Origin of the sequence: Mesorhizobium sp. B2-8-1 (assembly GCF_006440955.1) — a bacterium.
Taxonomy (GTDB): Bacteria; Pseudomonadota; Alphaproteobacteria; order Rhizobiales; family Rhizobiaceae; genus Mesorhizobium.
In genome coordinates this window covers 113,989-167,554 of the sequence record NZ_VFTX01000010.1, presented here as the reverse complement: position 1 = coordinate 167,554, position 53,566 = coordinate 113,989, and the positions used below count along the sequence as shown (strand labels likewise).

The following is a 53,566-nucleotide window of genomic DNA, read 5'->3' as shown; positions in this document are numbered from 1 at the left end:
GGTGGGCCGGCCATCCAGCTTGCCCGAGGGGTCGAGGTTGAACATGACCACGGCGACGAAATTCTCCGAGCCCTCCAGCCCCGCCGGCAATGTCCAGCAACCGCCAAGCTGATCCGACAGGGCGCCCAGTTCTGATCTCGACAGCTTCTGGCCCTGGTCCTTCTCGCCGCCGAGCGAAGCCTGCTGTGTCGAACGCTTGGCGCCGCCGCCGGAGGGCTTCTGCTTGTCCAGCAGGGCCGAGATCTCGTCGGAATTGAACTGCTTGTCCTCCGATTTCGGCTTGGATGAAGCCTCCTTGACCGGTTTGTCGGCGTCCTTGCGCTCCGGCGCCTTGGCGCTTTCGGCCTGTGCCGGCTGCGGCTTCGGCCGCGCCTGAGGCGCGGGCGCGGAGTCCGGCAGTTGGGCATCGTCAGGCTGGTCCTTGGCGATCGCCTGGGCGACCGCGTCCGGCTTCACCTCGGGCGTCGGCTCGATGGCCGCGGTCTTGTCCTGTGGCGGTGCGGGCGTCGGCTCCTTGGCCGGCGCCGGCTTCGGCTCGGTCTGCTTGACCGGCTCGGGCTTGACCTCTTCCTTGGGCTGCGGCGCGGGAGCCACTTCCGTGGCCGGCGTCGGCTTGGGCTTTTCCTGCGGCTTCGGCACGTCCTCGGTCTTCGGCTTTTCGATCGGCGTTGGCGCCGGCGGCGGAGCCGACGTCATGTCGACCGGCTTCGGCTTGGCCTCGGGCGTTATCGGCTTGTCGGTATCGACGCTGTTCTCGCCGACCTTCTGCGCGTCCGGCACCACATCGGGACGCTGCGTGGGCAAGGGCGCCGGCTTTTCATGCACCACCGATTTCTTGTCGCCCTGCAGCACCTGGGCAGTGGCTTCGATCGGCACGATGTCGACAGCGACCGACTCGACGTCGGCCGACGGAAGCGCGGCCGGTGCCGACAGCGTGAACAGGCCGAAGCCAATCAGCGCCGCATGCATGATCACCGATGTGGTGAGGCCGGTCCTCATAGTGGGTCTATTGATCCTGTTCCTGCAGTGAAACCAGGCCGATATTCTTGTAGCCGGCGGCCGAAATGCGGGCCATCACCTTCATCGCCGTGCCATAGTCGGTGGACTTGTCGCCGCGGATGAAGATGCGCTCGTCATAGCCGGTCTTCGAGATCGCCTGCAGCTTCGCCACCAGTTCCTCGATCGGGATTTCGGTCTCCTGGAGATAGATCTGGCCGGCGGCATTGATCGAAACGGTGATCGGCTGCGTGTCGGCATTCATCGCCTTGGCCTGCGTATCCGGCAGATCGATCGGCACGCCGACCGTCAAAAGCGGCGCCGCGACCATGAAGATGATCAACAGCACCAGCATCACGTCGACCATCGGCGTGACGTTGATTTCGGCGATGAGGCCATGATGGCGGCCGCGCCGCCTATGGCCGCGTCCGCCGCGTCCAGCCATGCCTACGGACATTCCCATCGGCTTACTCCTCAGGCCTTCGGCGCTACTTTTTCATCGATTTGGCGCGAGAGTATGGCGGAGAACTCGTCGGAGAACCCTTCCATGCGCACCGCGATCTTGCTCGCATCCGATGACAGCTTGTTGTAGGCGATGACGGCCGGAATGGCGGCGAGCAGGCCGATGGCGGTCGCCAGCAGCGCCTCGGCGATGCCGGGCGCGACCACCGACAGGCTGGTGTTCTTGGAGCCAGCGATCGCCTGGAACGACGTCATGATGCCAATGACGGTGCCGAACAGGCCGATGAACGGGGCCGCCGAGCCCGTGGTTGCGAGGAAGCCGAGGCGGCCTTCGAGCTTCTCCATCTCGCGGGTCAGCGCCAGGTCCATCGCCTTATCGATGCGGGTTTGCAAGCCGAGCGGCGTCTTGGCGCCTTTTTCGAAACTCTTCTTCCACTCGCGCATGGCAGCAACGAAGATGGCGCCCATGCCCGATGTCTTGCGGTCGGCCAACGTGCGGTAAAGCTCCTCCAGCGACTGCCCCGACCAGAACACCTGCTCGAACCGGTTCAGCGCCAGCCGCATGCGGGCATAGGATACGAGCTTGTCGACGATAATCGCCCAGGTCCAGACCGAGGCGCAGAGCAGCCCGATCATGACCAGCTTGACCACCCAGCTGGCCTGCATGAACAGCGCCCAAATCGACAATTGCGCGCCCGGTTCGGCGAGTGCGATATTTTCCATCGTAACGTCCTTAAGATTTCCGAGCGAAGCTGGCGGCTGGCCCCTGGCATCCCTTGTGGTCGGTTCGCGCGAAGCTACCGGAACAACCCCAAAACGTGCCTTTCGCGGCCTTTTCGGGGCAAATGTTGGTGAAAGGAAGGCGCTGGATAGCGCCAATCTTCACCAATCTCTTCATGAACCGTTATGGTTAAGGATGGGTTAGTCCACCAGACGCGGCGCATTGCCGCGCTTCAAGCCGGCGCCGGCGATACCAACGACGTCGGCCTTTTAGCCCGCCTTGGGTATGAACGCTGCTATCCACTCCCTGGGGAAGCGGCGTGGCCGGCCATTCTCGCCTATGATCGCCGCCTCCACCCTGGCCTCGACCAGCACCTCGTCGCCGCGCTTGAGCTGCTGGGCCATGAAGATGCGCGCGCCGGAGATTTCCTCGGTCCGGGTGTCGATCGTCAGGATGTCGTCCATGCGGGCCGGGATGCGGAAGTCGATCTCCATGCGACGCACCACCCAGACTATTCTTTCGCCATGCTTGCCATCGGCAAGTTCGGTGTGGTGGACGCCGCTCAGCCTCAGATAGTCGGAGCGGCCGCGCTCGAGGAATTCGAGATAGCGGGCGTGGTAGACGACGCCGGAGAAATCGGTGTCGGCATAGTAGACCCGCGCCATCAGCCGATGGCCGAACGCCGTCAGCGCACCGGAAATCCCCGCCAGCAAGGTCGCGGATTCACCATGATCGTCCATTGCGCTTCCTTTTTCAGTCGCGGCAAGGCACCTGTGCCGCGCGTGACATGGCATCGGATGGCACTGTTGACGGCGATGATCAAGACCTTGGTGACGGCGCTGTTCGTGGTGATGGCTCTGTTCGTCGTGATGGCTCTGGCCGGGCCGAGCCAGGCCGCGACCTTCTCCATGAAGCGCGGGCTCAATCTCGACCAGTGGGTGACCTGGCCGGGCGAAGACCAATGGGGCAACGCCAAGGCCATCCTGCCCTACCCGGAATGGCGCAAATTTCTCAAGGACGACGATCTCGAGGCTTTGAAGCATGCAGGCTTCGATTTCCTGCGCATGCCGGTCGATCCTTCGCCCTTCCTTTCCGAAAATACGATGGCCTTGCGCGAGGATCTCTATGCCAGCGTGCTGGACTCTGTCCGCATGATCAACCGCGCCGGCCTGAAGGTTGTCGTCGACATGCATCTGATCCCCGCCGGCAGTGGGCGCAAGATCGGCATGGCCGAGGTGATGAACAACCCGGTGACATTCGATGCCTATGTCGAGGTGGTGCGCAAGATGGCGCACACGCTCGCCGGGGAAGATCCGGGGCAAGTGGCCTTCGAACCGATGAACGAACCGATCGTCGACTGCGACGCCGACGGCACCAGCCTGTGGCCGCAACGCCAGCAGAGGTTGTTCGCCGCGGCGCGTTCTTCGGCGACGAGATTGACGCTTGTGCTGACCGGGGCCTGCTATTCCGCGGCGTCGTCGCTGGAAAAAATCGATCCGATGGCGATCCCGGACGACAACGTCATCTGGACCTTCCATTCCTACGATCCGTTCCTGCTTACCCATCAGGGCGCGACCTGGGCCGGCGATTTCATTCCCTATGTGACCGGCCTGCCCTACCCGCTGACCGCGGTGCCGCCGGCTGAGCTCGACGTCACGCTCGACGCCATCCGCGCCAGGATCAAGACCGAGGCACCTTGGGCGCGGCAGGGCGGGCTGCTTGCCTATCTCGACGAGCAGGTAGCCAGCATGGACACCGACGCCAAGCTGCTTGGTCTCATGGACGCCCCATTCAAGGCCGTCGATGCCTGGGCGAAGGCCAACCGCATCAGGCCGGAAAACGTCACGCTGGGCGAGTTCGGCATGATCCGCCAGGAATACGGCAATCCCTATGTGATGCCGGCCGGCTATCGTGCCGCCTATGTCCGGGACATGATCGCGCGCGCCGAGGCGCATGGCTTCTCCTGGTCGGTCTGGAGTTACGGCGGCGCTTTCGGCATCGTCGATGCTTTCAACGGCGAAAAGGCCGAGCACGATGTGCTGGACGTGATCCGGTCGCTTCACTGAGCGCCGTTGCTCCACACCGCCGGGATCGATCAGCAAGATCTCCGGTCGCACACCGCAAAGCGGTTGCGACGCTTGATCGCCGGCCCGAACGCCGCCGCCGGGGGCCGCTATTCTTCCTGGAATAAATTGATCTGCTGTTGCGCCAGGTCCTTCGGCGCGTCGAGGCCGAGATGGCGCCAGGCATTGGCCGTCAGCACACGGCCGCGCGGCGTGCGCTGGATGAAACCCTGCTGGATGAGATAGGGCTCGATGATGTCCTCGATGGCATCGCGCGGCTCGGACAGGCCGGCGGCGATCGTCTCGATGCCGACCGGCCCGCCGCCGAAATTGCGCGCGATCATCGAAAGATACCGGCGGTCGAGCGCATCGAGGCCGAGCGCGTCGACCTCCAGCCGGGTCAAGGCCTCGTCGGCGATCAAGCGGTTCACATGACCATCGCCGGCGACCGAAGCGAAATCGCGCACGCGCCGCAACAGCCGGCCGGCGATGCGCGGCGTGCCTCGCGCGCGCCGCGCGATCTCCAGCGCGCCGTCATCGCCGAGCGGCATTTGCAGGATGCGTGCGCCGCGCCGCACGATCTGCTCCAGTTCCTCGACCGTGTAGAAGTTGAGCCGCACCGGGATGCCGAAGCGGTCGCGCAGCGGATTGGTGAGCAGGCCGAGCCGCGTGGTGGCGGCGACCAGGGTGAAACGGGCAAGGTCGATCTTGACCGAGCGCGCCGCCGGCCCCTCGCCGATGATCAGGTCGAGCTGGAAATCCTCCATCGCCGGATAGAGGATCTCTTCCACCGCAGGATTCAGCCTGTGGATCTCGTCGATGAACAGGACGTCGCCTTCTTCGAGATTGGTCAAGAGTGCGGCGAGATCGCCGGCTTTGGCGATGACCGGTCCGGAGGTTGAGCGGAAGTTGACGCCGAGCTCGCGCGCCATGATCTGCGCCAGCGTCGTCTTGCCTAGACCTGGCGGCCCGACGAACAGCACATGATCGAGCGCCTCCTTGCGCCCCTTGGCGGCCTCGATGAACACTTTGAGGTTGGCCCGCACCGCCGCCTGGCCGACGAAATCGTCAAGCGTCTGCGGCCGCAAACTCTGGTCGGCATCCTCGCCGCGTTTTTCCGGAGCGATCAGACGGGGGGAAAGGCTCATGCCGCCTTCCTTGCATATGGCCGGGAACCGGACAAGCGTGCGCTCATCGCGCTAGTTCCTTGAGCCCGAAGCGAATCAGCTTCGACGCGTCCGCCTCCTCGCCCGCCGTCTTCAGTGCCGCCGCCACCGCATTGGCGGCGGTGTCGCGGGAATAGCCGAGATTGACTAGGGCCGAGACCGCGTCTGTGATCGGCGCGGCTGCCACGCCTTCGCCGAGCTCCTGCTTCAAGCCGATCGTGCCCGACGCGGCACCGGCATAGGCCGGCGCCTTGTTTTTCAATTCGGTAACGATGCGCTCGGCCACCTTCTTGCCGACGCCCGGCGCCCGGGAAACCATGGCGATGTCGCGCAACGCGATCGCGTTGGCAAGGTCGGCCGGCGCCAGTGTCGACAGGATGGCCAGCGCCACCTTGGCGCCGACGCCCTGCACATTGCTCATCAACAGCCGGAACCATTCGCGCTCCAGCACCGACTGGAAGCCGTAGAGCCGGATCATGTCCTCGCGCACATAGGTCTCGATGAACAGCACCACCGCTTCGCCGGGCGAAGGCAGCGCGGCCAGCGTCCGCGCCGAGCAGTAGGCGACGTAGCCGACGCCATGCACGTCGACCAGGCAATGATCCTCGTCGATCTCGTCGAGCATACCCTTGAGCTTGCCGATCATGCCAAATCTTTCATGGAAGATAGGCCCTCATGGGTGCGTTTCAGGAGAAGTGATGTCAAGGTCCGGGAAATAACTGCGATAACGCGCGGCGTCGCGCGTCAAAAGACGATGTCCGGCAACGGTCGCATGAGCGCCAATAAAGAAGTCCGGCAAGGTTCGTTCGCGGATTCCACCAGCACGGCGATAACGGGAATGCGTCACACCTGCAAGGAAGGCCGCATCCCAGGGCAGAAACTCGCGATCAATCTCGAGCATGTCGACCGCTTTTCGAAGCGCTGCCTCCGAGGCGATCAGCGGCGCCAATTCAGACCAGATGATCGTATTGACCACCAAGTCGCCGTCGCGGCGGCATGAGGCGATTGCAGACGCCGACCATTTTGTCAGCGGTCCGGCCGGCCCCCAAACGTCGATCAGGACATTTGTGTCAATCAACGTCGAGATCTTCACGCGGCCCCCTCAGCCACTCCATATACTCGTCGGTCGTCATGCCACCCAGATCCAACGTCCCCTCCATCCGGTCAAGGACATTACTGAACCTGCGCAATTTCTCCTCCTCGGGGAGATTCTCGTTGACGGCCACAAGCCGAGCACCCTCATCGGTGGCCACGAATTCCACCTCGGAGCCCGGGCGGATACCCAGGTGATCCCTTATCTGTTTGGGGATCGTGACTTGGCCTTTGGTGGTGACGCGCATGGTAATACCTCAAAGTATTACCTACGACAGACAAGGGAACAAGTCAAGAACATCGTCAACCGGCAAGTGCCATCCGATAGGCGACGCTTTGCCGGTGATGCGCATGGCAAATGGCTATGGCGAGCGCGTCGGCGGCATGTTCGGTGTCGAAGGTCGCTTTCGGCAGCAGCACCTTCACCATCATGTGGATCTGCTTCTTGTCGCCATGGCCGACGCCGATCACCGCCTTCTTGACGGCATTGGGTGCATATTCGGCAACGACCAGGCCGGCGCGTGCCGGCACCAGCATGGCGATGCCGCGCGCCTGGCCAAGCTTCAGCGTCGCCACCGCATCCTTGTTGACGAAGGTCTGTTCGACGGCCGCTTCATGCGGCATGGCCGTATGCAGGATTTCAGCCAACCCGTCATGCAGCTGGCACAGCCGCGTCGCCAGCGCCGCCTTGTCTTCGGAACGCACCGTGCCGGACGCGACGAAGCGCAGCGAATTGCCGAGGCTTTCGACAATGCCCCAGCCGGTGCGCCTTAGCCCCGGATCGATACCGATGATGCGAATCGCGTCCCCCATCCGGTTACTCTACCTCCCGGAGACAGCGATGCCAGCGAAATGTGAACAAACCGGAAACAGCAGCCCGCCGAGCCAGAAATGCTCCGAACCCCCTAGTTGCGGGCGAAAGCCGTGTTGAGCAGGCTGATCTGGTCCGAGACCGGATTGGGCCGGCGGCTCAAGGGCTGCATGTCGACCACCGCACCGGCGCCGTAGATCTCCTCGTCCATGCGGCGCACCAGTGCCTGCAGGCGCAGCGACCGGTTGACGAGGTCGAGGAAATCCTTGGGCAGTTCGGCCCAGCCGGCCGCCTCGTCATGGGCGGAGGCGGTGTCGAGGCGCACCTTGGACTTTTCCGACGCGACCTGGTCGCGGGTCATCTCGCCGGAATTCGCGGCGCGCTGCAGAAGCAGCCACGAGGCGACCTGCATCAACCTTGTGGTTAGCCGCATCGATTCGGCCGCATAGAGCGTGGCCGCCAGCCGCGACAGCTTCTTGGCCTCGGCCCGGCCCTTGCCGTCGAGATACTCCGCCGCCTGTTCGACCAGCCCCATGCCTTCCTGGTAGAGCGGTTTGAAGGAGTGCGAAAAGACCCGACGTTCCGCCAGCTTGACGGTTTTCGCGCTGCCCTTCGAAGGCTCGTTCATCGATACGCCCCTGCACTTGCAACCGGCCGATTCGGCTTACTGCCGATACACCCGGAACCCTACATAACTGAAGCTTGAAAATGCGCTTCGTCCGGGGTGAAGGCAAGCACATGTTTAACAGAAGGTTAACGCGATCCGGTGCGGACCGTGTCGCTGGAAAGCGGACAAAAAAAGAGCCGCGGATAAGGCGGCTCTCAGGAGTTTAACAGGGAGGCGTCAAACAAAGTGGCTCCAACCACTCGGTAAGAATCCAGATCACTGGATGCGCATAGTAAACGCCTGTAAAGCTTAATGAACCCTTAACGGCGCCGATATTTTTTGAGCGAACCCCGCGCCACTGTGCCGTAACAGCACAGTTCCTGAAGGATGTGCCGAGCCTCGACTCAGGCCGTTTTCCACACCGCCGGCAAGGCAATGAAGGCAAACAGCAGCAAGGCCGCGTAGAAACCCATCGAAGACGCCGCCACCAGCGGTTCGATCGCGGCATTGCCGCCAAGCAGGAAGTAGAGCCCGATCAAAAGGCCGATGCCGCTGATTGCGGTCAGCCAGAAGTGAACGACGGCAACCGTCTTCTGTCCGACCGCCGGAAACAGGTGATAGAAGAAGGCGAAGACCGCCGACATCAGCCATCCAGCGACCATCGTATGGGCGTGGGTCGGCATCTGGCCATGGTCCTGGCTGATCGCCATGTACAGGCCGAGCGCCATGCCGCACAGCGCATAGATAACGGCCAGCGTGAAGAAATTCCGTGCTACCCCTTGCATATCTTTCCCCCGAGTTGCCTTTCCCGTTTTCGGGAAAGGGTTGATCGTCAGGCGATTGCTCTCGCCACCGGGCTCCCGGCGCGGGCGCACTAGCATCGGCACTGTTTCTGGACGATGTCGCGCCCCCGGACGCCCCTCATAATAGCAGAAAACCGAATGGCGCGCTCGCAATATCAGTGGCTCCTTACGTTAGCCGGCACTTGAAACAGAACTGGTTTTTTCACGACATCGTTCCGAAACAGGCGCGGCGATAAACGCTTGGCCATCGAAGCGGCAGGCGAGGATTCGCTCCTTCCGCTACATCAGGCGCCGGGGAGAAGCATGGACTGGTATTCGATCGCTAAATTGCTGCACATTCTTTCGGCGACCCTGTGGGTCGGCGGCGGCTTCGCGCTGATGGTGCTGGCGACGCTCGCCGATCGGTCGGGAAACATCCAGGGAACGCTGCAGGCAATGCGGGCCACGGGCGAATTGGGAAACCGCTTCTTCGCGCCGATGTCGATACTGACACTGGCCTTCGGACTGATCATGTGCTGGTTCTGGGTCGGCTTCTCGCAACTGTGGATCCTGATCGGCCTTGCCGGCTACGCCACCACCTTTTCAATCGGCATGTTCGTCTTCAAGCCGAGCGCCGACCACATGGGCGCGATGATCGCCAGGGATGGCGTGACGCCGGCCGCCCTTGCCTCTGGCCAGCGCATCTTGCGGGCGGCACGCTTCGACTATGCGGTGATGCTGGTCATCATCGCCGACATGGTGTTGAAGCCGACCATCCACGACTTCACGGTCCTTGCCGCCATGGTGCTTGTGTTGGCGGCTGGCGCCACCCTGGCGCTCGGCCGACCAAGGCGCATGGTGCCGAGCGTCGCCTGAGGCAGGCGAAAACGGTCCCGGCTACATCAGGCCGGCGATCCCGTCCCACAGAAGCTTCACCGCGACGACGGCCACCGTCGCATAGGTGAAGGGATAGAAGATCTCCGGACGCATGCGGCGCACCAGCCAGGCGCCGGCGATGGTGGATAGCGGCGCTAGCGGCATCAGCACCGCCGACGCGGTCAGATTGGTGCTGTCGAACTGGCCGAGCGCGAAATAGGGAACGAGCTTCAGCGCGTTGGTGGCGGCAAAGAAGATCGCCGCCGTGCCGGACAACACCTTCGGGTCGAGCCGGATCGGCAGCGCGTAGACCTGAAAGGGCGGGCCGCCGACATGGGCGACGAAGCTGGTGAAGCCGGCGACCGTGCCCCAGAGGGCCGCGGCGACGCGGTTGGGCTGCGCCGCATGGTCGGCGCCGTGGCGGTACTTCAGATAGAGCCAGCGCAGCACGAAAATGATGGCGACGGCGCCGACGATCAGCCGCACGGCCTCCTCGGTGACCAGTGCGGCCGTCAGCCAACCGAGACCGATACCGATCACCGCGCCGGGCATCATGTCGACCAGCATCTTCCTGTTATAGACGCCCCACCATGTCCATACCGAAACGATGTCCATCAGGCATAGGATGGGCAGCAGGATGGCCGCCGCTTGCACCGGCGGCATGGTCAGCGCCATCAGCGGCACGCCGACGAAACCGACCGCGCCGCCAAATCCGCCCTTGGACAGGCCGACCAGAATGACCGCCGGGACGGCGGCCGCATAGAACCACGGATCGGAAAGCAGGCCTGACATGGAGGAGGGACTGGTCTGGAGGGAAAGCGAGTCAACGCCTGAATAGCCCAGATTCCCGAGCGGAGCGACAGCAAATGTGGGCGTCGCCACAGCAAGGCCGGCCCATTCTGCTCTGCCTATCGCCGGGCCGAGACCAGCAGGAACATCGGCCGCTCGAGCTCTTCCGCCAGTTCGGGCTTGGCCGCGATCTGCGCGTCGGTCGGACGGAATTCCTCGACATGCTCGATGGTGAAGCCGCACCGGATCAGCGTGTTGAGCGTGGTGCCGATGGTGCGGTGATGTTTCACAACTCCCTTGGCCAGCCAGTCCGTCTTGCGCGGTCCCTCCACCAGATACCGGTCGACGGGCCATGTCTTGCGGCCTTCGGCATCGACAGACCAGCCGGGATGCGTCGGAGCCATATAGATCGGATGCTCCGTCGAGAAGACGAAATGCCCGCCGGGGACCAGGCACCGGTGCACGGTCTGGAACAGCCGCGCGGCATCGCTGACATAGTGCAGGGCAAGCGAGCTGTAGGCGAGATCGAAAGCCGTCGGCGGCAGGCTGAGTTCATCGAGATCGGCGCGTTCGTAGACGATGCCGGCGTCCGGGCCGGCGGCACGCGCCCGGGCGAGCATCTTTTCCGACAGGTCGAGACCCAGAACCTCCTTGGCCCCGTGTTCAAAAGCCCAGCGGCAGAACCAGCCGAAGCCGCAACCGAGATCGACGATTCGCAAGCCGCTGACGTCGGGAAGCATCGCGCGCAGCGCCGGCCATTCGGCGGCGCCCTCCAGCCCTTCGACGGACCGGCCGAGTTGGCTGTAGCTTGCGAAGAAGTCCGGCTGATCATAGACATTCTGCGCCATGTTCTTTCCTCGTTGTTCATATGCCTGACTGGCGGAGCCGCCACGCATTTCCACCACCGCCAAGCAGAGTCAAGAAACGCGGACCGGTCATGCGCCGAGCGGTGGCGGCCGCCGCCGGATCGGCTGCGCCTTGATGATGGCGGTGCTGGTCTCGGCCTTGTCGGCGATCCGATCGAGGATGCCGTCGAGGTCGCCGATCGAACGCACGAACAGCCTGGCGACGAAGCAGTCGTCCCCCGTCACCTTGTCGCATTCGCCGAATTCGGCGATCTCCTCGATCAGCTTCTGGACGATGTGCAGCTTGCCCGGCAGCGGCTTGATGCGCACGATCGCCTGCAATGTATAGCCGAGCGCCAGCGGGTCGATCTCGACGGTGAAAGCCCTGATAACCCCGCGCTCCTCGAGCCGCCGCAGCCGCTCCGAAACGCTCGGCGATGACAGCCCGACCTGGCCGGCCAGCTCCTTCAGTGAAGTCCGCGCATCCTTCACCAGGATTTCGAGGAGACGTCGGTCGAGATCGTCAAGCATTTCACATTCTCAGGATTTCCGGGTATTTACCTATTTTTAATAGGCAAAACCAGCATGTCACCTTTCTCGCTGGATGGAAAGCCCAGGATCAGCATGAGATTATGCACGCTCAATGATCTGGAGATTTGCCGTGAGCGATACAGCACGTGGGACGATCGAAATGTCCACCGCAATGGCGATCCTGGGAACGATCGGATGGTTCGTCGTCCTGTCCGGCCAGCCTATCATGGATGTGGTGTTCTGGCGCTGCGCTTTCGGCGCGGTGACGCTGCTCTTCATCTGCGTCGGCCTCGGCCTGTTGCGCAACAGGCTGTCGCTTCGCGTTTTCGCCATCGCGGCCCTCGGTGGCGCCGCTATCGTCGTCAACTGGCTGCTGCTGTTTAGTGCATTCTCGCGCGCGTCGATCTCGATCGCCACCGCTGTCTACAATACCCAGCCTTTCATGCTGGTCGGCTTCGGCGCGCTCTTCTTCGGCGAGCGGCTGACCCTGACGAAATTGACTTGGCTGGCAATCGCCTTCGCCGGCATGGTGCTGATCGTCGAGGCCGCCCCTGACGCCGGCGATATCGGCACCAACTATTTCGCCGGCATCGTCATGGCGCTGGCCGCTGCCTTCTTCTGGGCCGTCGCCGCCATCGTCACCAAGAAGCTCAAGGGCACGCCGCCGCATGTCATCGCGCTCGTCCAGGTCTGCGTCGGCGTGTTGATGCTGGCGCCCTTCGCCAATCTCTCGCATCTTCCGACCGACGCAAGGAGCTGGGCCATGCTGGCGACGCTCGGCATCGTCCACACCGGTCTGATGTACATCCTGATGTACGGCGCCATCCAGAAGCTGCCGACGCACCTGCAGGGGTCGCTGTCCTTCATCTATCCGATCGTTGCGATCCTGGTCGACGTCACGGCATTCGGCCATCGCCTGCATCTCAGCCAACTCGTCGGCGCCGCCGCCATCCTGATCGCGGCCGCCGGCATGAATCTCGGCTGGACATTGTGGAAGCCAAGGCCTGCCGCGGCAGGTGCGCAACCGATCGAGCAACGCCAATCGCCGGCGCTTCGGCGGTCAAAAATAGCGATCCCGCCTGCCCGCCTGTTCAAAGCGGGCACTTTGCTCTATGCCGCAATCCAACCATCTTCGCCCGGCATAGGCGAAACCCGGGATCGAAGACCATGAACGACGCAACGCCCCCCAATCGCTGCCGCATCGTGCTGATCGCGCCATCTGGCGTGCCGGCCGCCCGTATCGTCTCGGCCTTCGAGGGCGGCGACGTCGCCTCGCTCATCCTGCCGCAGAACGACATGGACGAAGCTTCCTTCCAGGCCTTCGCCGCCGAAATCGTACCGGCGGCACAGGCGGCCGGCATCGCGGTCGTCATTGCCGGCGATACGCGCATCGCCGGGCGTGTCCAGGCCGACGGCATTCATGTCGAGGTCTCCAAGGCCGAGCTCGCCGAGACGGTCGAGCATTTCCAGGCAAAAATGATGGTCGGCGCCGGCGGCGCCAAGACACGTGATGACGCGCTCGAACTCGGCGAAGTCAGGCCCGACTATATTTTCTTCGGCCGCTTCGGCTACGACAACAAGCCCGATCCGCATCCGCGCAACCTGGCGCTGGGACAATGGTGGGCGCAGATGATTCAGATCCCCTGCATTGTCATGGCCGGATCGGAGCTCGCTTCGATCGAAACCGTCGCAGATACGGGCGCCGAGTTCGTCGCCCTGTCGAGTGCGGTGTTCGCCGACGGCGTCGATCCCAAGGCGGCGATCACGCGGGCCAATGCGCTGCTCGATGAAACCGCACCGCGTTTCGAGGACTGACGTGTCTTCGGCAAGGCTTCCCCTTCAGGCCCTGCTTGCTGCGGTCATGATCCAGGCCGCTGCCGCCGAAACGATTCCTTCGCCGCACCCTAAGCCGGATGCCGGCGTGCATACCGACAAGCCGATCGAAAAGCAGTTGCCGCAGCCCGCCACCACCGCCGAGCCAGCGCCATTGCCTTCGGCCGACGCGATCAATCCCGACCGCTTCGGCGCCAAGCCGGCGGATGCGGCCTACGGGGCTTTCCAGCGCGGACTCTACAAGACCGCCTACAACCTCGCGCTGGTGCGGGCGCAAAACGGCGACCCGGCGGCGCAGACGCTGGTGGCCGAGATCCTGTCGCGCGGACTGGGCGTGCCCCTCAATGCGGCCGAAGCGGCGAAATGGTACGCAGCCGCCGCCGAGCAAGGGGTGCCGGAATCGCAGTTCCAATATGCGCTGATGCTGCTCGACGGCCGCTACGTCAAAAAGGACGAAAAGGAAGCCTATGCGCTGATGCAGGCCGCCGCCGAAGCGGGCAACCGGCTGGCACAATTCAATTTCGCGCAGATGCTGGTCCAGCAGGACCCCGGCGACGCCGGCATCGCCAAGGCCGTGACCTATTACGAGCGCGCCGCGGCGACCGGCCTCGCCGACGCCCAGTATGCGATGTCACAGATCTATGCCAACGGCGTCGGCGGCAAATCGCGCGACGACGCTCAGGCCCGGCGCCTGCTGGCTCAGGCCGCGCGGCAAAACTATGACACCGCGCAACTCGACCTCGCCACCTGGATGATCGAGGGCCGCGGCGGCGGGCGTGATTTGAAATCCGCCTTCGGCTGGATGAAGCAGGCCGCCGAAGGCGGCAATGTCGCCGCCCAGAACCGCCTGGCGAAACTCTATATGCAAGGCATCGGCACCGAGCCGGACCTCGTGCTTGCCGGCGCCTGGTACATCGTCGCCCGCCGCGCCGGCCTCATCGACCCCGAGATGGACGATTTCCTGCAAGGATTGAGCGACGACCAGACCAAGCAGGCACTGCAGAAGGCAAACCGCCTGCCCTGACGCGCGATCAGCGGATATCCAGCGGAAGTCATCGCGCGATGCTCGTCGAGGCAAGTGACCTCGATCTTTCCATGCAGATGGCTATCATGCGGTCGTCGCAGATCCGTCGGCTGGCAAAAGTCTTCGATATCATTACCGAAGCGGTCGCCGCGGTTTCGATGAGAGCGGTTGAGGGTTTATATCGCGGCATCGCTTCTCCAAGGAGGCAATGAAATGGCTTCGCCCGACAAACGATGCACGCATGGCAGCTTCATCCTCGAGGTAACGCCAAGCGCCGAAGGTTGCGAGGAGTGCCTGAAGACGGGTTCCTGGTGGGTGCATCTGCGGCTGTGCCGCACCTGTGGCCATGTCGGCTGCTGCGACAGTTCTCCGAACCGTCACGCCACCGGCCACTACCGGGCGACCGGCCATCCGGTCATCGAGGCCTACGACCCGCCCGAGACGTGGGGCTGGTGCTATGTCGACGAGGTCATGCTCGATTTCTCGCATGACAAGACGCCGCAACTCGGCACCATCGTGCGCTTCGATTGAGCCGCGACCACGGGACGCCCGATCAGCGCCAGCTTGCCTCTTCCGGCGATTTGTGGTCTTGGAGGCCCGAAATCGCTGTCTTGCGAACATCTCATTCCCGGATCACATCATCATGGCCAAGATCAACGGCAACGAAATCCGTCCCGGCTACGTCATCGAGCACGATGGCGGCCTGTGGGTGGCCGTCAAGACCAACACGGTCAAGCCGGGCAAGGGCGGCGCCTACAACCAGGTCGAACTGAAGAACCTCATCAACGGCACAAAGCTGAACGAGCGCTTCCGTTCGGCAGAGACGGTCGAGCAGATCCGGCTCGATCTCAAGGATTTTTCCTTCCTCTACGAGCAGGGCGACGCCCTGGTGTTCATGGACACCGAGAGCTACGAGCAGCTCGAGCTGGCGAAGGACTTCGTCGGAGACCGCGCCGCTTTCCTGCAGGACGGCATGATGGTGACGGTCCAGCTCTACGAGGAAAGGCCTATCGGCATTTCGCTCCCCGACCAGGTAACGCTGACCATCACCGAAGCGGACCCGGTGGTAAGGGGCCAGACGGCGGCCTCTTCCTACAAGCCCGCGGTGCTGGAAAACGGCATTCGCGTGCTGGTGCCGCCATTCATCGGCGCGGGGGAACGCATCGTCGTCGACACCAATGAAATCACTTATATGCGCCGCGCCGACTGATGCATGTCGCCCAGAGGTGGCCCAGGTTTCGGGTCACCGACATGCATCAGGACAAAGGTTAAAGCGCGGGCAGCAGGAAGAGTTACGATGGCACGCTCAGCCCTTCTCAACGTCATGGTCCAGGCCGCAATGAAGGCCGGCCGCTCGCTGTCGCGCGATTTCGGCGAGGTCCAGAACCTGCAGGTCTCGATGAAGGGACCGGGCGACTATGTCAGCCAGGCCGACCGCAAGGCCGAGGATATTGTCTTTGCCGAACTGTCGAAGGCGCGGCCCGGTTACGGCTTCCTGATGGAAGAGCGCGGCACGATCGCCGGCGATGACAGCCAGCACCGCTGGATCGTCGATCCGCTCGACGGCACCACCAATTTCCTGCACGGCATTCCGCTTTTCGCTGTCTCGATCGCGCTCGAGCGCCAGGGCCAGATCGTGGCCGGCGTGATCTACAATCCGGCCATGGACGAGCTCTATACGACCGAGCGCGGCGGCGGCGCCTTCATGAACGACCGCCGCCTGCGTGTCGCCGGCCGCACCAAGCTCATCGACACCGTCATCGGCTGCGGGGTGCCGCATCTGGGGCGTGGCCAGCATGGCAATTTCCTGATCGAGTTACGCAATGTCATGGCCGAGGTTTCCGGCGTCCGGCGCCTGGGTTCGGCCTCGCTCGATCTCGCTTACGTCGCCGCCGGCCGCATGGACGGATTCTGGGAAGTCGGCCTGTCGCCCTGGGACATCGCAGCCGGCCTGTTGCTGATCCGTGAAGCAGGAGGGTTCGCCTCCGACATGGACGGCGGTCAGGACATGCTCGACAACGGTTCGGTCGTCGCCGGCAACGAGATCATCCAGCGCGCCCTCCTGAAGGCCGTGAAAAAGCCGCTCGCTGCCCGCTGAAGCAGGAATAAGCGCGGAGTAATGTCAAATCCCCGCCGCGCTGAAGCGCCGCAGTCGCAAAACCGCAAACAAAGCTTGAAATACTGTCCGGCGCTTGCCCAGATAGGGTTGACGCAGGACGATGATGATCAAGACGCCGCCGCAGATCGAGATCCCCTTTGTCGGACGATGGCACTATTCGCGTGCCGAGATGATCGCCGACGGCATCGTCCATGCCGTCGGCATCGTGCTGGCGATCGCGGCCGGTTCGGCGCTGCTGGCGCTGGCCGCCTTCCGGGTCGGACCGGGCGAATACATCGCCGCCGCCTTCTATGTCGTGTCGCTGCTCACCGTGCTCTCGGTGTCGCTGACCTACAATCTGTGGCCGGTGACTTCGCCGGTGAAATGGATTTTGCGGCGTTTCGACCACGCTGCGATCTATCTGCTCATCGCCGCCACCTACACGCCCTTTCTCGCGCAGCTCGACGGCTCGGCGCTGGCCGGCTGGATGATCGTCCTGGTCTGGACCGCGGCCATTATCGGCATCGCCATAAAGGTGTTTTTCCCCGGCCGCTTCGACCGGCTGGCGATCGTCTTCTATCTCGCCATCGGCTGGAGCGGCATCGTCCTGGTCGAACCGCTCGTCGCTACCTTGCCGGCGACGGCGATCGTGCTCATCGTCGCCGGCGGCGTCGTCTATTCCTGCGGCGTGATCTTCTTCGCCTGGAAGGCGCTGCGCTTCCACAACGCGCTGTGGCATGGTTTCGTGGTCACCGGCGCAGGCCTGCATCTGGCGGCGATGGTCGATTGCCTGGTCATCAACCGTCTCTGAAACTGCTGGCGGCAATATTGCCAAGCACCATTCAATTTGGTCACAATTCCGTTTAGAGTCGCCGACGACGTGATCGGCGGCAGCGGCATCGGAAACGGGGCACGGATGGCTTTTCTCAGATCCTTCGGCATGGGCAGGCGCTCCGACGTGCTGATCTACGACCCACACAAATTGTCGAGCCCGCAGGTCTTTCTCCTGACCATGGTCATCTTCCTGGCCATCGTCGCCTTCATCGCAGCGATCCTGACACGGCAGATCTCGACCGCCTTCGTCACCAATCCGGGGCTCAACGGCCTGATCATCGGCGTGCTTGCCGTCGGCATCCTTTTGGCCTTCGTCCAGGTCGGGCGGCTGTTTCGCGAAGTGCGCTGGGTCAACTCCTTCCGCGCCGGTTCCGAGATCACCGAACCGGTGCTGCTGGCGCCGATGAAGGCGATGATCGGCCGCTCGTCGAGCATGGCGTTTTCGACCAGCTCGATGCGCACCATGCTCGACTCCATCGCCACGCGGCTCGATGAAAGCCGCGACACCTCGCGCTACCTCGTCGGCCTCCTGGTGTTCCTTGGCCTGCTCGGCACCTTCTGGGGCCTGCTGAACACGATCGGCTCCATCCGCGAGACCATCGAGTCGCTCGATCCCGGCACGGGCGATGCCGCCGCTGTGCTGGATTCGCTGAAGCAAGGGCTGTCGGCGCCGCTCGCCGGCATGGGCACGGCCTTCTCGTCCTCGCTGTTCGGCCTGTCCGGCTCGCTCGTTCTCGGTTTCCTCGACCTGCAGGCCGGCCGCGCGCAGACGCGCTTCTACACCGAACTGGAGAACTGGCTGTCCTCGGTCACCGACCTGTCGTCCGACATCGTCGTCTCCGACGCGGTCCGGACCGAGCCTTCCGATGAAATCCGCCTGCTGTCGGAGCGGCTGCGCAGCATGCAGGAGAATGGCGGCGGCTCCAATCCGCGCGTCGCCACCGCCATGGCCAATCTCGCCGACGGCATTTCCGGCCTGGTCAAGAACATGCGCTCCGAGCAGCAGATCATGCGCGACTGGGTCGAAGCACAGTCGGATGAACAAAAGGCGATGCGCAACACGCTGGAAAAGATCGCCGACGCCCTGAAGAAGACCGGGGTGCACTAGCATGGCGCTCGCCAGGAGCCGGCGCGCCGACCGCCGCATCGACTATTGGCCGGGCTTCGTCGACGCGTTGTCGACGCTGCTTCTGGCCATCATGTTCCTGCTCACCGTCTTCGTGCTGGCGCAGTTCCTGCTCGGCCGCGAAATCTCCGGCAAGGACGCCGTTCTGTCGCGCCTCAATTCGCAGATCAACGAACTGACGCAGCTTCTGGCGCTGGAGCGTTCCACGACACAGGACAAGGAGGATTCGCTCGCCAATCTGCAGGCATCGCTGTCGGCGGCCGAAGCGGAGAAGAGCCGGCTCCAGCAGCTGCTGGCGCAAGGTGCGGGCGCCGGCGACGCGGCCAACCAGCGCGCGGCGGCGCTGACGGGCGAGCTCGACAGCCAGCGCCAGATCAGCCAGCAGGCGCTGAGCCAGGTCGAGATCCTCAATCAGCAGATCGCGGCCTTGCGCAAGCAGATCGGCGCGCTCGAGGATGCGCTGAACGTTTCCGAGGCCCGCGACCGCGATTCCAACACCAAGATCGCCGACCTTGGCCGCCGCCTCAACGTGGCGTTGGCGCAGCGCGTGCAGGAACTCAACCGCTACCGCTCCGACTTCTTCGGCCGCCTGCGCGAAATCCTCGCCGACCGCGAGAACATCCGCATCGTCGGCGACCGCTTCGTCTTCCAGTCGGAAGTGTTGTTTCCGACCGGCTCGGAGGTGATCAACGATGCCGGCAAGGTCGAGATGAAGAAACTTGCCGACGCCATCATCGAGTTGCAGAAGGAGATCCCGCCGGAGATCAACTGGGTGCTGCGCGTCGATGGCCATACCGACAACAAGCCGTTGTCCGGCACCGGTCGGTATCGCGACAATTGGGAGCTATCGACGGCGCGCTCCACTTCCGTGGTGAAGTTCCTGATCGAGAACGGCGTGCCGGCCAACCGGCTGGTCGCCGCCGGCTTCGGCGAGTTCCAGCCGCTCGACCCCGCCGACACCGAAGAGGCGCGCAACAAGAACCGCCGGATCGAACTGAAGCTCACCGAACGGTGATTCCATCATCACGCGATCTCACGCGAATTTGTTCGCCGGCTCAACTCTAGGGCGCAGTTGCGCACCGGCAAGGCCTGAAAAGATTATCTTTTTTTAATTACACTTCGCCACAAAGCGCTCCTAGCGTGTTGCGCAGGGCCGAGAACCGCCGGCGATGCCTCCCATCGCGACGCGACGGAACTGGACGGCCCGCATTGTCCGGAAGCGCAACGGCAGAGCCGTTCTTTTCCGCAGCAAAAAGGAGGCGCCGTCGTGCGCTCTTCAGCATCTGTCAAGACTGCAACCCTTGCCGTGATTCTCGTCGCCGCCCCGCTTGCCGGCGCCTACGCCGCGGGTCACCACAGGGGCGCGCTCGACGCGACCGACCCGACCGACATGACCGGCCCGCGTGTCGAGGCTCTCATTGAACAGGTTCAAGGCGTCCATCAGGGCATAATCACCGCCAGACAGGCCAACAACATCACCCCGGCCGCGGCGGAGCGCCTGGAGATGCGCACCGCTCGCATAGGTCAGGCGGCCGAGAAGATAGCCTCGTCGGATCACGGCAGGATACCGGCCGCACAATATCATGACCTGCTGCGCCGTCTCGACAATGTCGACCAGCGGCTGAGGGTCGACATCGGTAGCGGCTTCCTGATGGGCGACGGTGCCGACGGCGGGAACTACCCGAACGGCTGAGGCCATTCTGTCGGCAGTTCAAAAGGAAGGGACCACCTGGCGTCTACGGGACCCAATCCCGCAGGCGCCTCTTTTCCTCACCAGCCGAGCCAGACCGCGGCCAGGGCGGCCGCTGCCGGCACGGCCTGCACAAACAGGATCTTGCGACCGACCGTTGCGGCGCCGTACAGGCCGGCAATGGCCACGCAGAGCAGGAAGAAAACCTTGACCTGGAAACCGGCCGTGCCGAGGTAGAGGGCCCAGATCAGGCCGGCGGCGAGAAAGCCGTTATAGAGACCCTGATTGGCGGCAAGCACCTTCGAGGCGCTGGCGAATTCCGGCGTCAGCCGGAATGCCTTGTGCCCGCGCGGCGTATCCCAGAGCACCATCTCCAGATAGACGATATAGACATGGATCAAAGCCACCAGCCCGACCAGGATGTTGCCGATCATCGTATTCCCTCGTGATGTATCGTCGGGCAGCATTTCACGCGTCGGCTCGCCAGCGCAAGGCGCATCTGCCGGACGGCGCGTGAGGGTTGCAAACGCGCCGGCGTTGGTATCTTTTTCGCCCTTCCCAATCACGGAAGCCGCCATGTCCTTTCAAAAACTCGATGACCTCGGCCACAAGCTCGAAGCCCTGGAGCACGCGCTGGCCATCCTCGGCGCCGATGAAGCGACCCACATGGCCGTCGGTGGCGGCGAGAAGCGCGCCGAGGCCATGGCGGCACTTGCCGGCATGTACCACACCAGGGCGACCGCGCCGGAAATAGCGGACTGGATCGCCGCCGCCGAAGGCGAGGCGCTTGACGATGAACAGCAGGCGGCGCTGGCCGAGCTGCGGCGGCAATACACCAATCTGACCTGCCTGCCGGTCGAATTTGTCGAACGCCAGACGACCGCGCGCATGCGCTGCGAGCAGCTGTGGCGCGACCTGCGGGCCAAGAACGACTGGGCGGGCTTCCTGCCGGCGCTTGAAGGCGTCGTGGCGCTGGTTCGCGAAGAGGCGGCCCTGCGCGCCGACATCCTCGGCCTCGCCCCCTACGACGCGCTGATGGAGCAATACGACCCCGGCAACCGCACCGCCGACATCACCCCGGTGTTCGCCGACTTGAAGGCTTTCCTCAAGGGGTTCGTGCCGGAAGCGCTGGCGGCGCAGGAAGCGCGGCTGCGCAAGCATCCGCTGAAGCCGCTTGCGGGCAGCTACGCGATCGACAGGCAGCGTGAACTCGGCCTTGCCATGATGGCGGCGGTCGGCTTCGACCTGACGCACGGCTCGCTGTCGGTGTCGCACCATCCGTTCTGTGGCGGTGTGCCGAGCGACGTGCGCATCACCACCCGCTACAAGACTTCCGATTTCTTGTCGGCGCTGATGGGCGTGCTGCACGAGACCGGCCACGCACTCTATGAGCAGAACCTGCCGAAGGCGTGGTCGCACTGGCCGCTCGGCAAGGCGCGCGGCATGGCCGTGCATGAAAGCCAGAGTCTGTTCGTTGAAAAGCAGATCGGGCGCAATCCCGCCTTCTGGCGTTGGGCATTGCCGGTCGTGGAAAAGCATCTCGGCGAAGCCTGGTCGCTCGACGACATCCTGCCGCATGTCCACCATGTCGAGCGCGGCCTGATCCGTGTCGATGCCGACGAGGTGACGTATCCGCTGCATGTCATCCTGCGCTATGAACTGGAGCAGGAGCTCGTCTCCGGCAGGCTCGAGGTGGCCGAACTGCCCGAGGCCTGGGACGCCAGGATGCGCGACTATCTCGGCCTCTCAACCATCGACAACCCCGCGGACGGGCCGATGCAGGACGTGCATTGGCCTGCTGCCGCCTTTGGCTACTTTCCCTCCTACACGCTGGGCGCGATAATGGCGGCGCAGCAATGGGCGGCGCTGACGCGGGAGCATCCGTCGGCCGATGACGATCTTGCCATGGGGAATTTCGGTGCCATCAACGATTGGCGCCGCAAGAACATATGGTCGCACGGATCGCGCTGGTCGACGCCCGACCTGCTCGAACGCGCCACCGGTGAAAAGCTCAATGCCGTCTATTTCACCGACCACCTGCGCAAACGGTATGGAGCCGCGTGAGCACGCCCAGCGTCGCCGCTACTCAGCCGCGCCCCTGAAGGCGCTGGCGCCGGTCTCGAACTGCAGCTTGGCGAGCCGGGCATAGATGCCGCCCTTGGTCACCAGGCTCTGATGCGTGCCTTCCTCGACGATACGGCCGCCATCCATGACCAGGATGCGGTCGGCCTTCAGCACCGTCGCCAGACGGTGCGCGATGACGATCGTGGTGCGGCCCCGCATCAGCCGCTCCAGCGCCATTTGCACCAGCGTCTCGCTTTCGGCGTCGAGTGCCGAGGTCGCCTCGTCGAGCAACAGGATCGGCGCGTCGCGCAGGATGGCGCGGGCGATCGCCACCCGCTGGCGTTGCCCGCCCGACAGCGTCACGCCGCGCTCGCCGATCTGGCTGTCATAGCCCTTCTCGAGCTTGAGGATGAATTCGTCGGCCAGCGCGTCCTTTGCCGCCGCTTCGATCTCTGACTCGCTGGCGCCCGGCCGGCCGAAGCCGATATTGTCGCGCGCGCTGGCCGCGAAGATGGTGACGTCCTGCGGCACGATGGCGATGCGCTGCCGTATCGAAAGGGGGTCGGCTTCGCGGATGTCGACGCCGTCGATCAGGATCCTGCCGGTCTCCGGATCGTAGAAGCGCAGGATCAGCGAGAACACCGTGCTCTTGCCCGCTCCCGAGGGACCGACGATCGCCACCGTCTCGCCAGGCTTGACCGAGAAGCTCAGGCCGTGGACGGCGGCGCGGTCGGGCCGGGCCGGGTAGGAAAAGGACACGGCCTCGAAGCTGATCGCTCCCTTGCTCGCCACCGGCAGCGGCCTGGGATTGGCAGGCGCCACGATCGCCGGCTCCTCGGCCAGGATTTCGGTCAGCCGTTCGGCGGCACCTGCTGCCTGGGCCAATTCGCCCCAGACCTCCGATAGCGCGCCGAGCGCACCGGCGGCGAATACCGAATAGAGCAGGAACTGGCCGAGCGTGCCCGGCGACAGATTGCCGTCGAGCACGTCGCGCGAGCCGAACCACAGCACCGCCACGACCGAGGAGAAAATCGTGAAGATGGCGAAGAAGGTGAGGAACGAGCGCGCGAAGATCGAGGCGCGCGCGGCCTCGAAGGCGGCCTCGACGGCACCCGAAAAACGCCCGGTGACCAGCGTCTCATTGGTGAAGGCCTGCAATGTGCGCACCGCGCCGATCTGCTCGCTGGCATAGGCGGTGGCATCGGCCAGCGTGTCCTGCGCCTGCCTTGACTTGCGCCGCACCGAGCGGCCGAAGGCGACCAGCGGCAGCACGATGATTGGAATGGCTGCGATGACCAGCCCGGACAGTTTCGGGCTGGTGAAAACCATCATCGCGACCGCGCCGAGGCCAAGGATGACATTGCGCAGCGCCACCGAAGCGGTCGCCCCGACCGCCGATTTGACCTGCGTGGTGTCGGCGGCGAGCCGCGACACGATCTCGCCCGACTGGGCAGTGTCGAAGAAGGCCGGCGACAGTTTCGTCACATGGGCAAAGACATCGCGCCTGATATCGGCGACGACGCGCTCGCCGAGCGTGATGACGAAATAGTAGCGGCCCGCCGATGCCGCCGCCAGCAGCGCGGCCATCGCCACCAGCGCGGCGAAATATTCGGCGATGAAGGAGGAACCGGACGGCGTGAAACCATGATCGATCATGCGCCGTACCGCCAGCGGCAGCGCCAGCGTCGTCACCGCCGCGACGATCAGCGAGATGACGGCGCCCGCCACCAATGTGCGGTAGCGGCCGATGTAGGGAAACAGGCGCCTGAGCGGCTTGAGCGAGCGCCGGCGCTCGTCTGCGCTGCTGGTTTGCGCCATCCTGGTCTTTTCCTCTTGGCCGCCTTCAGCTATGCGCCTCAATATGCGCTTGCCGCGGCCTTGTGATTCAATTCCGGCTGATGTATAGGCTCGCCGACCGTTTTAGAAGCCGTGGCTCCTCAATAGCTGCGGCTTCGAGTTTTAAAAAGGGGCGCATCGACGCAGGCTTTCAGCCCGTCAGCCGCGCCCGGCAAACCAGGAACCGAGCCATGAAGACCGATATCCATCCCGACTACCACACCATCAAGGTCGTCATGACCGACGGCACCGAGTACATGACCCGTTCGACCTGGGGCAAGGAAGGCGATACGATGAACCTCGACATCGACCCGACCACGCACCCGGCCTGGACCGGCGGCCAGCAGACCCTGCTCGACCGCGGCGGCCGCCTGTCGAAGTTCAAGAAGCGCTTCGAAGGTTTCGGCCTCTAGGCCTCATCAGCTTTTCGCAGACCAGAGAACCCGCCCCCGTGGCGGGTTTTTTGTTGGCCAATGCACGTCCCTTCACGCTGGCGCTTGCCCCCACCTCCGCCTTGTCGGTCCCGTGTGGGAGGTCGGACCGAAGGTCGGGGTGGGGGTCGGCGCTGCCCCACCCCGCTGCTTCGCAGCGACCCTCCCCACGAGGGGGCGGGTGAGAGCATCCTATTCCGCAAGCAATTCCCTGAGCGCCATGCGCTTGTAGGCGGCGACCAGCCTGTCGCCCTCCTTCCGCTCGACCGAGATCGCCAGCCGCATGGCGGCCTCGCCCATCTGCCAGACGAGAAACGCCGTCGTCTCCAGCGCGACGGCATCGGCATCGGGCCGCAGGCGTTTGAGCGTCGCAGTGAGAAATTCGGCGTTCGCACGGCTGTCGGCGAGCTCCAGTTCGCGCAGCGCTTTGTCGGCCTGCGTGCCCGACCAGATATCGCGCATCACCGGCTCCGCCAGGAACAGGTGGTAATAAATGCCCACCAGTTCCGAGAACGCCCGCCGAAGGCCCTCGGCGTCGCCGACGTCCTTGAGCGCGGCTGAAATGCAGGCCTGGCTTTCGGCGGTGTAGCGCTCGGCCAGCGCCCAGACGATCGCCCGCTTGTCGGGGAAGAACTGGTAGAGCGAGCCGATCGACACCCCAGCCCGCTCCGCCACCTCGCCCATGCGCATGGCATCGCTGCCTTGCTCCGCAATCAGCGCCGAGGCGGCGGCGAGCATGCGCTCGACCCGTTCACGGCTGCGCTGCTGGCTCGGCGCGCGGCGTGGCGTGGCGACCTGTTCCGGTGGGGACGTGGCGGTTTTTTCCATGGCTCTTCAACAGACGCCGGGCGGCAATGCCACCCAGAAATGACTTGACTCGCAAAATACGAGGGTTTATCACGTTTTGCAAATATGAGGATTTCTCATGTTTTGAAAGAAGCAGACGGGATAATTGATTTGAAGGCGTCGAACAGGTGCCCGGCCACCCCCCAAAACTTTTCTGCCCATTGCGACTGAAACCGCCGCAACCGGCATCTGGAGCAACTGACATGATCGCGAAACTACTTCCCAGCCTCATCTTCATCGCCGCTATCGGCTCGGGCGTTGTTGGCGGCGTGTTCTTCGCCTTTTCCAACTTCGTCATGCCGGCAATGGCTCGCCTGCCTGCCGCGGGCGGTATCGCCGCCATGAACTCGATCAACATCACCGTCATCACGCCGATGTTCATGACCGCCTTGTTCGGCACCGGCCTGATCTGCCTTGTCTTGATCGCCGGCGCCATCATCGGCTGGCAGCAGCCAGGCTCCTTCTGGCTGCTGGCCGGCGCAGTCATCTATCTCGTCGGCAACCCGATCGTGACGATGGTTTTCAACGTGCCGCTCAACGACGCGCTGGCCGCCGTCGATCCGGCCAGCAGCAACGGCGCTGCTGTATGGACCACCTATCTCAGGGACTGGGTGATGTGGAACCACGTGCGCGCCATCACCGCCATCGCCGCGCTGGCATCCTTCTGGTTCGCCGCGCGTTGACGTGTCTCGGTCCGCCGCGTTCGGCATCGCAGCGACCGAGGCGTGTTTATCGGGAGAAGCGCCGTGAACGACCCGTATTCCATCATGGCCTTGGGCATTGCCGCGGGGATCGGCCTCGGCGCTGTCTGTGGCGCAGCGATGGATGACCCTTCCGTCGGCATCGGCATGGGCATAGCAATCGGCGCGGGGATCGGCGCGATTTTCGGGCAGAGGCGAGGAAAATGACGTCCGGCTTCTGCGGAAGTCTCAGCTCTTCGCCTTGCGGTCGGAATGACCGAGATCGCGGTCCGGGTCGATGACGTCGCGCACCAGTTGCTTGAGTTTTGCCGCATCCGGAAAGCCGCCGTCGCGCTTGCGGTCCCAGACCAGCACCTCGTTGCACGATATGGTGAAGACGCCGCCGGTGCCGGGCACCAGCGTCACCTCGCCCAGATCGGTGCCGAATGTCGATAGCAGTTCCTGCGCCATCCAGCCGGCACGCAGCAGCCACTGGCACTGCGTGCAATAGGTGATGCGGATGGTGGGCAGCGGTTTTTCGATCATGTCAGGCTTTGCTCACGCAGCGCTGAGCTTGGCCATGGTCTCCTCGTCGACCTCGAAATTGGCGTAGACGCTTTGAACGTCGTCGTCGTCCTCGAGCGTGGCGACCAGCTTCATCAGCGACTGGGCGCGTTCTTCGTCGACCGGAACATTGTTCTGCGGCTTCCAGATAGGCTTCACCGATTCCGCCTCGCCGAGAGAGGCTTCCAGTGCCTTCGACACCTCGCCGAGGTTTTCGAAGGCGCAATAGATGGTGTGGCCTTCCTCATCCGACTCCACGTCATCGGCGCCGGCTTCGATTGCCGCGTCCACGACCTTGTCGGCGCTGCCGGCCGATGCCGGATAATAGATCTCGCCGACCCGATCCCACATGAACGACACCGAGCCGGTTTCGCCCATCGCCCCACCGGCCTTGGTGAAGGCGGCGCGCACATTCGAAGCCGAGCGGTTGCGATTGTCGGTCAGCGCCTCGACGATCACGGCGACGCCGCCGGGACCGTAGCCCTCGTAACGCACGGCTTCGTAATTTTCGGCGTCGCCCATCGACGCCTTGTTGATGGCGCGCTGGATGTTGTCCTTCGGCATCGACACCGCCTTGGCGTTCTGCACGGCAAGGCGCAGGCGCGGATTCATCGACGGATCGGGCGTCCCGCTCTTGGCCGCGACGGTGATTTCGCGCGCCAGCTTGGAAAACATTTTCGACCGCACCGCGTCCTGACGGCCCTTGCGGTGCATGATGTTCTTGAACTGTGAATGGCCAGCCATGGCACCCCTGTCGTGTTCGGCTAGAGCATTGCGCGGCGAGATGCATGACCCGCCTTCCGCAATGCTCGAATTCAAAATGTCAGAACGTCCCTGCTGCGTCCGAATGGACGTATGGCGCTCTTTGTCGGAATGGCCGGCTTATAGATAAATCGGCTCAATTCGTCCAGCCGCGCCGCGCTTTACCACGCACGGCAAAAGCCGTGACGGCTGTTCACCCCTCCAGATCCGACTTCAGCCGGTCGATGATACTAAGCGCATGGCCTGCGTACTGGCTGATCCAGCGGTCGTGTATCTCCTTAATCGGCAGCGCATTGAGATGGTTCCAGCGCTCGCGCCCCTCGCGCCGCGCCACGATGAGATCGGCCTCTTCCAGCACTTTGAGATGCAGCATGACGGTGCAGCGGTCGATGTCGGAAAACGCCTCGCACAGCATGCCGGTCGTCTTTGGCGCGTCCTTCAGCAGATCCAGCATCTCGCGCCGACGCGGATGCGCCAGCGCCTTGAAAACATTGTCGTCTTGCGATCGGCTTGACATGTTATTTTTTTATAACATAAGCTCCTATCAATCAAGGAAGGAACTGTGGATATGTCTCTTGGATTCAGGGTTTCAGGACGCATCGGCAAACCGGTCGCCGACGTCTTCGACGCGGTCGTCAATCCGAAGAAGCTCAGCTCCTATTTCACCACCATCGGCGGTGCCAGCGCGCCCTTGGTGCCGGGCGCCAATGTCGTGTGGTGGGGCAAGGTGCCGGTCGAAGTAGACGAAATCGTCAGGGACAGCCGCATCGTGCTGCGCTGGGATGCCACCGACGAAGAGGGAAAGCCGGCCTACAAGACCCGCATCGAGATGAATTTCGAGCCGCTCGACGACGGCGGCACCTTCGTCACCATCGCCGAGGCCGGCTGGCACGAGGACGCGGTCGGCCTGAAGAAGTCCTATCTCAATTGCGAGGGCTGGTCGCAGATGCTGGCCTGCATGAAGGCCTATGTCGAACACGGCATCAATTTGCGCGACGGCTACTACCGCAGCGAGATGAAGGGCGAGCCTGCCAACGAGACCAACATTTGAGCGAAGGGAGGCCTGCCGTGAAAGTAACCCCGTTCCTGATGTTCGAAGGCAAGGCCGAGCAAGCCATGGCCTTCTATTGTGAGACCATTCCGGATAGCCGCGTCCTCGACCTCACGCGCTACGGTGCAGGCGAGGACGGACCCGAAGGGGCAGTCAAGCTGGCTCGCGCATCCATCGGCGGCACGGAGGTCATGATCTTCAACAGCCCTGTGCACCACGCCTTCACCTTCACGCCGTCGGTCTCGCTCTTCGTCGACTGTTCCACCGAAGAAGAGCTGGAGCGCATCGTCGAGGCCTTGTCCAAAGACGGCACGTTTCTGATGCCGACCGGCAATTACGGTTTCAGCCGTCGTTTCGCTTGGCTGAACGACAGGTTCGGCGTTTCCTGGCAGATCAATCTGCCATAGCAGGACCGGGCCAAGCCGAGATCTGGCTGGGACTGTTCACCGGGGATTTCCCGGGCGCCGCCGATCATCTCGCCAAGGTCGGCGTCGAGCGAGGCGACGCCATCGAGCCGCTGGGAGAAGGCTTCCGCGGTTTCTGGATCACCAGCCCCGCCAACATCGTTCACATGGTGCGGGAGCCCGACGCCTGGTGAAGGCGTATTCGGCAGAGGAGAACGGTATGGAAATCCGCGAGACACCGACGGCCGAAGCCGCCATGCTGATCCGGCGGCCGGTCTCCGACGTTTTCGAGGCCATCGTCGACCCGGAGATCACCACGAAATTCTGGTTCACCCATTCCAGCGGCAGGCTGGACGGCGGCAAGCCGGTTCAATGGGAGTGGCGCATGTATGGCGTCTCGACGACGGTGGTCGCCAGCGAGATCGTCGTCAACGAAAAGATCGTCATGCAATGGAGCGATCCGCCGACCACGGTGATCTGGACCTTCACCGAAATGCCAGGTGACGCGACCTTCCTGGAGGTCCACAATTTCGGCTTTGCCGGCAATGGCGACGAACAGGCGAAACAGGCGGTCGATTCAACCGGCGGCTTCACGCTCGTTCTGGCCGGCGCCAAGGCCTGGCTCGAACAAGGCCTGACACTAGGCCTGATCGGCGACCGTCACCCGAAGGGCGCACCGGGGAGTTGAACCGGCTCAGGTTTTACACTTTTCCTGCTCGATCACGTGATGGCGGAGCACACGATTGATTTCGGTCTGGTAACCACCACCCCCGACATGCTCCTTGAACCACGATAGCACGTCAGTATCGAGTCTGATTGTCACTGGCTGCTTGAGTGGTCTGTAAAGATGTCCACGACGAGCATGAATCCAATTCTCCGCCGGAACTTCTGGGATGTCGGAAGTATTAATTTCGCTGTCAGGCAAACCAGCCAGCTTGGCGAGCTGGTTGCGCTGATCCTGACTAAGGTCCTTCTTGCTCATAGCGCCTCCTTTCATGCGCTGTCGCTTTCCGGGCACCAACAATCCTAACTCGTCCTTCATCTTCGCGATCAGGATATGTGTGGACAACCAGCATGACCACTACGGCATCGATCGTCCCGATAGCGTGCCAACGCTGCTCACCATCTTCAAACCGGTCGGGCACGATGAGATAAAGCGGATCATCGAACACCTTCTGCGCGAGATCGAATCCGATGCCGAGCTTGGCAAGTTTGCGCCTGGCTCTTTCAGCATCCCATTCGAACCGCAAAGCAGCACCATCGATTACGATATTGTACGTACAATTTCGTAAGAGTCAGCCTGAACTCGGCATTGGCCATGTCGTCAGGCTCAATGCCCGCCGCCGGACTTCGCCTTCTTGCGGTTCCGCGCCAGCATGTTGAGGCCTTCGACGAGCGCCGAAAAACCCATCGCCGCGTAGATATAACCCTTGGGCACATGGTAGCCCATGCCGTCGGCGATCAGCGTCATGCCGATCATCAACAGGAAGCCCAGCGCCAGCATGACGATGCTCGGGTTCCTGGCTATGAAGTTCGCCAACGGCGTAGCCGCCAGCATCATCACCGTAACCGCCACGATGACGGCGATGTACATGATGGCGATCTCGTCGGTCATGCCGACGGCGGTAATGATGGAATCGATGGAGAAGACAAGGTCGAGAAGCAGTATCTGGAAGATGGCGCCGGCAAGGCTCATCTGCACGGTCTCGCCCAGCATCGTGTCCTGGTGGTCGTCGGGGTCGACCGTGTGATGGATCTCCTTGGTCGCCTTCCACACCAGGAACAGGCCACCGGCGATCAGGATCAGGTCGCGCCAGGAAAAGCCGTGGCCAAGGGCGGTGAAGACCGGCGCCGTCAGTTGGACGATGATCGAGATGGTGGCGAGCAGCACCAGCCGCATGACGAGCGCCGCCGAGATGCCGAGCCGGCGGGCGCGGGCTCGCTGTGCTTCCGGCAGCTTGTTGGTCAGGATCGAGATAAAGATCAGGTTGTCGATGCCGAGCACGATCTCGAGCACCACCAGGGTCAACAGCGCGACCCAGGCGGTGGGATCGGACACGAAGGCGAAGTGCGGCGCCAGGAACTCGATAAGCTGCATGGAGGTCGTCCCCTCTACGATCTAGAGCAGTGTCGCCGGCAGTTAGGTATTGAGAGCCCCTATATCAATGTCACGTCCAGAAGGACGGCGCCGTTTCCTCGAGCCGCGGCCCGCGGCGAAACGGCGCGATCTTCTCGGTCAGCCCCGTGCGGTCGGAAATATCAACGCCGACGCCGCACAAGGTCGCGGGTCCGGTCGCCGCCTCGAAACGCCCCTTCGGCACTTTCGACAGGAACCGGTTGAGCGGCTCCTCCTTGTCCATGCCGAGCGACGAATCATAATCGCCGCACATGCCCGCGTCGGAAATGTAGCCGGTGCCGCCATTGAGGATATGGTGATCGGCGGTCGGCTGGTGGGTGTGAGTGCCGACCACGAGGCTGGCGCGACCGTCGACGAAATGCGCGAAGCACATTTTTTCGGAGGTCGCCTCGGCGTGGAAGTCGATGACCACGGCATCCGCCTGCTCGCCGAGCGGACAGGCGGCAAGCTCGCGCTCGCCAGCCTGGAAGGGATCGTCGAGCTCGGGATGCATGAACACCCGGCCCATGATGTTGGCGACCAGCACGCGCGCGCCGCTCCTGGCGATGTAGACGCCCGAGCCGCGCCCTGGCGTACCCTTGGGAAAATTGGACGGGCGCAGGAAGCGCTCTTCGCGCGGCGCGAAGGCGAGCGCATCGCGCTGGTCCCAGACATGGTTGCCGGTGGTGACGACATCGGCGCCGGCCGCGATGGTCTCGCGAAAAATCTCCTCGGTGATGCCGAAGCCGCCGGCCGCGTTTTCGCCGTTGACGATGACGAAATCGAGCTTGAAGTCCGAGATCAGGCCCGGCAATTGCTCCCACACCGCCGTGCGGCCTGTCTTGCCGACCATGTCGCCGAGGAAGAGAAGTCTCATCACGCTTGACCCCGAAAAGTGGCATGACTTTCGGCAAAGATCATGCGTTCCAAAGAACTATCTACAATTCTGGCTCGAACCGGCGCAACCCGCTCTCGGTGAGTATTTCCGGGATGATGACGTCATGGTCCTCATTGGGAACCATCGTCACTTCCTGGCAGTCGAAAGCAATGCCGATCAGCCGGGGCGCATGCCCCTTGTCGACAAGCTTGGCGATCGCACGGTCATAATAGCCCGCGCCGTAACCGATGCGGTGGCCGCGCGCGTCGAAACCGGCGAGCGGCACCAGCATGACGGAGGGGTCAAGAACTTCGGCTTCCTCATGCGGTCCGACGGTGCCAAATCCCATATCGACCATCGGCGCGCCGCGTACCAATTCGCGAAAGACGATGGTCGTCTTGTCGAGGATCGCCGGAAGGCAGAGCCGTGCGCCCTTTTCGCGCAAGGCGAACATCAGCGGCCGGACATCGACTTCCGAGCGCATTGGCCAGAAGCCGGACACGATTTGACCTGGCTCGATGGCAAGCTGGTCGCGCGCGGTTTCGGCCATATCGAGCGCGACTTCCACCCGCCAGAATTCATCGAGCGCGTCGCGGCGGCCAAGCGCTTCCTTGCGAAGCTGTTTTTTCAGGTCTTTTGAGGATGCCATGCGCAGACGCTAGAAAAAGCCAGACCTGAATGGACGTTTTGGGAGCGACGCTTTCCATCGCATGATCCACGAAATACGTGGATGTGGCGAATAAGTGACGATCCACACAACCGGTGGAGAAGTCGATCCCGGGTGCCTACAAAGTAGGTGGGCGCCGTGTGAGAAAACCCACGGGTCTTCCCAGGGACAGCTCCCTAAGGATCGTTAAGGCCCCGGGGAAAAGTGTCTCCTGCCGGGAAGCGCAGACCGTCAGCCCCAATATAGGCCGATGCCCTCCCAAGCGCCAGAGACTTGGCGCCAGAGAGTTGGCGCTCTTGCCCTGCCGGCTTCACACTTCGCCGCCGCCAACCCACCCTTGCATGGGCCAAGCCGTCTCCTTACGGTCGTCCGTACTGAACCAAGGAGCAAAAATGCGTTTCGAAGGCACTGCGGCCTACGTCGCCGACAAGGATCTGATGGTGGCGGTCAACGCGGCGATCGCGCTGGAACGGCCCTTGCTGGTCAAAGGTGAGCCCGGCACCGGCAAGACGGAGCTTGCCAGGCAAGTGGCGGCGGCACTCGGGCTGGAACTCATCGAATGGCACGTCAAATCGACGACGCGGGCGCAGCAAGGCCTCTACGAGTACGATGCAGTGTCGCGGCTGCGCGACAGCCAACTTGGCGATACCAGGTTCAACGATATCAAAAACTACATCAAGCGCGGCAAATTGTGGGAAGCCTTCGCCGCCGGCAAGAAAGTCGTCCTCCTAATCGACGAGATCGACAAGGCCGATATCGAATTTCCCAACGACCTCTTGCAGGAACTCGACCGGATGGAGTTCTTCGTCTACGAGACCGGCGAGACGATCCGCGCCGCGGTGAGGCCGATCGTCATCATCACCTCCAACAACGAGAAGGAGCTGCCGGACGCCTTCCTACGCCGCTGCTTCTTCCACTACATCCGCTTTCCCGACGTCGAGACGCTGCACAGGATAGTCGATGTGCACTATCCCGGCATCAAGCAGAATCTGGTGCGGGCGGCGCTCACTCAGTTCTACGAAATCCGCGACGTGCCGGGGCTGAAGAAGAAGCCGTCGACCTCCGAGGCGCTCGACTGGATAAGGCTGCTGGTCGCCGACGACATCGCGCCCGAGGATCTGCGCGCCGACCCGAAGAACGCGCTGCCCAAGCTGCATGGCGCACTGCTGAAGAACGAGCAGGACGTGCATCTGTTCGAACGGCTGGCCTTCATGGCGAGACGGCAAGGGTGACGAGCGGCTCGGCGTCCTGAGGCCGAGCCGCAAGGCATTGCTAGGAGCGCACCTCGCCAGCACCCTGCGCAGGACGCCCGCTTCGCTGCTGCGGCGCGACATGTTTTGGACCGAAGATAGCAAAGCTGATGACGGCAAGAGCCAGAACGCCGATCCCGCTATAGAGCATGACCCAGCCAAAACCGTTGACCAGGGCGGCATGAACGATGGCGCCCGTCGGGTCGAGGGTCGCAAGCTTGGGCGAGTATTGCGCCAGGCCGTCGAGATTGCCGGCTGCGATCTTCTCCGCCAGGGCGCGCAGTTCGTTCGGGTCGACAGCCGTGCCGAATGCGTTGCGCAGATAAGAAACGATCCCCTGCGTCAGCAGCAGTCCCAGCACCGCGATGTTGATGGCAAGCGTGATCAGCCGCGCACTGATATCGATGCCGGACGCCATGCCGGCACGATCGGGTGGCACCGAGCCGGTCGTGGTGTTGGTGGTCGGCGAATTGGTCAGGCCGATGCCGATGCCGGCGATCAGCGTGCCGGGCAGCATGGTCAGCCAGTTGCCCTCGAGCCCGGACCCTATCCACATGGCGATGAAACCGACCCCCAATGTCAACAAGCCGAGCGGGATCGCCACCCGCGCCTGATAGCGTGCCCGAAGGCGCTCGGCGATCGACGGCATCAGCATGAAGGGTAGCGTGTAGACGAGCAGCAACAGCCCGGTCGTGGTGCTGTCGTAACCGACGACCCCCGAAAAATAGATCGGCAGATAGATGATGAACGGCCAGTAGCTGAAATTCATGCCGATGCCGCCCATGATCGCTCCCGAGAATTGGCGGATGCGGAAAACGGAGAAATCGAACATCGGATAGGGATTGATCTTCTCGGCTACGAGGAACGCGACGAAGGCCAGCACGGCCGCGCTTGCCACGCCGGTGCGCGCGCCAGCGCCCAGATCGGCCCCTTGCGTGATCAGATAGGAGAAGCCGAACACCGCGAACGACAGTGTCAGTATGCCGGCCCGGTCAAGCTTCTGCGCGTTGCGATCGCGCGATTCGGTGACACCGGCGCCGATGAAGGCCAGGGCAAGAACGGCAAGCGGCACATGGATGAGGAACACCCATTGCCAACTCGACAGCGTCACAATCAATCCGCCAATGGCGGGGCCGAAGCCAAGCCCGATGCCCGAGACGACGCTCCAGGCGACGAAGGCTTTGCCGCGTTCACTGCCGTCTTGAAACTGGTGAGACAACACCGCCACGCTGCAGGTAAACATCGCTCCGCCCGCCAGGCCTTGCAGAAAACGCGCGATGATAAGGAGCGAAGCGCTCGTTGCGAGACCGCATAGCAGGGAGGCGAGGCCAAAGGCGACGGTGGTGCCCACCATCACGCGTTTGCGGCCGAGACGGTCGGCCAATGTCCCCGTCGCCATCAACACCGTGGTGCAGGCAATGGTGTAGGCATTCATGATCCATTGCAGATCCTTGAAATCAGCGCCAAGCACGGTTTCCAGTTTCGGCAGGATCACCGGGACGCTGGAGATTTCGAGGCCGAACAGCAGCGAGGCGAGGCAGACCCCCGCAAGAGCAACGGTGTTTCGGTCGATTGGAAACGTCATGTCGGTCACTTTCAGTCGGAGCATTCGGAAGTGGCTGCGAGCGTCGCTCTTCACACAGCGGTCGACATGACTTAAATGACCCCCCATCATGAAAAAAGACTATGCGTTTCTATTTCAGAAATGACAAAACGGAATGATTAGAGATGCCCAGTCTTGACGTCGATGCCGTGCGGACCTTCGTCATGGTGGCCGACCTGCAGAGCTTCACGCGTGCGGCTGCCGCGCTGGGCAGCACCCAGGCGACGATCAGCGTTAAGCTGCGTCGGCTGGAAGAGAAGCTCGGCGCGCGTCTGATCGAACGAACGCCGCGCCGCGTGGCCCTCTCGGCAAGGGGAGCGGCTTTTCTCCCGGCGGCGCGTGAATTCCTTGCCGCCCACGAACGAGCCGTTACGGAATTTTCCGACGCGCCGTGTCGGCTTGCTCTCGGCTTTGTCGATCACGTCGCCGGGCCTGAGCTGTCCATATTGATAGCCCAGTTGCATGCCCATGATCCGTCGCTCGCGCTCAACATCAGGATCGATACGAGCTCCATGCTGGAGGAGGCTTTCGATCGCGGTGAGCTCGATGCGGTGATTGTCCATCAGGAAGACGACAGCCGCCGCGGCGAAGCCTTGTCGCGCACTCAATATGGCTGGTTCGCCGCCCCGGCCTTCGAATGGCGGCCGGGAACGCCATTGCGCCTGGCGCTGCTAAGCACCGTATGCAATTGCCCTGACCGCGTGAGAGCTGTCGAGGCACTGGATAAGGCAGGCATTGCCTGGAACGAGGCTTTCGTGGGCGGCGGCGGCGCAGCCGTCAATATCGCGGTGTCGGCCGGCTTCGCCGTCGCTGCGCTCGCCTACCGTGTCGCGCCGCCCGGCCTGGTCGAGGTGGGCCGCAAACTCGGCCTGCCGCCAATTCCCCCTTCCGAGATCGTTTTGCATTCGCACAGCTTGGCGCCAAGGGCACGAGAGGCGCTGCACATGCTCGCGACCGCTTTTCGCGAGTATAGTTCGCCGGCGGGATAGGGAAGGGTGTTCCTGATCCCGATTCTGTTGGTATGGATTGGGTTCCAGACCTCAGAGGGAACGAAATGGCCGAGATCACTATCCGCCCGCTCGCAGAATCCGACCACGCCGACTGGCGCAGGCTTTGGACCGCTTACCTTGCTTTCTACGAGACGAAGCTGCCCCAAGAGGTCTACGAGGTCACCTGGAAGCGCCTGTTCACGCAAGGCGAGTTCGAACCTAAGGGCTTTATCGCCGTCCTCGACGGCAAGGCTGTCGGCCTCACCCATTACCTGTACCATCGCTCTTGCTGGTCTGAGAAAAACAACTGCTACTTGCAAGATCTGTTCGCCGACCCCGAAGTGCGCGGCAAGGGGATTGGCGCTGCGCTGATCGAAGCCGTGAAGCAGGAAGCCGGCAAGATCGGCGTCAGGAATGTCTACTGGATGACGCACGAAACCAACGCCACGGCGCGCAAGCTCTATGACCATGTCGCGCGCCGCACCGGCTTCATCGAGTACGACCTCTTATAGACAGAAAATGTTCATCCCCTTCTTCCTCGAACTGAAGGCTGCACGCGTTCCCGTCTCTTTGCGGGAATACCTGTTGCTGCTGGAGGGGTTGGAAGCCGGGCTGGTCGACTATGACGTCGAAGGTTTTTACTACCTCGCTCGCGCCGCGCTGGTGAAGGACGAGTGCCATATCGACCGCTTCGACCAGGTGTTCGCGCATGTCTTCAAGGGTGTGGAGGCGCTCAGCGGTCCGAATGCCGTCAACGTCGCTGATATCCCCGAGGAATGGCTGCGCCGGCTGGCCGAAAAGCACCTGACCGAGGAAGAGAAAAAGCTGGTCGCGGCGCTCGGCGGTTTCGAGAAGCTGATGGAGACGCTGAAGCAGCGGCTCGAGGAGCAGAAAGGCCGCCACCAAGGCGGCTCGAAATGGATCGGCACTGGCGGCACCTCGCCTTTCGGCGCCTATGGCTACAATCCCGAAGGCGTGCGCATCGGCCAGCATGAGAGCCGCAACCGCCGGGCCGTGAAGGTCTGGGACAGGCGCGAGTTCAGGAATTTCGACGACGCCGTCGAGCTCGGCACCCGCAACATCAAGATCGCGCTGAAGCGGCTGCGCCGCTGGGTGCGTGAAGGCGCCGAGGAGGAGTTCGACCTGCCCGGCACCATCCACGCCACCGCCGAGCACGGTTATCTCGACGTCAAGACGCGGCCAGAGCGGCGCAACGCGGTGAAGCTTTTGATGTTCTTCGATGTCGGCGGCTCGATGGACGACCACATCAGAAGCGTCGAGGAATTGTTCTCGGCCGCCGGCGCCGAATTCCGCCAGCTCGAATATTTTTATTTCCACAACTGCCTCTACGAGGGCGTGTGGAAGGACAATCGCCGCCGCCATGCCGATACGATCCCGACCTTCGATCTCCTCCACAAATATGGACCTGACTACAAGGTGATCGTGGTCGGCGATGCCTCGATGAGCCCTTACGAAATCGCGCATCCCGGCGGCTCGGTCGAGCACTGGAATCCGGAGGCGGGCGCCGTCTGGCTCGGCCGTCTGCTGCGGCAGTGGCCGAACGCGGTATGGCTAAACCCCGAGAGCCAGAAGAACTGGGGTTTCACCCATTCGATCGCTATGATCCGCGACATGTTCGGCGGCCGCATGTTTCCGCTGACGCTGGCCGGGTTGGAAGGCGCCACCAGGCAATTGTCGCGCAAGCACTAAGCCGGGACAATGACGGGAGGTTCCATGACCTGTTTCCTCTGCCTGCAATGCGGCGTCCAGTTCGCGCAGAGCGAAGCGCCGCCTCGGCATTGTCCGATCTGCGAGGACGAGCGGCAATATGTGCGCTGGGAAGGCCAGGCCTGGATCACACCGGAAGAGCTCGCCGCCGGGCATCGGATCGTGATGAAGGATGATGCCGGCGTGCTCGCCTTCGGCATCGAGCCGCGCTTCGCCATCGGTCAGCGAGCGCTGCTGGCGCAGACGCCGCACGGCAATGTGCTGTGGGACTGCATCTCGCTTGTGACCGACGAGGCGGTGGCCGAGATCAAGCGCCGGGGCGGTCTCGCCGCGATCGCCATCTCGCACTGCCACTACTATTCGGTGATGGTCGAATGGAGCGAGGCGTTTGGCGGCGTGCCGATCTATCTCCATGACGACGACCGGCAGTGGATCATGCGGCCGCACCCGTCGATCGTCAGCTGGCAAGGCGAGACACTGGACCTGAACCCGGCGTTGACGCTCATCCGCTGCGGCGGCCACTTTGCTGGCGGCCAGGTGCTGCACTGGAAGCGCGAAGGCGGCAATGCTCTCCTGGCCGGCGATATCTTGCAGGTGACGCCGACCCGCCGCCACGTCAGCTTCATGTACAGCTATCCCAACTACATCCCGCTCAATGCGGCCGCCGTGCGCCGCATCGCGGCCGCGCTGGAGCCTTTCACATTCGATGACATCTACGGCGCGTGGTGGAACCAGAACGTTATCGGTGGCGCGAAACAGGCGCTGGCGGCCTCCGTTGCGCGCTATCTCACGGCGATCGCGTGAGGATTGCAGACGGCACGCTCGAAAATGCGGGCAAATCTCGTAACAAACGCCTATCTTGTTGCGAATAGAGATTGCAATCAACAATGAGCCGTCAAGGCCGAGGAGTTTTCTGCATGGACACCCACGCCTATCCCGTCACCCGCACCGACGCCGAATGGCGCGCCCGGCTGACGCCTGAGCAATATGCCGTCATGCGCAACCATGGCACCGAACGCCCGGGCAGCTGTGCGCTGCTTCACGAAAAGCGCGCCGGCACCTTCTTTTGCGTCGGCTGCGACCAGCCGCTGTTCGAATCCAAGCTGAAGTTCGAGAGCGGCACCGGCTGGCCGAGCTTCAACGACCCCGTTCCCGGTTCCATCGAGACCACGACCGACCGCAGCTACGGCATGGTCCGCACGGAATGCCATTGCGCTCGCTGCGGCAGCCATCTCGGCCACGTCTTCGAGGACGGCCCGCCGCCGACCGGGCTGCGCTACTGCATCAACGGCGTGGCGCTGAGATTCGAGCCGGCCTGAGCGAGGCCTCGCCAATGTTTTCTGCGAAGGGCGGCCTCGGCCGCCCTTTTTCGTGCAGCATTGTCAGACGACGACTGTTGCGATCAGCCAGAGCGCCGAACCCAGCATAGCAAGGGAGGCCTTGGCGCCACCGGTTCGCTCCGCCGTCCGCCAGACGGCCGAAGTCAGGAAGATGTTGTAGGGCACCGGCGCGAAATGCACCGCCAGCACAAGACCGAGCGGCATCTTCAACCCCAGCAGAATGAGCGCCGCCACGGACGATGCAACGTTGATCGCCGTGCCGACGAGCACCATATCGCGCCAGAACAGCCGGTCGAGCCGCACCTGGCCATCCCAACGCGAGCGGAAGAAATCCGCGAGCATCGGCGGTCTATCCCTGTCCCAGAACTTCGGTGACGGCGCACTCGAACCGCGAGCATTCGGTCACCAGCCAGTCGGTCATGGCCGGCCAATTGTCCTCGGCAAAGCAGTTGACCCGCCACTGTGAATTGATGCCGAGGTTTTGTGCGCTCTGCTCCGGCCTGAGCTTCAGCCGTTCCTCGATCGCCGGCTGAAACGGCTTGAGGCGCACCCAGACGTCGGTTGCGCCAAGCTTCTCGTTACGGCCGAAGAAGACGCCGACCACATTCTCGCTCGGCGCCACGTACATGGAGAGCACCAGCGCAAATTCCGGCAGCCCGCGCTGCCAGAACCAGGGCCCTCGCCTCGCCAGCCGGGTTCTTTCTTCCGGGTGACGCTCGGCAAACAGCGTCCAGAAGCCGCGTTGGCGGAACTCCGAGGCCCTTCGGCCGCCGAAGTCGAACTCACTCATCGCCGACCCCGGACGTCACGAGATGCCTCGCCTTACACCATGCCGAGGGCGGCCTTGTAGAGGTCCAGGATGGACTCCTCCTCCTGGCGCTCGGCCTGGTCCTTCTTGCGCAGCCGGATGATCGCGCGCATCGCCTTGGTGTCGAAGCCGGTGCCCTTGGCCTCGGCGAACACTTCCTTGATGTCGTCGGAAATGGTCTTCTTTTCCTCCTCGAGCCGCTCGATGCGCTCGATGAAGGCACGCAACTGGCCGGCGGCAACAGTCTGGCTGGTCTCTGTGATATCGTCGGCCATGTTTTTCTCCAAAAAATCGGTGCTTCGCCGCGACTCGGGGGAACCGTGCCGCCGCAAATTTCTGCGGTTCGATGCCCGACCAGGGACCGCGGGTCAAGCGGTTATCGAACAGGCCGTCAGGGCTGCCGACAGAAGCCGACAGTCTGTGCCTCTCTCTTGCGAGCTCTCAATTGAAGGCGATCAGCAGGTCCTTGGCATCGATCTGGTCGCCGGCCTTGACCAGCACCTCGGCGACCGTGCCGTCACGCTCGGCATGCAGCGCCGTTTCCATCTTCATCGCTTCGATGGAGAGCAGCACGTCGCCGGCCTTGACGGCCTGGCCGGCGGCCACCGCGAGCGCCGAGACGACGCCCGGCATCGGCGCTCCGACATGCGCCTCGTTGCCGGGTTCGGCCTTGCGCCTTGCCTTGGCGGCGGACGCGCCATGCGCCCGGCCGGGCACCTTGACGCGGCGCGGCTGGCCGTTGAGTTCGAAGAACACGGTGACCATGCCCTTGTCGTCCACGTCGCCGATCGCTTGGCAGCGCACGACCAGCGTCTTGCCCTTCTCGATGTCCACGAACACCTCGTCTTCGGGCTTCATGCCGTAGAAATAGGTCGGCGTCGGCAGCACGCTGACGGGACCGTAGGTTTCCTGCGCGGCCGCGAAGTCCGAGAAGACCTTCGGATACATCAGCCAGGAAGCGAACTCGTATTCGCTGAGCTTGCGCTCGAGCTTCCGTTCGATCTCCTTGCGGCTGGCCTTGAGGTCTGCCGGCTTCAGCAGCGAGCCCGGCCGCGCCGTGATCGGCCTGTCGCCCTTCAGCACTTTCTCCTGCAGCGCCTGCGGCCAGCCGCCAGGCGACTGGCCGAGATCGCCGCGCAGCATCGAGACGACCGAGTCCGGGAAGGCGATGTCCCTCGCCGGGTTCTCGACGTCGGCGACGGTGAGATCCTGGCTGACCATCATCAGCGCCATGTCGCCGACCACCTTGGACGACGGGGTCACCTTGACGATGTCGCCGAACATCAGATTGACGTCGTGATAGGTCTGCGCCACCTCGTGCCAGCGCGTCTCCAGCCCAAGCGAACGCGCCTGTTCCTTGAGGTTCGTGAACTGTCCGCCCGGCATCTCGTGCAGGTAAACTTCGGACGCCGGCCCCTTGAGGTCGCTTTCGAAGGCGGCATACTGGTTGCGCACCGCTTCCCAATAGAAGGAGATCCTCCGGATCCATTGCGGGTCGAGCCCGGGATCGCGCTCGGTGCCCTTCAGCGCCTCGACGATAGAGCCGAGGCAGGGCTGCGAGGTGTTGCCGGAGAACGCATCCATCGCCGCGTCGATGGCGTCGACGCCGCTCTCTACCGCCGCCAGAACCGTTGCCGCTGAGAGCCCCGATGTATCGTGTGTGTGGAAATGGATGGGCAGGTCTGTCGCTTCGCGCAGCGCCTTGAACAGCACGCGCGCGGCGCTCGGCTTCAACAGCCCGGCCATGTCCTTGACCGCTATGATATGGGCGCCGGCCGCCTCGAGCTCTTTCGCCAGCCCGACATAATATTTCAGGTCGTACTTCGCCCGCGTGGGATCGAGAATATCGCCGGTGTAGCAGATCGCGGCCTCGATCAGCTTCCCCTCGGCGCCAACCGCGTCCATGGCGACGCGCATGTTCTCGACCCAGTTCAGGCAGTCGAACACCCGGAACAGGTCGATGCCGCCTGATGCCGCCTGTTTGACGAAATGCTGCACGACATTGTCGGGATAGTTGGTGTAGCCGACGCCGTTGGCGCCCCGCAGAAGCATCTGCAGCAGGAGGTTGGGCGCCGCCTCGCGTACCAGCGAGAGCCGCTCCCAGGGATCCTCGGTGAGAAAGCGCATGGCGACGTCGAAAGTGGCGCCGCCCCAGCATTCAAGCGAAAGCAACTGCGGCAGGGCACGCGCATAGGTGCCCGCTATGCCGGCGATGTCGTGCGTGCGCACACGCGTCGCCAGCAGGGATTGATGGCCGTCGCGCATCGTCGTGTCGGTGACCAGCACCTCTTTTTGCGTGCGCATCCAGGCGGCGAATTTTTCCGGACCGAGCACGTCAAGCTTCTGCTTGCTGCCGCCGGGCACATTGCCGTTGAGGTAGGGCACCACGGGTGCGGCGGCATCGGCTTTCGGCTGCGGCCGGCCGCGCGTCTCGGGATGGCCGTTGACGCTGACGTCGGCAAGATAGTTGAGCAGCTTCGTGGCGCGGTCCTGGCGCTTGACCTGCTCGAACAGCTCCGGCGTCGTGTCGATGAACTTGGTCGTGTAGGAATTGTCGGCGAAGTTCGGGTGATTGATGATCGCTTCGAGGAAAGTCAGGTTTGTGGCCACGCCGCGGATGCGGAATTCGCGCAGCGCCCGGTTCATGCGTGCGATGGTCTCGGCCGGCGTCGGCGCCCATGCGGTCACCTTTTCCAGCAACGGGTCATAGAAGCGGGTAATGACCGCGCCCGAATAGGCGGTGCCGCCATCGAGGCGGATACCGAAGCCGGTGGCGCCGCGATAGGCAGTGATGCGGCCATAGTCCGGGATGAAATTGTGCTCGGGATCCTCGGTGGTGATGCGGCACTGCAGCGCGTGGCCGTTCAGCCTGATGTCCTTTTGTGCCGGAACGCCCGATTCCGGCGTGCCGATGGCGAAGCCGTCGAGAATGTGGATCTGCGCCTTGACGATGTCGATGCCCGTCACCTGTTCGGTGACGGTGTGCTCGACCTGGATGCGCGGATTGACCTCGATGAAATAGAACTTGCCGGTGTCGGCGTCCTGCAGGAACTCGACCGTGCCGGCGCCGATATAGCTGGTTTCGCGCGCGATCTTCAGCGCATGGCCGCACAGCTCCTGGCGCAGCTCCTCGCTGAGATAGGGCGCGGGCGCCCGCTCGACGACCTTCTGGTTGCGGCGCTGGATCGAGCAGTCGCGCTCGAACAGATGCACCGCATTGCCACTGGTATCGCCCAGGATCTGCACTTCGACATGGCGGGCGCGCTCGATCAGCTTTTCGAGATAGACCTCGTCCTTGCCGAAGGCGGCTTTCGCCTCGCGCTTGCCCTCCGTGACCTCGCGGGCGAGATCGGCCTCGGCTCGGATGGCGCGCATGCCGCGGCCGCCGCCGCCCCACGAAGCCTTCAGCATCAGGGGATAGCCGATCTCCGTGGCAAGTTTCTTGAACGCCTCCATGTCGTCCGGCAACGGATCGGTGGCGGGAATGACAGGCACGCCGACCTCGATGGCCAGATTGCGCGCCGCGACCTTGTTGCCAAGCCGGCGCATCGTCTCCGGCTTGGGCCCGATGAAGGTGATCCCGGCTTCGGCACAGGCCTCGGCGAATTCGGGGCTTTCCGAAAGCAGTCCATAGCCGGGGTGGATCGCATCGGCGCCCGACAGCCTGGCGACGCGGATCACCTCCTCGATCGAGAGATAGCTTTCGATCGGCCCCATATCCTTGTTGAGGTGCGGCCCGCGCCCGACCTGGTAACTCTCGTCGGCCTTGAAGCGATGCAGCGAATATTTGTCCTCCTCGGCCCAGATCGCCACCGTTTTGAGGCCGAGTTCATTGGCCGCGCGAAACACGCGGATGGCGATTTCGGACCGGTTGGCGACGAGGATCTTCGTGATGGCCAAGGATTGGGCTCCAGCAGCGGAAGGGAAGAGCAAGCGGCGCCATGATTAGCGTGAAAATGCTGCAGTGCAAACAAAATTTGACGCGCGTTTAAACCGATTTAAACCCGAGTCTTCGCCTTGAGCGTGGCCCCAAACGGCTGAACATCAGGGAAAGCCGCCGCTGGCCTCAAAACGAGGATCTTTGCCAGATAATAAACGCGCGATCGCTGCTTCCGTAAAAGAAAATGCCCGGCGCGAGGCGCCGGGCATTCCGTGAAGTCAATGCGGACAGGCTTACATCTTCTGGACGTAGGTGTACTTGCCGTCGTCGCCCTTCTTCCACTCGTACATGACGTAGCCGGGCAGCGTCGGGTCACCCTTGGCGTCGTAGGAGAGGTCGCCGAGCACGGTCTTGAACGGACCCTTCTCATGCAGCGCCTTGGCAACTTCCTGCGGGTCGTTGGACTTGGCAGCGGTGGCTGCCTCGGCGATCGCCTGCATGGCTGCGTAGGCGTAGAGCGTATAGGCCTCCGGCTCGAAGCCCTGCGCGCGGAACTTCTCGACCAGTTCCTTGTTGGCCGGGATCAGGCGAGGGTCCGGGCCGAACGTGTTGAGTGTGCCCGCGACCGCGTCGCCAGCGATCGAAGCCAGTTCGTTCGACACGATGCCGTCGCCGGAAACCAGCGTCGCCTTGAGGCCCTGGTCGGCCGCCTGGCGGATGATCAGGCCGGCTTCAGTGTGCAGGCCGCCCCAGTAGATGATGGAGACGCCGGCTTCCTTCATCTTGGCGATCAGCGCCGAGAAGTCCTTGTCGCCGACATTGACGCCTTCATACATGACTTCCTTCACGCCCTTGGCGTTCATAGCCTTCTTGGTCTCGTCGGCAAGGCCCTGGCCGTAGGTGGTCTTGTCGTGCACGACGGCGATCTTGGCGTCCTTGAAATTGGCCGCCAGATAACCGCCGGCGATGCCGCCCTGCTGGTCATCGCGTCCGCAGGTGCGGAACACGTTCCACAGGCCGCGCTCGGTGAACTGGGGGTTGGTCGCGGCAGGCGTAATCTCGACGATGCCGTTTTCCGCGTAGACTTCCGACGCCGGAATGGAGACGCCCGAGTTGAAGTGGCCGACCACGAACTTGACGCCGTCGCCGACGAACTTGTTGGCGACCGAGATGCCTTGCTTCGGATCGGAGACGTCGTCGCCGACTTCGAGCTTGATCTGCTCGCCGTTGATGCCACCCGCCGCATTGATGTCGGCGACCGCCTGCTCCGCGCCCTTCTGCAACTGTGCGCCGAAGGCGGCATTCGGACCCGTGATCGGGCCAGCAACGCCGACCATTAGATCAGCCCACGCATTGCCGCTGAACGCGATCAGCGCGGTCAGGGCGACGGCGGACAAAAGTGATTTTTTCATTTAAACGCTCCCATTAACGGAGTGGGCGTGGATGAAGCTTTCATGCGATGCCCACCCTTATCGCAGAAAGCATAGTTTGCCGATTTTCAGGCACTTGTCACGCCGATTCATCCCCGAAACGGCGTTAATGATGAACGTCAACCTTTCGGTTTCCAGCTCAAGATTGAAGCTCTTTCGTAGAGCCAATTATACTGTGTCACCATCTGATTGGTTCGTGTGTATTGATAGCCGACGAAGCCGAGGATCATCAGTACGATGGTATCGACGACATAGTAATGCAGCGAGAACATCGTGCCGTTGAACAGCGCGTGATGGATGAAGCGGATGCCGATGCCGAGACCCAGCAGATAGGCGAACAGCTGGACGAAGCTGCGCCAGGTCTGGGCACTGGCCTTGCCGGTCATCCATGCCGCCCAGCCGCCGAGCAGGCAGGTGACGAAGAAGAACTGCCAGATGGACGGTTCCTCGTAGAGAATGCCTTGCATGGTAAGGACTCCTGAACTCAGTGATGGCCGCCTTCGAGATAGGCGGCGCGCACTTCCGGATTGGCGAGCAGTTCCTTGCCGGTGCCGCTCATGGTCACATTGCCGTTGACCATGACATAGCCGCGCGTCGCCAGCTTCAGCGCGCCGAAGGCGTTCTGCTCGACCAGGAACACGGTCAGCCCCTGCGTGCGGTTCAGCTCGCGAATGGCATCGAAGATCTGTTTGACGATCAGCGGCGCAAGACCGAGCGACGGCTCGTCGAGCAGAAGCAGCTTCGGCCGCGCCATCAGCGCGCGCCCGATCGACAGCATCTGCTGCTCGCCGCCCGACAGCGTGCCGCCGCGCTGGGCGATGCGCTCCTTCAGGCGCGGGAACAGTGCGAACACCTTCTCGACGTCCTCGTCATAGTGCTTGAGGTTGTCGAGGCTGGCGCCCATCTGCAGATTTTCCATCACCGTCATGCGCGGGAAGATGCGCCGGCCTTCCGGCGACTGGGCAATGCGCAAGCGCGCGATCTCGTGCGTCGGCAATTGGGTGATGTCGGCGCCGGCGAAGGTGATGGTGCCCGCGCGGGCGCGCGGCGCTCCAAAAATGGTCATCATCAGCGTCGATTTGCCGGCGCCGTTGGCGCCGATCAGCGCCACGATCTCGCCCTCGTTGACGGTGACGTCGACGCCGTTCAGCGCACGGATGTTGCCGTAATAGGTCTGCACGCCCTTGATATCGAGCAGCGTCTTCCCGGCCATCACTTGCCCCCTCCGCGCTTGGCCCGAACGGGCTTGCCCGCTCCTGTCGCGGGCTTTGCTGCCTGCTTACCGGAAGCATGGCTCGTCGCCACCTTGCCGGCGTCGACGCGGCGCGAGAATTCCGTGTCCTTGCCCTGGCTCAGCAGCCTGGCCTGCTTGACCCATTCTTCGCGGGCGATGCGTCCGTCAAAGGCGAGATACGCTTCGACGGCCTCGACATCGGCCTTCTTCCAGGCGCCGATCTGGTCGAAGTGGAAGATGCCGTGTTCGTTGAGCTTCTTCTCGTTGACCGCGCCGATCCCCTTGATGCGGGTGAGATTGTCGGCCTTGCCGCCGCGGGGCGCCGCCAGGCGGTTCGAGATGCCCGCGGCCTTCGCGGCCGGCGTCTTGGCCCCTGTCTTGACACTCGCCTTGGTGGCCGGCTTCGCCACCGGCTTGGTCCGCGAAGCAGGTGCTGGCGCGACAGCCTTGGCCGCAACGCTCGCCGCCCGCGCATCGACCTGCGCCGCCTTCGAGGCGCCCTTCGACACCGTGATGCGCTCGCCTTCGCTGTGGCCGACCGTGTCGCTCACCGGGCCGGCGAGATAGGACGACGATGTTCCCGGACCATGCGCGGCATCGGGACCGGTATCGAGTTGCTCGATGACGTCCTCGTCGCCGACTTCGGTCAGCACGGTCTCGACCTCCTCGTCGTCGACGCCGAGATAGGCGGCGATGACGCGCGGATCGGTGCGCACCGACTGCGGATTGCCGTCGGAGATCTTGCGGCCGTATTCCAGCACCACGACGTGATCGGAGATCTGCATGACCACCGACATGTCGTGCTCGATCAGCAGGATCGAGGTGCCGGTGTTGTTCTTGATGTCCATCAGCAGGTCGTTGAGCGCGGCCGATTCCTTTGGATTGAGACCGGCGGCGGGCTCGTCGAGGCACAAAAGCTCCGGGCCGGTGCACATGGCGCGCGCGATCTCGAGGCGCCGCTGCGCGCCATAGGGCAGGTCGCCGGCCGGATCGTCGGCGCGGTCGACCAGATCGGCTTTCTCAAGCCAGTGCTTGGCAAGTTCGACGGATTCGGCCGAGGCCTTGCGGTAACCGCTGAAGCCGAACAGGCCGAGCACCGTATAGCCCGAAGCCTTCATCAGCTTGTTGTGCTGGGCAACGAGCAGGTTCTCGAGCACCGTCATGCCCGAGAACAGGCGGATGTTCTGGAAGGTGCGCGCCACCTTGGCGCGCGCCGGGATCTCATGGTTGGGCAACCGTTCGAGCAGGTAGATCGAGCCGTCCTGCCGGGTGAGCGTGATCATGCCTTCCGACGGCTTGTAGAAGCCGGTGATGCAGTTGAACACGGTGGTCTTGCCGGCGCCGTTGGGCCCGATCAGCGCGGTGATCTCGCCGCGCCTGGCGGTGAAGGACAGGTCGCCGATCGCGACCAGGCCGCCGAACTTCATCGACAGGTGTTCGACGTTCAGGATGGCGTCGTTCATGGAGGGGTTCGCGTTCATCAGCCGTGCCCCTCCTTGGTGAAGGAACTGGAGACAGCCCTTCGCACCTTGAGGAAGGCGGTCGGCTCACGGCTGCCGACGAAGCCGCGCGGCTTCCACAGCATGACGATCACCATGGCCATGCCGAACAGCAGCATACGGTAGAGTTCCGGCGTGAAGTCGGGTCCGAAGACCTGCTTGAGGAAGTCGAGTTCGCGCAGCACCTCGGTGCCGCCGATCATGACCAGAGCCGCGACGGCAATGCCGACCAGTGATCCCATGCCGCCAAGCACGACGATGGCCAGGATGATGGCCGATTCCAGGAAGACGAAGGATTCGGGGCTGACGAAGCCTTGCCGGGCGGCGAAGAACGAGCCGGCAAAACCGCCGAACATGGCGCCGGTGGCAAAGGCGGTCAGCTTGGTGGTCGTGGTGTTGATGCCGAGTGAGCGGCAGGCGATCTCGTCCTCGCGTAAGGCTTCCCAGGCGCGGCCGACCGGCATGCGCCTCAGCCTGACCGTGACGAAGGCGGTGAGCAGCGCCAGCCCCAGGATGAGGTAATAGAGGAAGATCTTGTAATAGGCGCTCGATGTGGCGATGTTCAGCACCTTGCCGATGTAGTTCGGATCCGAGACGTTGAAGCTCATCAGGCCGAAGAAGGTGACCTTCGGGATGCCGGAAATGCCGGCCGAGCCATTGGTCACCTCGCGCCAGTTGATGATCACCAGCCGGATGATCTCGCCGAAGGCAAGCGTCACGATGGCCAGGTAGTCGCCGCGCAGGCGCAGCACCGGAAAGCCGAGCAGCACGCCCCAGAAGGCGGCCATGGCGCCTGCGGCCGGCAGGAGGATCCAGAAGGAGAGGCCGTAATGCGTGCCGAGCAGCGCATAGGCATAGGCGCCGACGGCATAGAAGGCGACATAGCCGAGGTCGAGCAGGCCGGCCAGACCGACGACGATGTTCAGCCCCCAGGCCAGCATGACATAGATCAGGATCTGGATGCCGAAATTATCGACCCATTTCAGCGACCCTTGCAGCCCGCCGACGAGCGACCACGACATCAGCGACAGCATGCCCACGACAATCATCGGATAGAGCACCAGTGCGGCGATGCCGAGTTTTGTGAAGTTGGCATGGATGAAGCCGCGGAAATAGTAGATCACGCAGGCCAGCGCGTAGATGACCGCAAGGGCGCGCAGGAATTGCAGATAGCCGGCCGGCTCCGCCCCTACCCAGCCGGCGAGAGACCTGCTGAAGACGAACAGCAGCGCCGCGACGATGACGGCCACGATGAAGGCTGGAAAGAGGAAGAAGCGCGACGCCACGCTGGCCGGCAGCAAGCCGGTGGCGACGTCGGCGATCTTCTGGTTGGCCAAAAAGGGCTGGCCGTAGGCGACATAGAGGAAGCGGCCGACGGCGGTGGCGATGACCACTGCGGCGAGCAGGCCCCAGCGCTGCACCAGGATCAGCTCGTTTGAGATGTTCTGGTCGGTCTTGAGCCCGATGAACAGCACGAACAGGCCGAGCGCGATGGCACCGGCATAGAAGGCCTCGCGCAAGGCGCGCTGCATGGGCGTGGCTGCGACGGTGTCGCGCTCGGGAGATACGGTGACGGCCATGATCTCAGACCTTTTCGACTTCTGGCCGGCCGAGAATGCCGGAAGGCAGGAAGATCAGCACGATAGCCAGGATCGAGAAGGCGGCGACATCCTTGTAGTCGATCGAGAAATAGGCCGACCACATGCTCTCGATGAAGCCGATCAAAAGGCCGCCCAGCACCGCGCCCGGCAACGAACCGATGCCGCCCAGCACCGCTGCGGTGAATGCCTTCACGCCGGGCACGAAGCCGTCCGAGAAGGCGATGACGCCGTAATACATCAGGAACAGCGTGCCGGCGACGGCGGCAAGTGCCGCGCCCATGATGAAGGTGATCGAGATGGTGCGGTCGACATCGATGCCGAGCAGCGCCGCCATCTTGCGGTCCTGCTCGCAGGCGCGCTGCGCCCGGCCAAGCGAGGTCTTGTTGACCAGGTACCAGAACAACACCAAGAGCAACGCGGTGACGACGACGATGATGATCTGCTTCAGCGACACGCTGATGCCTTCGATGTTGTAGACCTTCGACACCATCGGCGGGATCGGCTTGTTGCGCGGGCCTTGCGTCACCTGCACGAAATTCGACAGCGCGATCGACATGCCGATGGCGGTGATCAGCGGCGCCAACCGGAACGAGCCGCGCAGCGGCCGGTAGGCCACCTTCTCGATCGTCCAGTTGTAGAGGCTGGTCAGCAGCATCGCCACGATCATCATCACCAGCAGCGCGATGACCACGGGAACCGAATAGAACAGGGCACCCAGGATGAGGAAAACGATCAGCGCCGTGAAAGCGCCCACCATGAAGATATCGCCATGAGCAAAGTTGATCATGCCGATAATGCCGTAGACCATCGTGTAGCCGATCGCGATCAGCCCATAGATCGATCCCAGCGTCAGCCCATTGATAAGCTGCTGGACAAAATACTGCATGTGTACATGGCTCCCCTGGAATGTCGCCCATGCAGACGCATTCCTTTTCGTATTTCCCCTAGTCGTAAAGTTTCGAGGCGGGATTGCAACGTCATTTTTTGATCGTCATGCGTGTTTCCGACTGCACGCCGTTCGATTGCCCGTTTTTTCGCACCCGCCCCCTGGACTATCGCGGACCCTATCATTGGCATAACGCAATGTCTTTGACGATTAAGCGTCATCATGCGCTCCATTTCGAAGAAATCGCCGTCAAAATAAGTTGATGAGACGATTCGTTGCGCTCGTGACAGCAATCCTTTTTGTCCTTCCCGACCTTCCGCAGCGTGATGAATCGCCTATTTGACGACGAAGCCGTGCGCGAACGGATCGCGGTCATCGATGAAGATCGTGTTGAGCCCGGTCATGCGCGCCCAGCCGCCGATCGAGGGAATGATCGCCGGCTTGCCTGCGACCGTGACGTCTTTTTCAACCTTGCCCTTGAACAGCGAGCCGATGATCGATTCATGGACGAACGCATCGCCGGCCTTGAGCTTGCCCTTGGCATGGAGCTGCGCCATGCGTGCCGAGGTGCCCGTGCCGCACGGTGAGCGGTCGATCGCCTTGTCGCCGTAGAAGACCGCATTGCGCGCGTCCGCACCCGACACCGTCGGCTCGCCGGTCCACAGCATGTGCGACAGCCGGTTGATACCCGGATTCTCCGGATGCACGAAAGAGTATTTCTCGTTGAGCCGCTGCCGCACCACCGGGCTCCAGGCGATGAGGTCGCCCGCCGAATGGTCTGCCATGTCGCGATAGTTTTTCTGCGGCTCGACGATGGCGTAGAAATTGCCGCCATAGGCGACGTCGACGACGATCTCGCCGAGCCCGGGGCATTCGACCGTCAGGCCCTCGGCATGGAGGAAGGAGGGCACGTTGGTGATGCGCACCTCTTCGACATATTCGCCGACCTGTTTGTATTCGGCGATGACCAGGCCGGCCGGTGTGTCGAGCCTGAGCACGCCGGGCGTCGTCGGCTTGATCAGCCCGTGCTCGATGGCCATCGTCACCGTGCCGATGGTGCCGTGGCCGCACATTGGCAGGCAGCCCGAGGTCTCGATGAACAGGATGGCGATGTCGCAATCCTCACGCGTCGGCGGGTAGAGGATCGAGCCGGACATGACATCGTGGCCGCGCGGCTCGAACATCAGGCCGGTGCGGATCCAGTCATATTCGGCCAGGAAATGTGCGCGCCGCTCCATCATCGTCGAACCCTGGAGCAGCGGGCCGCCGCCGGCGACCAGCCGCACCGGGTTGCCGCAGGTGTGGCCGTCGATGCAGAAGAAGGATTTCCTGGCCATGACGCTCCTCGAAAAATCAAAACCGTTGTGGACTGAAGGGGGCCACGTCGATCGGCGGAGTCTGCCCCAGGACAAGCTCGCGGATCAACCGTCCCGTCGCAGCAGCCTGGGTCAGGCCAAGATGGCCGTGGCCGAAAGCGTAGACCACCGGCCGGCTTCCCGATGCGCGGCCCACGACAGGCAATGAATCCGGCAGCGAGGGACGAAACCCCATCCATTCGCGTCCGCCCGAAGGATCGAGGCCCGGCAGGAAGTCTTGCGCCTTGCGCAGCAGCGCCTTCGAGCGCGCGTAGTTGGGCGGCCGCTCGATGCCGCCGAGCTCGACCGCGCCGCCGATGCGCAGGCCCGTGTCGAGCGGCGTGATGACGAAGCCTTGGCCGGAGAAAATCAGCATCCGCTTCACCTCGAAGGCGGTCTTTGGCAACGTCGTGTTGTAGCCGCGCTCGGTTTCGAGCGGAATGCGGTCGCCGAGCTGCCGCGCCAGCAGATGCGACCAGGCGCCGGCGGTGACGACCAGTTGCCGGGCTTGCCGCGTCGTGCCGTCGGCCAGCGTCAACGTCGCGCCGTTCCCGTCCGCGGCGACGCCGGCGATGCGGGCCTTCTCGAACCGCGCGCCCTTGGATTGCGCATAGTCCCAGATCGCCTTGCCGAGCAGTTTTGGATCGGCGACCGTCTTCCAGCCCGGCACGAACGTGCCCTTGCCGAAACGCGGCGACAGGCCGGGCTGCAGCTCCGCCAGCTCCTCGCCGCCGACATGGCGGAAGCCGATACCGAAGCGCTGGCGCGCCGCCCAGCCGGACAGCGAGGCCTGGAATTCGGCTTCGCTTTCGTAGAGTTCAAGCGAGCCATCCTCGCGCAGCATCCGCCTCGTGCCGGAGCGGTCGAGCAGGCCCATCCATTCGGCCTCGGCGAGCGCCATCATTGCGGCCTGCGCCGCCAGGCCAGCCTCGTAGTGCTTCGCCGAGCCGGCACGCCAGAAGCGGATCAGCCAGGGCAGCAGCTTCGGCAGGTAGGCGGGCGGGATGGCGAGCGGGCCGAGCGGATCGGCCAGCCATTTCGGCAATTGCCGGAGCATGCCCTTGTGCGCCAGTGGCAGCACGTCGGAAAAGGCGAAGGCGGCGGCATTGCCGGAGCTCGTCTCCTCGCAGATGCCGGTGCGGTCGTAGACCGTGACGTTTCGCCCCGCCTCGGCAAGAAACGCCGCCGCGCAGATGCCGATGATGCCGCCGCCGACGATGGCGATATCCATTGCTTCCCCCTGTTCACGGGGGGAAGGCGCCCGCAGGGCGGGGCGCCGCCGCGCTTCCATCGATTTGGAACTTCCTGTCACCTGGGCG

64 protein-coding genes, 1 other RNA gene and 1 pseudogene (1 of these 66 cut by a window edge) are annotated in these 53,566 nt (G+C 63.3%); 27 read left to right on the top strand and 39 right to left on the bottom strand.

Features of this window, described 5'->3' with window-relative positions:
- The 4 genes from FJ428_RS23815 to ybgC form a co-directional block, all read right to left on the bottom strand.
- Window positions 1-999 carry the 5' portion of an energy transducer TonB gene (locus FJ428_RS23815; protein WP_140493242.1) on the bottom strand. 156 nt of this gene lie to the left of the window's left edge, so the window shows 999 of its 1,155 coding nt (coding positions 1-999); it begins with the start codon at window positions 997-999; its stop codon lies off the left edge, out of view.
- 7 nt (window positions 1,000-1,006) lie between these two features.
- On the bottom strand, window positions 1,007-1,459 hold the full coding sequence (gene tolR, locus FJ428_RS23810) for a protein TolR (RefSeq protein ID WP_140493239.1): 453 nt from the start codon (window positions 1,457-1,459) through the stop codon (window positions 1,007-1,009).
- Window positions 1,460-1,470: 11 nt separating this feature from the next.
- A complete protein-coding gene (gene tolQ / locus FJ428_RS23805) occupies window positions 1,471-2,181 on the bottom strand; it encodes a protein TolQ (protein WP_140493236.1) in 711 nt (236 codons plus the stop codon).
- A gap of 267 nt (window positions 2,182-2,448) precedes the next feature.
- Window positions 2,449-2,919, bottom strand: coding sequence for a tol-pal system-associated acyl-CoA thioesterase (ybgC, locus tag FJ428_RS23800; RefSeq protein ID WP_140493226.1), 471 nt, complete (start codon window positions 2,917-2,919; stop codon window positions 2,449-2,451).
- 57 nt (window positions 2,920-2,976) lie between these two features.
- On the opposite strand from ybgC, the gene FJ428_RS23795 reads away from it, so the two are divergent.
- On the top strand, window positions 2,977-4,245 hold the full coding sequence (locus FJ428_RS23795) for a cellulase family glycosylhydrolase (RefSeq protein ID WP_140662865.1): 1,269 nt from the start codon (window positions 2,977-2,979) through the stop codon (window positions 4,243-4,245).
- A 107-nt stretch (window positions 4,246-4,352) separates the two neighbouring features.
- Here FJ428_RS23795 and ruvB read toward each other — a convergent pair whose 3' ends face one another.
- The 7 genes from ruvB to FJ428_RS23760 form a co-directional block, all read right to left on the bottom strand.
- Window positions 4,353-5,390 (bottom strand): Holliday junction branch migration DNA helicase RuvB, encoded by a 1,038-nt coding sequence (ruvB, locus tag FJ428_RS23790; RefSeq protein WP_140493220.1) that lies wholly within the window; start codon window positions 5,388-5,390, stop codon window positions 4,353-4,355.
- Window positions 5,391-5,433: 43 nt separating this feature from the next.
- Window positions 5,434-6,054 (bottom strand): Holliday junction branch migration protein RuvA, encoded by a 621-nt coding sequence (gene ruvA / locus FJ428_RS23785; protein WP_140566844.1) that lies wholly within the window; start codon window positions 6,052-6,054, stop codon window positions 5,434-5,436.
- Window positions 6,055-6,081: 27 nt separating this feature from the next.
- Window positions 6,082-6,501: a type II toxin-antitoxin system VapC family toxin gene (locus tag FJ428_RS23780; protein WP_140880362.1), complete on the bottom strand. Its 420-nt coding sequence runs from the start codon at window positions 6,499-6,501 to the stop codon at window positions 6,082-6,084.
- Window positions 6,479-6,748 (bottom strand): AbrB/MazE/SpoVT family DNA-binding domain-containing protein, encoded by a 270-nt coding sequence (locus tag FJ428_RS23775; RefSeq protein WP_140493211.1) that lies wholly within the window; start codon window positions 6,746-6,748, stop codon window positions 6,479-6,481. The genes FJ428_RS23780 and FJ428_RS23775 overlap by 23 nt, the downstream gene beginning before the upstream one ends.
- 55 nt (window positions 6,749-6,803) lie before the next feature.
- Window positions 6,804-7,313: a crossover junction endodeoxyribonuclease RuvC gene (ruvC, locus tag FJ428_RS23770; protein ID WP_140628015.1), complete on the bottom strand. Its 510-nt coding sequence runs from the start codon at window positions 7,311-7,313 to the stop codon at window positions 6,804-6,806.
- A gap of 92 nt (window positions 7,314-7,405) precedes the next feature.
- Complete coding sequence (locus FJ428_RS23765) at window positions 7,406-7,939, bottom strand: DUF1465 family protein (protein WP_140525047.1); 534 nt, start codon at window positions 7,937-7,939, stop codon at window positions 7,406-7,408.
- Window positions 7,940-8,322: 383 nt separating this feature from the next.
- Window positions 8,323-8,703 carry a cbb3-type cytochrome c oxidase subunit I gene (locus tag FJ428_RS23760; protein WP_140550847.1) on the bottom strand — a complete coding sequence of 127 codons (381 nt, stop codon included), beginning with the start codon at window positions 8,701-8,703 and terminating at the stop codon, window positions 8,323-8,325.
- Between the two features lie 321 nt (window positions 8,704-9,024).
- Between FJ428_RS23760 and FJ428_RS23755 the strand changes: the two genes are divergently transcribed.
- On the top strand, window positions 9,025-9,576 hold the full coding sequence (locus FJ428_RS23755; RefSeq protein ID WP_140880361.1) for a DUF2269 family protein: 552 nt from the start codon (window positions 9,025-9,027) through the stop codon (window positions 9,574-9,576).
- 21 nt (window positions 9,577-9,597) lie between these two features.
- Here the strand turns inward: FJ428_RS23755 and FJ428_RS23750 are convergent, their stop codons facing one another.
- The 3 genes from FJ428_RS23750 to FJ428_RS23740 all read right to left on the bottom strand — a co-directional run bounded on the left by FJ428_RS23750 (window position 9,598) and on the right by FJ428_RS23740 (window position 11,741).
- Window positions 9,598-10,368, bottom strand: a complete 771-nt coding sequence (locus tag FJ428_RS23750; RefSeq protein WP_140493196.1) for a sulfite exporter TauE/SafE family protein — start codon at window positions 10,366-10,368, stop codon at window positions 9,598-9,600.
- 116 nt (window positions 10,369-10,484) lie between these two features.
- On the bottom strand, window positions 10,485-11,213 hold the full coding sequence (locus tag FJ428_RS23745) for a class I SAM-dependent methyltransferase (protein WP_140880360.1): 729 nt from the start codon (window positions 11,211-11,213) through the stop codon (window positions 10,485-10,487).
- An 87-nt stretch (window positions 11,214-11,300) separates the two neighbouring features.
- Window positions 11,301-11,741, bottom strand: a complete 441-nt coding sequence (locus FJ428_RS23740; protein WP_140517551.1) for an Lrp/AsnC family transcriptional regulator — start codon at window positions 11,739-11,741, stop codon at window positions 11,301-11,303.
- Between the two features lie 130 nt (window positions 11,742-11,871).
- Between FJ428_RS23740 and FJ428_RS23735 the strand changes: the two genes are divergently transcribed.
- From FJ428_RS23735 to FJ428_RS23690, 11 genes are all read left to right on the top strand, one after another.
- Entirely contained in the window at window positions 11,872-12,912 is a 1,041-nt protein-coding gene (locus FJ428_RS23735) for a DMT family transporter (protein WP_140880359.1), read from the top strand.
- Window positions 12,909-13,556: a thiamine phosphate synthase gene (locus FJ428_RS23730; RefSeq protein WP_140517549.1), complete on the top strand. Its 648-nt coding sequence runs from the start codon at window positions 12,909-12,911 to the stop codon at window positions 13,554-13,556. The genes FJ428_RS23735 and FJ428_RS23730 overlap by 4 nt, the downstream gene beginning before the upstream one ends.
- A 1-nt stretch (window position 13,557) precedes the next feature.
- Complete coding sequence (locus FJ428_RS23725; protein ID WP_140517548.1) at window positions 13,558-14,598, top strand: tetratricopeptide repeat protein; 1,041 nt, start codon at window positions 13,558-13,560, stop codon at window positions 14,596-14,598.
- Window positions 14,599-14,636: 38 nt separating this feature from the next.
- Window positions 14,637-14,810: a hypothetical protein gene (locus FJ428_RS30395; protein ID WP_181165380.1), complete on the top strand. Its 174-nt coding sequence runs from the start codon at window positions 14,637-14,639 to the stop codon at window positions 14,808-14,810.
- A 1-nt stretch (window position 14,811) separates the two neighbouring features.
- Complete coding sequence (locus tag FJ428_RS23720) at window positions 14,812-15,129, top strand: UBP-type zinc finger domain-containing protein (protein ID WP_140517547.1); 318 nt, start codon at window positions 14,812-14,814, stop codon at window positions 15,127-15,129.
- 112 nt (window positions 15,130-15,241) lie between these two features.
- A complete protein-coding gene (gene efp / locus FJ428_RS23715; RefSeq protein ID WP_140493174.1) occupies window positions 15,242-15,808 on the top strand; it encodes an elongation factor P in 567 nt (188 codons plus the stop codon).
- An 87-nt stretch (window positions 15,809-15,895) separates the two neighbouring features.
- Window positions 15,896-16,696: an inositol monophosphatase family protein gene (locus FJ428_RS23710; RefSeq protein ID WP_140493170.1), complete on the top strand. Its 801-nt coding sequence runs from the start codon at window positions 15,896-15,898 to the stop codon at window positions 16,694-16,696.
- 124 nt (window positions 16,697-16,820) lie between these two features.
- Entirely contained in the window at window positions 16,821-17,507 is a 687-nt protein-coding gene (locus FJ428_RS23705) for a hemolysin III family protein (RefSeq protein WP_140880386.1), read from the top strand.
- Window positions 17,508-17,612: 105 nt separating this feature from the next.
- The gene (locus FJ428_RS23700) at window positions 17,613-18,638 is read left to right on the top strand and encodes a MotA/TolQ/ExbB proton channel family protein (protein WP_140493167.1); all 1,026 of its coding nucleotides are present in this window, start codon (window positions 17,613-17,615) and stop codon (window positions 18,636-18,638) included.
- Between the two features lies 1 nt (window position 18,639).
- Window positions 18,640-19,671, top strand: a complete 1,032-nt coding sequence (locus FJ428_RS23695) for a peptidoglycan -binding protein (protein WP_140493164.1) — start codon at window positions 18,640-18,642, stop codon at window positions 19,669-19,671.
- Window positions 19,672-19,923: 252 nt separating this feature from the next.
- Complete coding sequence (locus FJ428_RS23690) at window positions 19,924-20,349, top strand: hypothetical protein (protein ID WP_140880358.1); 426 nt, start codon at window positions 19,924-19,926, stop codon at window positions 20,347-20,349.
- Between the two features lie 77 nt (window positions 20,350-20,426).
- Here FJ428_RS23690 and FJ428_RS23685 read toward each other — a convergent pair whose 3' ends face one another.
- Window positions 20,427-20,780 carry a DUF1304 domain-containing protein gene (locus FJ428_RS23685; RefSeq protein ID WP_140624974.1) on the bottom strand — a complete coding sequence of 118 codons (354 nt, stop codon included), beginning with the start codon at window positions 20,778-20,780 and terminating at the stop codon, window positions 20,427-20,429.
- A 142-nt stretch (window positions 20,781-20,922) separates the two neighbouring features.
- Here FJ428_RS23685 and FJ428_RS23680 point away from each other — a divergent pair, with 142 nt between their 5' ends.
- On the top strand, window positions 20,923-22,410 hold the full coding sequence (locus FJ428_RS23680) for a carboxypeptidase M32 (protein ID WP_140880357.1): 1,488 nt from the start codon (window positions 20,923-20,925) through the stop codon (window positions 22,408-22,410).
- A gap of 18 nt (window positions 22,411-22,428) precedes the next feature.
- Here FJ428_RS23680 and FJ428_RS23675 read toward each other — a convergent pair whose 3' ends face one another.
- Complete coding sequence (locus FJ428_RS23675; protein ID WP_140880356.1) at window positions 22,429-24,228, bottom strand: ABC transporter transmembrane domain-containing protein; 1,800 nt, start codon at window positions 24,226-24,228, stop codon at window positions 22,429-22,431.
- A 209-nt stretch (window positions 24,229-24,437) separates the two neighbouring features.
- On the opposite strand from FJ428_RS23675, the gene rpmE reads away from it, so the two are divergent.
- On the top strand, window positions 24,438-24,659 hold the full coding sequence (gene rpmE / locus FJ428_RS23670) for a 50S ribosomal protein L31 (protein ID WP_006327661.1): 222 nt from the start codon (window positions 24,438-24,440) through the stop codon (window positions 24,657-24,659).
- 210 nt (window positions 24,660-24,869) lie between these two features.
- Here the strand turns inward: rpmE and FJ428_RS23665 are convergent, their stop codons facing one another.
- Window positions 24,870-25,505: a TetR/AcrR family transcriptional regulator gene (locus FJ428_RS23665; RefSeq protein WP_140729302.1), complete on the bottom strand. Its 636-nt coding sequence runs from the start codon at window positions 25,503-25,505 to the stop codon at window positions 24,870-24,872.
- A gap of 221 nt (window positions 25,506-25,726) precedes the next feature.
- Between FJ428_RS23665 and FJ428_RS23660 the strand changes: the two genes are divergently transcribed.
- Both FJ428_RS23660 and FJ428_RS30390 read left to right on the top strand, forming a co-directional pair.
- Window positions 25,727-26,206 (top strand): DUF1772 domain-containing protein, encoded by a 480-nt coding sequence (locus tag FJ428_RS23660; RefSeq protein ID WP_140880355.1) that lies wholly within the window; start codon window positions 25,727-25,729, stop codon window positions 26,204-26,206.
- Window positions 26,207-26,269: 63 nt separating this feature from the next.
- On the top strand, window positions 26,270-26,431 hold the full coding sequence (locus FJ428_RS30390) for a hypothetical protein (protein WP_181167380.1): 162 nt from the start codon (window positions 26,270-26,272) through the stop codon (window positions 26,429-26,431).
- A 21-nt stretch (window positions 26,432-26,452) separates the two neighbouring features.
- On the opposite strand, the gene FJ428_RS23655 is transcribed toward FJ428_RS30390, so the two are convergent.
- The 3 genes from FJ428_RS23655 to FJ428_RS23645 form a co-directional block, all read right to left on the bottom strand.
- The gene (locus FJ428_RS23655) at window positions 26,453-26,749 is read right to left on the bottom strand and encodes a SelT/SelW/SelH family protein (protein WP_140493146.1); all 297 of its coding nucleotides are present in this window, start codon (window positions 26,747-26,749) and stop codon (window positions 26,453-26,455) included.
- Window positions 26,750-26,761: 12 nt separating this feature from the next.
- On the bottom strand, window positions 26,762-27,511 hold the full coding sequence (locus FJ428_RS23650; RefSeq protein WP_140880354.1) for a YebC/PmpR family DNA-binding transcriptional regulator: 750 nt from the start codon (window positions 27,509-27,511) through the stop codon (window positions 26,762-26,764).
- A gap of 211 nt (window positions 27,512-27,722) precedes the next feature.
- Complete coding sequence (locus tag FJ428_RS23645) at window positions 27,723-28,046, bottom strand: helix-turn-helix domain-containing protein (RefSeq protein ID WP_140880353.1); 324 nt, start codon at window positions 28,044-28,046, stop codon at window positions 27,723-27,725.
- A gap of 51 nt (window positions 28,047-28,097) precedes the next feature.
- On the opposite strand from FJ428_RS23645, the gene FJ428_RS23640 reads away from it, so the two are divergent.
- From FJ428_RS23640 to FJ428_RS23625, 4 genes and pseudogenes are all read left to right on the top strand, one after another.
- A complete protein-coding gene (locus FJ428_RS23640) occupies window positions 28,098-28,580 on the top strand; it encodes an SRPBCC domain-containing protein (protein ID WP_140816292.1) in 483 nt (160 codons plus the stop codon).
- 38 nt (window positions 28,581-28,618) lie between these two features.
- A complete protein-coding gene (locus tag FJ428_RS23635) occupies window positions 28,619-28,987 on the top strand; it encodes a VOC family protein (protein WP_140816654.1) in 369 nt (122 codons plus the stop codon).
- 11 nt (window positions 28,988-28,998) lie between these two features.
- A pseudogene (locus FJ428_RS23630) lies at window positions 28,999-29,178 on the top strand (hypothetical protein); the annotation flags it as partial.
- Window positions 29,179-29,204: 26 nt separating this feature from the next.
- Window positions 29,205-29,672, top strand: coding sequence for an SRPBCC family protein (locus FJ428_RS23625; protein WP_140554908.1), 468 nt, complete (start codon window positions 29,205-29,207; stop codon window positions 29,670-29,672).
- A gap of 6 nt (window positions 29,673-29,678) precedes the next feature.
- Here the strand turns inward: FJ428_RS23625 and FJ428_RS23620 are convergent, their stop codons facing one another.
- From FJ428_RS23620 to ssrS, 6 genes are all read right to left on the bottom strand, one after another.
- Window positions 29,679-29,966: a BrnA antitoxin family protein gene (locus FJ428_RS23620; RefSeq protein WP_140880352.1), complete on the bottom strand. Its 288-nt coding sequence runs from the start codon at window positions 29,964-29,966 to the stop codon at window positions 29,679-29,681.
- Window positions 29,947-30,234 carry a BrnT family toxin gene (locus FJ428_RS23615; RefSeq protein ID WP_140525035.1) on the bottom strand — a complete coding sequence of 96 codons (288 nt, stop codon included), beginning with the start codon at window positions 30,232-30,234 and terminating at the stop codon, window positions 29,947-29,949. The genes FJ428_RS23620 and FJ428_RS23615 overlap by 20 nt, the downstream gene beginning before the upstream one ends.
- Window positions 30,235-30,314: 80 nt before the next feature.
- Window positions 30,315-31,082 (bottom strand): TerC family protein, encoded by a 768-nt coding sequence (locus FJ428_RS23610; RefSeq protein WP_140517541.1) that lies wholly within the window; start codon window positions 31,080-31,082, stop codon window positions 30,315-30,317.
- 70 nt (window positions 31,083-31,152) lie between these two features.
- The gene (locus tag FJ428_RS23605; RefSeq protein WP_140493122.1) at window positions 31,153-31,977 is read right to left on the bottom strand and encodes a YmdB family metallophosphoesterase; all 825 of its coding nucleotides are present in this window, start codon (window positions 31,975-31,977) and stop codon (window positions 31,153-31,155) included.
- Window positions 31,978-32,038: 61 nt separating this feature from the next.
- Entirely contained in the window at window positions 32,039-32,626 is a 588-nt protein-coding gene (locus tag FJ428_RS23600; RefSeq protein ID WP_140880351.1) for a 5-formyltetrahydrofolate cyclo-ligase, read from the bottom strand.
- Window positions 32,627-32,721: 95 nt separating this feature from the next.
- Window positions 32,722-32,877: non-coding RNA, 6S RNA (gene ssrS, locus FJ428_RS23595), on the bottom strand.
- Between the two features lie 159 nt (window positions 32,878-33,036).
- Between ssrS and FJ428_RS23590 the strand changes: the two genes are divergently transcribed.
- Window positions 33,037-33,876, top strand: coding sequence for a MoxR family ATPase (locus tag FJ428_RS23590; RefSeq protein ID WP_140493116.1), 840 nt, complete (start codon window positions 33,037-33,039; stop codon window positions 33,874-33,876).
- 40 nt (window positions 33,877-33,916) lie between these two features.
- On the opposite strand, the gene FJ428_RS23585 is transcribed toward FJ428_RS23590, so the two are convergent.
- Window positions 33,917-35,479, bottom strand: coding sequence for an MFS transporter (locus FJ428_RS23585; protein WP_224518933.1), 1,563 nt, complete (start codon window positions 35,477-35,479; stop codon window positions 33,917-33,919).
- A gap of 143 nt (window positions 35,480-35,622) precedes the next feature.
- Between FJ428_RS23585 and FJ428_RS23580 the strand changes: the two genes are divergently transcribed.
- The 5 genes from FJ428_RS23580 to msrB all read left to right on the top strand — a co-directional run bounded on the left by FJ428_RS23580 (window position 35,623) and on the right by msrB (window position 39,533).
- Entirely contained in the window at window positions 35,623-36,486 is an 864-nt protein-coding gene (locus FJ428_RS23580; RefSeq protein ID WP_140554904.1) for a LysR family transcriptional regulator, read from the top strand.
- Between the two features lie 65 nt (window positions 36,487-36,551).
- A complete protein-coding gene (locus FJ428_RS23575) occupies window positions 36,552-36,998 on the top strand; it encodes a GNAT family N-acetyltransferase (protein WP_140525030.1) in 447 nt (148 codons plus the stop codon).
- 7 nt (window positions 36,999-37,005) lie between these two features.
- Window positions 37,006-38,196 carry a VWA domain-containing protein gene (locus FJ428_RS23570; RefSeq protein WP_140880349.1) on the top strand — a complete coding sequence of 397 codons (1,191 nt, stop codon included), beginning with the start codon at window positions 37,006-37,008 and terminating at the stop codon, window positions 38,194-38,196.
- A 24-nt stretch (window positions 38,197-38,220) separates the two neighbouring features.
- Window positions 38,221-39,018 carry an MBL fold metallo-hydrolase gene (locus FJ428_RS23565; protein ID WP_140649968.1) on the top strand — a complete coding sequence of 266 codons (798 nt, stop codon included), beginning with the start codon at window positions 38,221-38,223 and terminating at the stop codon, window positions 39,016-39,018.
- 113 nt (window positions 39,019-39,131) lie between these two features.
- Entirely contained in the window at window positions 39,132-39,533 is a 402-nt protein-coding gene (msrB, locus tag FJ428_RS23560; protein ID WP_140649967.1) for a peptide-methionine (R)-S-oxide reductase MsrB, read from the top strand.
- A gap of 63 nt (window positions 39,534-39,596) precedes the next feature.
- On the opposite strand, the gene FJ428_RS23555 is transcribed toward msrB, so the two are convergent.
- The 12 genes from FJ428_RS23555 to FJ428_RS23500 form a co-directional block, all read right to left on the bottom strand.
- A complete protein-coding gene (locus tag FJ428_RS23555; protein ID WP_140525026.1) occupies window positions 39,597-39,896 on the bottom strand; it encodes a hypothetical protein in 300 nt (99 codons plus the stop codon).
- A gap of 7 nt (window positions 39,897-39,903) precedes the next feature.
- Entirely contained in the window at window positions 39,904-40,344 is a 441-nt protein-coding gene (locus FJ428_RS23550) for a hypothetical protein (RefSeq protein ID WP_140517533.1), read from the bottom strand.
- A 32-nt stretch (window positions 40,345-40,376) separates the two neighbouring features.
- Entirely contained in the window at window positions 40,377-40,637 is a 261-nt protein-coding gene (locus FJ428_RS23545) for a DUF2312 domain-containing protein (RefSeq protein WP_140493089.1), read from the bottom strand.
- Window positions 40,638-40,803: 166 nt separating this feature from the next.
- Entirely contained in the window at window positions 40,804-44,262 is a 3,459-nt protein-coding gene (gene pyc / locus FJ428_RS23540; RefSeq protein WP_140880348.1) for a pyruvate carboxylase, read from the bottom strand.
- 273 nt (window positions 44,263-44,535) lie between these two features.
- Complete coding sequence (locus tag FJ428_RS23535) at window positions 44,536-45,654, bottom strand: branched-chain amino acid ABC transporter substrate-binding protein (protein WP_140517531.1); 1,119 nt, start codon at window positions 45,652-45,654, stop codon at window positions 44,536-44,538.
- Between the two features lie 137 nt (window positions 45,655-45,791).
- Window positions 45,792-46,139 (bottom strand): DUF6867 family protein, encoded by a 348-nt coding sequence (locus FJ428_RS23530; protein ID WP_140493080.1) that lies wholly within the window; start codon window positions 46,137-46,139, stop codon window positions 45,792-45,794.
- 17 nt (window positions 46,140-46,156) lie between these two features.
- Complete coding sequence (locus FJ428_RS23525) at window positions 46,157-46,885, bottom strand: ABC transporter ATP-binding protein (protein WP_140493077.1); 729 nt, start codon at window positions 46,883-46,885, stop codon at window positions 46,157-46,159.
- Window positions 46,885-48,387 (bottom strand): ATP-binding cassette domain-containing protein, encoded by a 1,503-nt coding sequence (locus FJ428_RS23520; protein WP_140580111.1) that lies wholly within the window; start codon window positions 48,385-48,387, stop codon window positions 46,885-46,887. The genes FJ428_RS23525 and FJ428_RS23520 overlap by 1 nt, the downstream gene beginning before the upstream one ends.
- Window positions 48,387-49,985, bottom strand: coding sequence for a high-affinity branched-chain amino acid ABC transporter permease LivM (livM, locus tag FJ428_RS23515; protein WP_140880347.1), 1,599 nt, complete (start codon window positions 49,983-49,985; stop codon window positions 48,387-48,389). Before livM ends, FJ428_RS23520 begins: the two co-directional genes overlap by 1 nt.
- 4 nt (window positions 49,986-49,989) lie before the next feature.
- A complete protein-coding gene (locus FJ428_RS23510; protein WP_140493067.1) occupies window positions 49,990-50,892 on the bottom strand; it encodes a branched-chain amino acid ABC transporter permease LivH in 903 nt (300 codons plus the stop codon).
- Window positions 50,893-51,227: 335 nt separating this feature from the next.
- Window positions 51,228-52,229 carry a 4-hydroxyproline epimerase gene (locus tag FJ428_RS23505; RefSeq protein ID WP_140554899.1) on the bottom strand — a complete coding sequence of 334 codons (1,002 nt, stop codon included), beginning with the start codon at window positions 52,227-52,229 and terminating at the stop codon, window positions 51,228-51,230.
- A gap of 16 nt (window positions 52,230-52,245) precedes the next feature.
- Window positions 52,246-53,538, bottom strand: a complete 1,293-nt coding sequence (locus tag FJ428_RS23500; protein ID WP_181167378.1) for an FAD-binding oxidoreductase — start codon at window positions 53,536-53,538, stop codon at window positions 52,246-52,248.
- Window positions 53,539-53,566 lie beyond the last annotated feature (28 nt).

Excerpts from the sequence above, each read along its gene's own strand:
- tolR (WP_140493239.1), bottom strand. The coding sequence starts at position 1,459 with ATGGGAATGTCCGTAGGCATGGCTGGACGCGGCGGACGCGGCCATAGG.
- tolQ (WP_140493236.1), bottom strand. The coding sequence starts at position 2,181 with ATGGAAAATATCGCACTCGCCGAACCGGGCGCGCAATTGTCGATTTGG.
- ybgC (WP_140493226.1), bottom strand. The coding sequence starts at position 2,919 with ATGGACGATCATGGTGAATCCGCGACCTTGCTGGCGGGGATTTCCGGT.
- FJ428_RS23795 (WP_140662865.1), top strand. The coding sequence starts at position 2,977 with ATGGCACTGTTGACGGCGATGATCAAGACCTTGGTGACGGCGCTGTTC.
- ruvB (WP_140493220.1), bottom strand. The coding sequence starts at position 5,390 with ATGAGCCTTTCCCCCCGTCTGATCGCTCCGGAAAAACGCGGCGAGGAT.
- ruvA (WP_140566844.1), bottom strand. The coding sequence starts at position 6,054 with ATGATCGGCAAGCTCAAGGGTATGCTCGACGAGATCGACGAGGATCAT.
- FJ428_RS23775 (WP_140493211.1), bottom strand. The coding sequence starts at position 6,748 with ATGCGCGTCACCACCAAAGGCCAAGTCACGATCCCCAAACAGATAAGG.
- ruvC (WP_140628015.1), bottom strand. The coding sequence starts at position 7,313 with ATGGGGGACGCGATTCGCATCATCGGTATCGATCCGGGGCTAAGGCGC.
- FJ428_RS23765 (WP_140525047.1), bottom strand. The coding sequence starts at position 7,939 with ATGAACGAGCCTTCGAAGGGCAGCGCGAAAACCGTCAAGCTGGCGGAA.
- FJ428_RS23760 (WP_140550847.1), bottom strand. The coding sequence starts at position 8,703 with ATGCAAGGGGTAGCACGGAATTTCTTCACGCTGGCCGTTATCTATGCG.
- FJ428_RS23755 (WP_140880361.1), top strand. The coding sequence starts at position 9,025 with ATGGACTGGTATTCGATCGCTAAATTGCTGCACATTCTTTCGGCGACC.
- FJ428_RS23750 (WP_140493196.1), bottom strand. The coding sequence starts at position 10,368 with ATGTCAGGCCTGCTTTCCGATCCGTGGTTCTATGCGGCCGCCGTCCCG.
- FJ428_RS23745 (WP_140880360.1), bottom strand. The coding sequence starts at position 11,213 with ATGGCGCAGAATGTCTATGATCAGCCGGACTTCTTCGCAAGCTACAGC.
- FJ428_RS23740 (WP_140517551.1), bottom strand. The coding sequence starts at position 11,741 with ATGCTTGACGATCTCGACCGACGTCTCCTCGAAATCCTGGTGAAGGAT.
- FJ428_RS23730 (WP_140517549.1), top strand. The coding sequence starts at position 12,909 with ATGAACGACGCAACGCCCCCCAATCGCTGCCGCATCGTGCTGATCGCG.
- FJ428_RS30395 (WP_181165380.1), top strand. The coding sequence starts at position 14,637 with ATGCTCGTCGAGGCAAGTGACCTCGATCTTTCCATGCAGATGGCTATC.
- FJ428_RS23720 (WP_140517547.1), top strand. The coding sequence starts at position 14,812 with ATGGCTTCGCCCGACAAACGATGCACGCATGGCAGCTTCATCCTCGAG.
- efp (WP_140493174.1), top strand. The coding sequence starts at position 15,242 with ATGGCCAAGATCAACGGCAACGAAATCCGTCCCGGCTACGTCATCGAG.
- FJ428_RS23710 (WP_140493170.1), top strand. The coding sequence starts at position 15,896 with ATGGCACGCTCAGCCCTTCTCAACGTCATGGTCCAGGCCGCAATGAAG.
- FJ428_RS23705 (WP_140880386.1), top strand. The coding sequence starts at position 16,821 with ATGATCAAGACGCCGCCGCAGATCGAGATCCCCTTTGTCGGACGATGG.
- FJ428_RS23700 (WP_140493167.1), top strand. The coding sequence starts at position 17,613 with ATGGCTTTTCTCAGATCCTTCGGCATGGGCAGGCGCTCCGACGTGCTG.
- FJ428_RS23695 (WP_140493164.1), top strand. The coding sequence starts at position 18,640 with ATGGCGCTCGCCAGGAGCCGGCGCGCCGACCGCCGCATCGACTATTGG.
- FJ428_RS23685 (WP_140624974.1), bottom strand. The coding sequence starts at position 20,780 with ATGATCGGCAACATCCTGGTCGGGCTGGTGGCTTTGATCCATGTCTAT.
- FJ428_RS23680 (WP_140880357.1), top strand. The coding sequence starts at position 20,923 with ATGTCCTTTCAAAAACTCGATGACCTCGGCCACAAGCTCGAAGCCCTG.
- FJ428_RS23675 (WP_140880356.1), bottom strand. The coding sequence starts at position 24,228 with ATGGCGCAAACCAGCAGCGCAGACGAGCGCCGGCGCTCGCTCAAGCCG.
- rpmE (WP_006327661.1), top strand. The coding sequence starts at position 24,438 with ATGAAGACCGATATCCATCCCGACTACCACACCATCAAGGTCGTCATG.
- FJ428_RS23665 (WP_140729302.1), bottom strand. The coding sequence starts at position 25,505 with ATGGAAAAAACCGCCACGTCCCCACCGGAACAGGTCGCCACGCCACGC.
- FJ428_RS23660 (WP_140880355.1), top strand. The coding sequence starts at position 25,727 with ATGATCGCGAAACTACTTCCCAGCCTCATCTTCATCGCCGCTATCGGC.
- FJ428_RS23655 (WP_140493146.1), bottom strand. The coding sequence starts at position 26,749 with ATGATCGAAAAACCGCTGCCCACCATCCGCATCACCTATTGCACGCAG.
- FJ428_RS23650 (WP_140880354.1), bottom strand. The coding sequence starts at position 27,511 with ATGGCTGGCCATTCACAGTTCAAGAACATCATGCACCGCAAGGGCCGT.
- FJ428_RS23645 (WP_140880353.1), bottom strand. The coding sequence starts at position 28,046 with ATGTCAAGCCGATCGCAAGACGACAATGTTTTCAAGGCGCTGGCGCAT.
- FJ428_RS23640 (WP_140816292.1), top strand. The coding sequence starts at position 28,098 with ATGTCTCTTGGATTCAGGGTTTCAGGACGCATCGGCAAACCGGTCGCC.
- FJ428_RS23635 (WP_140816654.1), top strand. The coding sequence starts at position 28,619 with ATGTTCGAAGGCAAGGCCGAGCAAGCCATGGCCTTCTATTGTGAGACC.
- FJ428_RS23625 (WP_140554908.1), top strand. The coding sequence starts at position 29,205 with ATGGAAATCCGCGAGACACCGACGGCCGAAGCCGCCATGCTGATCCGG.
- FJ428_RS23620 (WP_140880352.1), bottom strand. The coding sequence starts at position 29,966 with ATGAGCAAGAAGGACCTTAGTCAGGATCAGCGCAACCAGCTCGCCAAG.
- FJ428_RS23610 (WP_140517541.1), bottom strand. The coding sequence starts at position 31,082 with ATGCAGCTTATCGAGTTCCTGGCGCCGCACTTCGCCTTCGTGTCCGAT.
- FJ428_RS23605 (WP_140493122.1), bottom strand. The coding sequence starts at position 31,977 with ATGAGACTTCTCTTCCTCGGCGACATGGTCGGCAAGACAGGCCGCACG.
- FJ428_RS23600 (WP_140880351.1), bottom strand. The coding sequence starts at position 32,626 with ATGGCATCCTCAAAAGACCTGAAAAAACAGCTTCGCAAGGAAGCGCTT.
- FJ428_RS23590 (WP_140493116.1), top strand. The coding sequence starts at position 33,037 with ATGCGTTTCGAAGGCACTGCGGCCTACGTCGCCGACAAGGATCTGATG.
- FJ428_RS23585 (WP_224518933.1), bottom strand. The coding sequence starts at position 35,479 with ATGACGTTTCCAATCGACCGAAACACCGTTGCTCTTGCGGGGGTCTGC.
- FJ428_RS23580 (WP_140554904.1), top strand. The coding sequence starts at position 35,623 with ATGCCCAGTCTTGACGTCGATGCCGTGCGGACCTTCGTCATGGTGGCC.
- FJ428_RS23575 (WP_140525030.1), top strand. The coding sequence starts at position 36,552 with ATGGCCGAGATCACTATCCGCCCGCTCGCAGAATCCGACCACGCCGAC.
- FJ428_RS23570 (WP_140880349.1), top strand. The coding sequence starts at position 37,006 with ATGTTCATCCCCTTCTTCCTCGAACTGAAGGCTGCACGCGTTCCCGTC.
- FJ428_RS23565 (WP_140649968.1), top strand. The coding sequence starts at position 38,221 with ATGACCTGTTTCCTCTGCCTGCAATGCGGCGTCCAGTTCGCGCAGAGC.
- msrB (WP_140649967.1), top strand. The coding sequence starts at position 39,132 with ATGGACACCCACGCCTATCCCGTCACCCGCACCGACGCCGAATGGCGC.
- FJ428_RS23555 (WP_140525026.1), bottom strand. The coding sequence starts at position 39,896 with ATGCTCGCGGATTTCTTCCGCTCGCGTTGGGATGGCCAGGTGCGGCTC.
- FJ428_RS23550 (WP_140517533.1), bottom strand. The coding sequence starts at position 40,344 with ATGAGTGAGTTCGACTTCGGCGGCCGAAGGGCCTCGGAGTTCCGCCAA.
- FJ428_RS23545 (WP_140493089.1), bottom strand. The coding sequence starts at position 40,637 with ATGGCCGACGATATCACAGAGACCAGCCAGACTGTTGCCGCCGGCCAG.
- FJ428_RS23535 (WP_140517531.1), bottom strand. The coding sequence starts at position 45,654 with ATGAAAAAATCACTTTTGTCCGCCGTCGCCCTGACCGCGCTGATCGCG.
- FJ428_RS23530 (WP_140493080.1), bottom strand. The coding sequence starts at position 46,139 with ATGCAAGGCATTCTCTACGAGGAACCGTCCATCTGGCAGTTCTTCTTC.
- FJ428_RS23525 (WP_140493077.1), bottom strand. The coding sequence starts at position 46,885 with ATGGCCGGGAAGACGCTGCTCGATATCAAGGGCGTGCAGACCTATTAC.
- FJ428_RS23520 (WP_140580111.1), bottom strand. The coding sequence starts at position 48,387 with ATGAACGCGAACCCCTCCATGAACGACGCCATCCTGAACGTCGAACAC.
- livM (WP_140880347.1), bottom strand. The coding sequence starts at position 49,985 with ATGGCCGTCACCGTATCTCCCGAGCGCGACACCGTCGCAGCCACGCCC.
- FJ428_RS23510 (WP_140493067.1), bottom strand. The coding sequence starts at position 50,892 with ATGCAGTATTTTGTCCAGCAGCTTATCAATGGGCTGACGCTGGGATCG.
- FJ428_RS23505 (WP_140554899.1), bottom strand. The coding sequence starts at position 52,229 with ATGGCCAGGAAATCCTTCTTCTGCATCGACGGCCACACCTGCGGCAAC.
- FJ428_RS23500 (WP_181167378.1), bottom strand. The coding sequence starts at position 53,538 with ATGGAAGCGCGGCGGCGCCCCGCCCTGCGGGCGCCTTCCCCCCGTGAA.